The organism is Dehalobacter sp. DCA (genome assembly GCF_000305775.1).
Classification (GTDB): Bacteria; Bacillota; Desulfitobacteriia; order Desulfitobacteriales; family Syntrophobotulaceae; genus Dehalobacter; species Dehalobacter alkaniphilus.
In genome coordinates this window covers 632,907-690,577 of record NC_018866.1, presented here as the reverse complement: position 1 = coordinate 690,577, position 57,671 = coordinate 632,907, and the positions used below count along the sequence as shown (strand labels likewise).

Here is a 57,671-nt window from a genome sequence, read left to right as displayed (position 1 = left end):
TTGCCTGGATTTCCAGGGAGAAACTGAAGAACCTGCCGATTCCAAAAGCATTTCAAAAAGTACTTCAGCTTATGATATAATAATAAATTGTATAACTTTCGTTAAATTTCAGCTTAAACTATTGGAGAGAGAAAAGTGGAACTACAAGGCGTCTATAATCAACTGGGGATTTTGTTTTTAACGATTTTGCTGGGTTATGTCCTGGCTAAAGTGAAAATTATCCCGCCGGCAGCAACTCAGGTTTTTTCTAAATTTGTCCTGACAATTGCACTTCCGGCCCTGATCCTGTCCGGGATGAGAGTTTCTTTTACTACGGAGAGGTTGCATACGGCACTTTTTGTTTTCTTGCTTACGATACCCTGTTACGGTCTTGCCTTTCTCGTCGGGAAACTGACAGCGAAGATCCTGACCAAAGATCTGACCAGAGAAGCCATCTTTAATTTCGGAATTGTTTTTGCAAATACAGGCTTTTTAGGCTTTCCGATATTTCAGGCGCTCTATGGCAAAGAAGCCATATTTTATGCTGCGATCTACAATATTATGTTCAACTTGTTGTTGTATACGCTCGGCATTAAAATTATGAATACGGATAAAACCGGGCATCCTGCAAGGCTAAACCTGAAAAAGGTTATTAATCCGGGCGTGGGTGCGAGTATCATTGGGTTCATTTTATTTATCACCGCTGTTCCGCTGCCCGAATTCATGACCGGCACGATCGATGCGATCGGAAATACCTGTGTTCCTCTGTCAATGCTGACCATCGGGGCGACATTAAGTGAACTGCCGCTCCAAAAGATGTTCAGTGATATCGGCATTTATATCCTGTCGGTCGTCAGATTGCTTGTGATGCCGTTATTAACCCTGGTTTTGGTCAAATATATCTTTCGGATTGATCAGATGTGGCTGATTGCCATCCCGGTCATCATGGCCGGCATGCCTATTGCGACCAATACGGTTTTAATGGCGATTGAATATAAGAATGATGCACGTCTGGCATCACAGACGGTGCTGATTTCAACCTTGCTTAGCTGTTTATCAATCCCATTGCTGATACTTGTGCTGTCCCATTTTTAACAGCATCCCTTTTGTAATGTATAGAATAGCCATAATTTGGATAAAATGTTCCTATATCATGTAAGGGAGGATCCGTATGGGCGACAAAAATCCAAAAAATATTAAGAAACAAAAAAAGAAAAAAACGGAAAAGAAACCAGAAGCGCTTAATCCAGAAAATAATCTGTAAAACTTGTAACGATAAAACTCAATATTTCTGTACTGTTTTTAACAATACCAGAGTCTCCAAATTAATGTTTGGACCCTGGTATTTTTTTATCCGGACTCATCCGTGGCATATTATTCGCAAATTTTTGCGGGTACATTCGTTGTGGTTCTATCCAACATCATGTAAAATGGTATTTATCAGAAAAACGCATCGACATGATTTTCAAACTGTTTCATGGGGTGATTGGATGGAAGACTTTCAGGAAAAGCGGAAGTATTTCCGTGTCGATTTGATCAATGATATTCCAGCCACAGCGAAGATTTCCTCGATTAACAACCGGAAGGTCGAAGTGGAGAAAACATTTCCGATTGCAATCCTGGATTTGAGCACAGGCGGGATATATGCTTTTATCCCAGTGGATATTCCTGTCAATATTGTAATTATCGATATCATGTTTACGTTTGAAAATGAAGAATTCTCATTTAATGCGCTGATTATTCGCAAGACCCCCAAAGATGACGGCTTTGAATACGGGATGAAATTCCTTTTTCATTCCCAGAAAGATGAAAGCCGGATCACCCGATGTCTGAATCAATATAAAATCAAGCACACCCGCTTTATGAAGATTCAGCTTGATTTACGCAAACAGAAATACATCGGATGCTTTGTCAAGGGCTTGGAGCTGATCGAAGAACCGGCTTATCTGATTACGAGCCGCCGGATCGTTGTCGCCACAAATAAGGCGGCACAGGACAGCGGTGTCAAACTTGGCGAACGCTGTTATTCCACGGTCGCCAAACGGCATCATGCCTGCCCATTCTGCCGGCTGGAAGATGCCAAAAAAGCGGATCATCTTCTCGAGACAAATGCCGTTGTGCAGGAACAAAGCTGTAAGGCCCGCTGGCTGTACCTCGAGGATCACTACATGATCCACTATTTCACGCGAAAGGAAGGCTTGAAAGATGAATGAAAAGGTGAGGGATATTGCCGAGAGAATTAAAGGCTTAAGATTACTTACCGGTTGGGCCGAAGAAGAGGCTGCACGTAAAATCGGACTGCCTGTCCAAGAATATCTGAAGTATGAAAAAGGCGAAGATGATATTCCGATCAGTATTCTCTATGAAATTGCCGATTGTTATCAGGTTGATTTAACGGATGTTCTTACCGGTGTCTCGCCCAAACTGCATGATGTCTGCTTCATCAAAAAGGGACAGGGACTCAAAGTTGAACGGTATGACCAGTATGATTTCCAGAGTCTGGCTTATCAGTACGTTAACAGAAAAATTGAACCGCTGCTGGTGACCCTGGATGCAGAAAATAGTCCTGAACTTGTTTCCCATCACGGACAGGAATTTAACTTCTGTCTGGAAGGCAAGATGAAAGTCATCATTGGCAGTATGGAATATGTGTTGGACCCGGGAGACTCTCTGTATTTTAATTCCTTGATTCCACATAAAATGCTGGCCCTCGAAAAAAGATCAGCAAAATTTTTGACCGTCATACTTTTATAAAGGATGTGAACAGATGAACCTCGCTTCAAGATATATCGGGAAAACCGATTTTGATTCTTATGAAGATTTTTGTGCGAATTATCAAGTGAAAGTACCTGACAATTTTAATTTTGCGTATGATATCGTCGATGAATATGGCCGTCTGGAACCAGAGCGTCCAGCGCTGGTCTGGTGCGACGACCATGGTAATGAACGGATCTTTACCTTTGCCGACCTGAAAAAATACTCGGATAAAACGGCGAACATGTTAAGCGAAGCCGGGATCCGCAAAGGCGACAAAGTCATGCTGATTCTGAGAAGGCGTTATGAAGTGTACATAGCGATTCTGGCTCTGGCCAAAATCGGCGCGATCTATATTCCTTCTTCCAATCAGCTTACGCAGAAGGATATTATTTATCGAAATAATGCCGCATCGATTAAAGCGATCATTGCCTATCATGATCCGGTAATTCTCGACCATGTCGAAGCTTCCAGGGAAGAATCGTCAACGCTCGAAACGCTGTTTCTAGTTGGGGCCCGGCGTCCCGGCTGGGTTGATTTTGACAGCAGCATGGAGGCTGCTTCCGAAAACTGGGTCCGGCCAACAGGTGCTGATGCGACAACGAATGACGACACAATGATCATCTATTTCACGTCAGGGACCACGAGCATGCCCAAAATGGCCATTCAGAGCTTCACCTATCCGCTTGGTCATATTGTGACGGCTAAATACTGGCAGCGCGTCGTGGACGGCGGGCTTCACCTTACGGTTTCCGATTCCGGCTGGGCTAAATTCGGCTGGGGGAAAATTTACGGCCAGTGGATTTGCGGCGCAGTGCAGTTTGTCTATGATATGGACAAGTTTATCCCTGAAAAGCTTTTGGAAATGATGCAAAAATATAAGCTGTCCACGTTTTGTGCACCGCCGACAATTTATCGCTTCCTGCTTGAACACAATCTTGAAAAATATAACCTGTCCTCGATTGTTCACTGCTCCACAGCCGGAGAGCCCTTAAATCCGGATGTCTTTAACCGTTTTAAAAGCATTACCGGCTTAAGCATCTTAAACGGATTTGGCCAGAGCGAGACGACCGTGCTGGTTGCCAATTTTGAATGGCTGGATATTTATCCAGGAGCGATGGGCAAACCGAATCCAGCCTACAAGATTGATGTGGTCGATGAAAACGGAGCTCCATGCCCTCCGGGAGTCGAAGGAGAACTGGTTATCCGCGAGGCTGATTCCAATAAGCCTGCCGGATTGTTCTGCGGGTACTACATGGATGAAACTGCTACCAATAAAGTGTGGTATGACGATACGTACCACACAGGGGATATGGCCTACTGGGATGAACACGGCTTTTTATGGTTTGTTGGCCGCAATGACGATGTCATTAAGGCTTCCGGCTACAGGATCAGTCCTTTTGAAGTTGAAAGTGCACTAATTGAGCATCCCGCAGTCGTGGAGTGTGCTGTTACCGGCGCGCCGGATGCCGTCAGGGGAACGGTCGTCAAAGCGACTGTTGTGCTGGCCAAAGGCTATACGGCCTCTGAATTGCTAAAAAAAGAGATCCAGGACTATGTCAAAAAGGTGACAGCTCCGTATAAATACCCGAGAATTCTCGAATTTGTCGACGAACTGCCGAAGACGATCGGCGGCAAGATCAAACGCGCCCAGATCCGGCGTGAAGACACGGAAAAGTTTCAAGATAAAGAATAACTTTAACGTATACCCATCAATCATTGAATATTGTCTGATGCACCCCACAATTATCGTGGGGTGATTTTATGCCTTGAAAAGTGGTTGGATTTTCATGTAAAATGAACCATAAATAATCATCATGACAAAAGTTGATTTGAAAGTAATGATGGATATATGTTGTTACTAAAGAAAGGATAAACTGATGTTTCCGAGCGATATAAACTATAGAATGCCTGCGGAATGGGCCAGACACGAACGTACCTTTATTTCCTGGCCGGTCGGGGTATCAATGTGTCATCCGGAAAATTACGAGGTTGTTTGCGAGGGTTATACCGACATTATTCGAGCTATCGGGGAATTTGAACCCGTCACCGTATTGGTAAACCCCGACGAACGGTCCCTGCTCGAAGGCCGCTTTCGGAACAGGCAGATCGAGCTCCTGCCGTTGGCGCATAATGATGCCTGGCTTCGGGATAACGGGCCGACGTTTATCGTCAATGATCAGGGAGATATAGCCGGCATCAACTGGCACTTCAATGCCTGGGGCGGCAAATATCCGGACTGGGATCTGGACAACCAGGTCGCGCCGCAAATATTGAAGCACCTCGGCTTGAAACCGTTTGATGCGCCGCTGATTATGGAAGGCGGCTCGCTGCACGTGGACGGAGAAGGTACACTCTTGACAACGGCCGAATGCCTGCTCAATCCGAACCGCAACCCTGATCTTTCCCGGGAGCAGATTACGGAACTATTGAAGAAATATTTAAGTATCCACAAAGTCATCTGGCTGGAAAAAGGCTTATGTGGAGATGAAACAGACGGACATGTCGACAATATCGCCTGTTTTGCTTCGCCTGGCAAAATCCTGATTCAGGTCTGTGATGACCCTTGCGATCCGAATTATGCGATTACCCGGGAAAACCTCGCGGTGTTAAACCGGGAAACGGATGCCAGAGGAAGAACCTTTGAAATCATCCCAATACAGCAGCCTCCCGCCGTATTTGCCGACGGTAAACGTCTGACGCTGAGTTATCTGAACTTTTACTTTGTCAACGGCGGAATTATTTTACCTGTATTTGGCGGCCAGGCTGCCGAAGCAGATGCCCTGGCTATTCGGACCCTGAGCGGGATCTTTCCGGAAAGACGGATCCGCACCATTAATGGAATGGCAATTATTGGGGAAGGCGGCAATGTTCACTGTACAACCCAGCAGATGCCTGCGGTAAAACGTTTAAGGTGAATGTATGAATTACCCAACAATATATACCAAAAGTTGAAATAAAAATATAAATGAAGAGGAGAGCGTAACAGATACATCTTTTATATGTTGCGCTCTTCTGCGTTGTGGTTTTTTTCTGCATCATGTAAAATAGAAAATGCATACAAATTAACAAAATAGTAGAAACACCTGTAAGATCAGGTTCAGAACACACCGAAATCAGGCAGTTGGGAAGGAATATTAACGATGAGAAACGTCAAAGTGGCAGCAACCCAGATGCGCTGCACCAGTAACGTTGAAGAAAATATTGCCGGAGCGGAGACACTGGTCAGGGAGGCGGCAGCCCGGGGAGCGCAAATTATCCTGCTGCAGGAACTCTTTGAGACCCCGTATTTCTGCCAGAAAGAAAAATCTGATTTTTACGTTTATGCTGCTGAGCTAGAAAACAATCAAGCAGTCAAACATTTCCGGAAAATTGCCAGAGAGCTGGAGATCGTCCTGCCGATCAGCTTTTATGAGAAGAAAAACTATGCACGCTATAATACGATTGCCATGATCGATGCCGACGGTGAGATCCTCGGCAAATACAGAAAGAGTCATATCCCCGACGGACCAGGCTATGAGGAGAAATTCTATTTTAACCCCGGTGACACAGGCTTTAAAGTCTGGCAGACGCGCTACGCCACGATTGGGGTCGGCATCTGCTGGGATCAATGGTACCCGGAAGCTGCCCGCTGCATGACCTTGATGGGGGCTGAGATCCTGTTATATCCGACAGCCATCGGTTCAGAACCGCTAGATCAGACGGTTGATTCCAAAGACCATTGGCAGGCCTGCATGCTCGGCCATGCTGCCGCGAACCTGATCCCGGTGGTCGCATCCAACCGGATTGGTGTCGAGGAACAGGATGATTCCAAAATCACCTTCTATGGTTCTTCTTTCATTGCCGGGCCGCAGGGCAATAAGATAGCGGAGGCCGGACGAAACGAAGAAACTGTTCTAGTCGCGGAATTTGATCTGGACCAACTCGAGGTTCAGCGGCTGGAGTGGGGGATATTTAGAGACCGCCGGCCTGATTTATATGGAAGGATTTCTTCCTACGACGGGGAACTTTATTTATCAAAATAATCCATTATCTAACATGAATTTGTAGTTCTTAAATCTCGAGTACTTTATTAACCTTTATAAGGTGAGAGGAGGCTCTATATGAACAAAAGCGGCTTATTTTGGGGAATCATTCTAATCCTTACAGGAGGCTTGCTGCTTATAGATAATCTTGGCAACTGGCAAATCTTCAGTATGGAATTTCTTTGGCCGGTATTGATCCTTATTCTCGGTCTTGCTTTTGAATTCAACTATTTCAGTAAGAAAGAAAGCCCCGGATTGCTAGTTCCCGGTGGTATCCTTACCGTTATTGGTCTGTTGTTCATCTTTGAGACTTTTACGCACTGGCAGTTTTCCGGATATACCTGGCCGGTCTATCCGCTGGCTGTTGCAGTCGGTCTGTTTCAACTCTATTTATTTTCCGGACGCCCGCGCGGTCTGCTGGTGCCTGTTTTTATTCTAACCGCTGTAGCGTGCATATCCTTTACTGGGATGTTTGTAACGTCAATTCAGCGCTATATAGATCTAGGCCTGGTGGTCCCGATCCTGCTGATTCTGGCAGGTCTTATCCTGATCATCCAAAGGAAAAAAACATGAACTAAATTTGAAAACCATGTAAAAAGAATCTGATCTGGATGATAATATCTATTGCATAATATTAATCAAATAAATGTATGAATATTCAGAGTCTGACTATTCATACATTTATTGATTATTCATACATTTATTGATTATTCATACATTTATTGATTATTCATACATTTATTGACAGATTTCGTGTATTTTACTATAATTAAGTTAAAATCATATGATCCATTGGCAAACCTGTTGAAAAGCAGGGACGCAAAGCTACGAGTCTAAGTGCTGAAGCATATTGACAGTCGGGTTGCACACAGAAGATGAAAACCGCGGCTGCTTTGGCCGCGATTTTTTTTTCTGAGGAGGGGATTTAATGTGACAGCGGATTCGATCGTCGCAGGCAGTATTTCGATTACCCTGGTCTTGTTGATATCTTACGGCTTTTTATATTTTTCCGAGAAAAAACACTATTTCTTGGCATGGAGCCTTTCTATTGTAATGATGATGATTACCTATCTTTCCAGAATTGCATTGCTGGAAACCGGCAGCCAGTCGCTGGTGCTTCCAATTATCAACTATGCCTCTTCGATTGCAGGCTACTGGCTGGTATTCAAGGGTACGCAGCTATTTTTTAAGAAAAGCTATCCAGTGTTCTGGGATATCAGCGCAGGTTTTTTGATCCTTACTTTTATATGTATTACTGTCCAAGGACTCCCGACAACCGCTCTTTTACTTCTGTCTGTTGTCTGCATCATCGCATTGTTGTCCAAAGCAGCTATTACATGTTTTAAAGCAAAAACACCCCAAAGCTCGATCAGAATAATGCTTGGCTATACCTATATTTTTTGGGCCTTGTCGATTTTACTTTACCCGTTGTGCAAATTTATGAAGGTCATTCCATCATCTGTCGGTTATTTAGTTGCCGGCGTTGTTGGTCTGCTTGCTTATCTCAATATGCAGGCCCTGTACTTCCAAAGCATCCGGGAGGAGCTCGAAAGCAAAGAAGCTAATATCAGGCACCTTATTGTTTATGACAAATTAACCGGCGCCTACAGCCGTACTTATTTTGAAAACACGCTGGAAAATTTCCTGAAGAAAACCCTCATGCCTGCAACATTGGTCATGGGGGATTTTAATGGTCTGAAACTGATCAACGACACCTTTGGTCATGAAAAAGGGGATGAATTGCTTGCTGACGGGATCAGAATCATGCAAGAGACGATTGGCACTGAGAATGTGATTATCCGATGGGGCGGGGACGAATTTATCATTATCATGCCTGGTGTGCCGCTTGATCAGGCCGGCGTGCTTTTAAACAATATCAAAAACAATTTAAAAATCTCCCGCCCGCAAACGGTACCAATAGATATCTCGTTTGGCCTGACGGTTTATGAGAACAGGGAACAACCCCTGGCAAAAATGATCAGCCAGGCTGAGGAAAAAATGTATAGCAACAAACTAAATGAAAGCAAGAAATCTCGCCTTGCCATCATCGAGTTCCTGGAAAAACTGCTCTGGGAAAAAGATTATCAGACGGAAGCCCATGTCATGAGGCTGAAAAGTCTGGTCAGTAAATTCGGCAATCAGATCGGCTTGTCCTCAAGAGAGATCGTCGAACTGGTCCAGGTTGCGATGCTGCATGATATCGGCAAGATCGGTGTTCCGGGGGAAATCTTAAAAAAACAAGGCGAATTGACCCCGGAAGAATGGAGCATTATGAAAAAACATTCCGAAATCGGCTATCGGATCACGCAGTCGTCCAGGGAATTAGCGCATGTCTCAGAAGCCGTTCTCGGTCATCATGAATGGTGGAATGGAAAAGGTTACCCGCAGGGGCTGAAAGAAGATGAAATCCCGCTGTTCTCGAGGATTGTATCCATTGTTGATTCCTACGATGTGATCACGCATGAAAGGCCTTATAAACGGGCCATGGACCCGTATAGTGCACTTGTAGAAATCAATAAATGCGCCGGCAAACAATTTGATCCATATCTGGTTACTGTTTTTAACAAGATTATGCAGGAATCCCTTGTTGTGAATGATAGGTAACTTAATAAACTTAATGGAGGAAATCAACATGATTTTAACAACGACACCGTCCGTAGAAGGACGCAGGATCACCGAATATTACGGGGTGATTACCGGAGAAGCCATTATGGGAGCTAATATTGTCCGCGATATTTTTGCGAGTATCACCGATGTGATCGGCGGTCGTTCCGGCACCTATGAAGAGAAACTGCAGGAAGCCCGCAATATCGCCTTGCGAGAAATGGAAGACCGGGCGTTCCAGATGGGTGCTAATGCCGTAGTCGGCATCGACCTGGATTATGAAGTCATCGGAGCCAACGGCAGCATGCTGATGGTCAGCGCTTCCGGAACCGCCGTAAGAGTAGAGTAGTTCCAATGGAGGTTAATATGATAAGGATAACTCAAAATCAAATTGAACCAGCTGCTAAGCTTCTGACAGAGTGTTTTATTGATGATCCCTTAACTATTTTGCAAACAAAAGGGATAACAAATGAGAAAGAATTTCTAAAAAAGCTATTCCAGGTGCAATTAGATATATTTGAAAAAACAAGAGATGTTTATTCGCTAGACAATAAGTTAAATTCTATCATTATAGGCTACGAAAAAAAGAAATCTAAATTGTTAAAGCAACTTATACTAAGTATACAGGCGTCATCAAAATTACGACACCAAATTAGTAAAGCGGATTTTAAATTATATACAGATAACGTTAAAACTGTATCTAAAGCTATTGATCTAAACTGGCAAAAACAATTTATCACAAAGAACTATTATCATATAAATGTAATTGTTGTTGCCCAAGAAGAACGGGGCAAAGGTAACTTAAGGGCATTGATTACCCCCATTGTTAAGCATTGTAATGAAAATAATATTCCAATAATCTTAGAAACTGTTAATTCTAAACAAATTGCAATATATGAGCATTTTGGATTTAACTTAATTAAAACTATGTCAGATAGCCATACCGGACTAAATCAATATTGTTTTATCAAATATCCTAATTCTTAAACATCTGGGGAGCCGCCATCCATGGCGGCAATTATTTATTGCATAAGATGATCCTTTTGAAGGAGAAACGCTTAAGTACCAGCATCAAATGATAGAGGCCTATGCCCGCAGCAAACGGGGCAAGGCTTTTATTTTTGTACTGTCATGGATCAAATTGTAAACTTCGACAAAACATCCCATTATTCGCTAAAGGAATATGGTGCTTTTTGAAGAATTTCCCTTATAATTGATCAAGCTGAAGGAAATGTACCAGAATGAATGAAAACTTTGACTAAAGACTACTTTCAGTAAGACAAACGGTAAATTTTTTTATTATGAAAGGGGTTTTCAGGATGAACTATGAAGGTATTGCCAATTTGGTTCATGAATGTGTCAAAGATCCCAAGAACGTGTTAACCCAGGAAAAACACCGTAAAGTTAAACCTACTGAGTTCTCTGTAATTCAGAGAGTTGTTTTCAGGGATGAAGTTTCCGGGGGTACTATTGCATTAGAAGTAGGTCCTCTAGCTACGTGGCAATAATACAATGAATCTTCAGTTTGATCAGATTATTTATACGGAAATTGATAGAATTTTAAAAATGTACGGACTCAGTGCAGAAATGGTCCGGATGATCCAAACTTCGCTTAATGCCGACAGCCCAACGGGTGAGCTATTTAAATGGGCTCATCTGACCAGTATGAGCTGTGAGTGTACAGGCGGGGATGCGGAAGCTACGCTGCCAGGGGGGATCGGTATGGAGTTCTTTGCCCTGGCAGCGGATATTTTTGACGATATTCAGGACAAGGATCATGAGGATTTGCCCTGGCGCCGGATCCCCGAGGCCAATGCCATTAATCTGGCGAATTGTCTTTTAATGCTTAGTTTTGAAGCTATAGCTGCAATACCGGATGACAGGATTTACAGGGAAGTCTGTACAGCGCTGCAGCGTATGGGAATCACGGCCAGTAACGGACAGTTCCAGGAGTTTCTCTATGCGGACAGCCCCCAGGTATCGCTGGAACAATACTTTGATATGGTAAGGCAAAAGTCAGGTAGTATTACGGCCTGTGCTTGTAAGGTAGGGGCCATTCTGGGAAACGCTACGGAACCGCTTGCAGAAACAATGGCCGAGTTTGGTCTCAATTTCGGGATTATGAATCAAATCCGTAACGATCTCAACGATTTTCTAGATTTTGAAAATAAGAAAGATTTTGTGAGCAATAAGAAAACCCTGCCGTACGTATATTTATGTCATACGCTCAAAGGCGAAACAGCCGGACAGTTTATAAGATTAACGCAAACTAACGGCGAAGGACCACAAGCATTTGGAGATAAAGAAAAACAACAGTTGAAACAAATTGCTGCCGAAGAAGGGGTTGCGCAGTACTGCACCGTGATGTTTGAGATTTACCGTCAAAAAGCCCTGGAAAATCTGGAGGAAATTCCTGTTCCGGAAAAACAAAAGGAGAAGATGATAAAACTTGTGGGATAGATTTATTAATCGGAAAATATATTATATTGCGAGTATCTTCTTTATTGTGCTGGGGCTTGTTTATTTTGTTACTTGTCTGAATCAACCCTATATCGGTATTAACCTTAAAAACATTGATGGTAACTGGCTGGTTACTATCTGTGATCCTCATGGTGAAGGATATCAATCCGGTATCCGGCTTGGGGATCAGATCCTGAAAGTTGATGGGATGGACCCGGAAAAATTTGGTTCGACACATAAATGGGGATTACTGGAACGCGCTCACACAATTAAATTTTGTACAGCAGATAGTTCGACAGTACAGCAAATTACAATAGAAAATCTGCCCGATTGGATCATGGTTTTAAGCCAAACTCCATTGTATATTATAGGTCTTGTTTTTTGGTTAGTGGGCTTTATAGCCTGGTATAAGAGGCCTTTTTTGAAAGAAGTGCGTCTTTTATTTTGGCTGCTTTGGCTATTTGCGGTGGCAATTGTTCTCACACATGCTTCCGGGTGTGCTTTACCTTTGGCTAAGGAATTAGAATATATTACATTCTCGTTGGCTCCTGTGCTTCTGATTGTTTTTACTTCAAATTTTCTATTGAATAATAAAACGAAATCAATTGGGAGTAAAATAACATTTGCTTGCTTTACAGTGATTTCGATTCTAACTGCTTTACACTCCTGGGGCTTCATACACCTACCAGACTTACTAAGAGAACTGGCTTTGTCTAATATGATTATTGGTATCATATTTTCAGTATGGAATCTGTGCCAAGCATTCCTTTTGCCCAAAGAACAACCGAAAAAAAATGAGGCTGGAATTCTCTTATCGGGAATCGTAATTGGCTTCTTTCCAAGTATATTGTTTGTTGCTCTTCCACAAATTTTTTATTTGCAGCAGCTTTTTACTGAAGTGAGTTATTTATTCATTTTGGCTATTCCGTTTTCCTTATATTACGTTATCGTGAACAAATACTTACCAGACAGCCGCAGGATATATAAAACAATAATCACAAACTTTCTTGCAGCATTCATTTTAAGCATTATTGTCCATTATTTTTTATACTTGGGTAAAATTATCAAGATAGTCAGCGCTGAATCCTATTTGGCAACATTTGTGCTATGCCTGTTGTTTTTTGTTTGCTTTTATCTTCTCCGACTAATTATCAGTAAATTATTGGAAAGGTTTAGCTTTTTCCAAACAAATATCAGCCTAAAACATAGGGTTACAGAGCTCAACAACAGCATAACCTCCCTTATCTGTGAAGACCACATTTTTGAAGAAGCAATCAAGAAGCTAGGAATTGACGGGGTGTTCATCATTGTTGAAAATGCACAGACCGGTTGCTTGAGAAAAGCGGTTGGCCGGTTTAGGAAAAACCACCAAGAACAGTCCGAATTAGAAGCGTATTTTCGTAGAAACCAAATACAAGATCTGGAAGCAAGATTTCTTTCGGACGATTGTCCCGCTGAGATTTTTGTGCCGTTTGTCTCCCATAATTCCACTTGTGGCATTTTCTTTGGGCACCGCTATTCTCATATCAAATTCGAAAAGTCCGAATTACCTTTTCTTACTTTACTTGCCGGTCAGCTGGCTTACGAAGTGCTGATGCTGCTCGTCATCGGTGACCTAACCAAGGAAATTAATAACTTGACCCTAACATCCTGGTGCTCCCGGAGAAGAAACTGGGAACTTCAGGGTATAACAAATTCCTTAATTCGGATGATTGAGCAAGACAGAGGAAGTCTGGCCAAAGAAATATTGGATGGCCCGGTACATAGTGCTCTGGATATAAGCCGCCTGCTGAAAATATTGGAAAAAGAAAATCTCGGTGATGATACGACCCAACAGGTGGTTTCCCGGATCAGAAATCAGATCAATGATCTGAACTATGATCTGAATCAAACGGTTCACAATTTGCGTCCGCTGGTTTTATCGGATTTGGGTTTAATTCCTGCCATACAATCGCTGTCTCAGGATATTATGCTAAAGGAACCAAATTTCATTATACTGGAAACAGAAGGTATTGAGTTAAATGATCGTTTTGCAGAAGACGTCGAAATAGCCGCTTACCGCTTTATACAAAAAGCAATAATCAATTCACTGCGTTATTCCGGTTCAAAGAAGCAGACAGTCCGTGTTGAACTAAGTGGAGATAAATTAGAATTAACGGTGAAGGATAATGGACAAGGTTTCGATCCTGATCAACTTGAAAAAGGATCGTTAGGCGGGGCACATTTCGGTTTAGCAATCATGAAAGAACGTATTGAGAGCCTAGGGGGACAAATGCTGATCAGTTCCGGCTTTCAGAGAGGTACAACGCTTAAAGCTACGATTCCGGTATATTAAGATACAATTGAAGTTAGGTGGGTTAAATGAACGTTAAAGTTTTAATCGTTGACAGTCACGGGCCTTTTGCGGAGAATACCAAATTCCTTTTTTCCATGGAGCCGCAAATTGAAACAGTGGGAATTGTAAAAAATGGGGAAGAATGCCTTGATTTTGTCCGTCAATCTCAGCCTGATGTCGTATTGCTGGATATCCATCTGAATGATGGCAACGGAATCTCTTTGATCGAACAAATCCAACGAATTGCGCCCACAGTAAAAATCATTTTGATGACTGAATTTAATCAGGAAGGGTATGTCACTGCAGCAAAGAATAAAGGAGCCGAGGGGGTAATCATAAAGGATTTGCATATCCGGGAAGTGGTTCAGGCCATTCTAAAGGTCATGGACGGCGGTACATACTTTTATCAAAGTCCTTTAGCTTTTCCTAAAAACCAGATAGACATTGATGATATGCACTTTCCAGTTAAGCCTGTTGAAATTCTTGAAAAAATACTAACTCCTGAAGAAAAAGAAATCATGCGATTATTGGCCAAGAGGTTGTCCAACAAGGAGATTACTTCCATTTTAGGCGTGTCGGCCCGTGTTCTCAGTGAACGGATTAATATCATCCTTCTGAAATTTGGCGTTAATACCAAGTTGGAGGCTGTTTTAACCTGGCCTTTTGTAGAGCCTTAAGCTCCCCGTTTTCCAGTGCCGATATGGGTCCATGCCCGCCGCAGACGAGGCAGGGCTTTTTATTTTTGTCTTCTAACTCACCCAGCAGCCGCATGATCTGACTGCGCATCTCGGTTGCTTTTTGCGAGTCGATGTTTACACTCCGCATCAGGTAAGGTGCCAGGGAATTGAACTCGGCTCTTTCCTCGGAGAAGCCGCTGATATTTACAAGGTTATCTCCGGTAAATACCAGACCGTATTCTTCGCAGACAAAGATCATCTCGCCGTAAAGATGGCCGCCGCTGCCTTCGAGAACCTGAAATTTCAGATCCGCAACGGTGAATTTCGCGATAGGGATCAGTTCCTGGTGTTCTTCGGGTGCCGGGGTCGGGGAGTCGACGTCAAGTACCTCGAACTGTGCGGGATTTGGCGGGGAATAGCCGGAGATGATCCGGCTGAGCTTGCTGTAGCCCCAGCCCAGATCGCTGGTTTCACGGTAGTCGGGGATTCCGGCGGCTTGACACCGTAGACTGTCGGCGCTCTTTTGGTTTAAGCCGATACGTATGCCTTCCAGTTTGGAGAGCAGGCCGCAGTGGTCGACATCGGCATGGGTGATAAAGACGCGTTTAGTCAGCGTATCCCAGGCCGGAAAAAGCTCCTTGAATATCTTGAACATTTCTTCGGCATAGATTGCATAGCCGGTATCAATCAAAACAAGTTCTTCAGCTGAAGCAAGCACATAGGTGTTGCTGCCGCAGGGCGGCTGGATGCTGTACAGTGTGACCTGTTCGCTAATCTGGACCTGATCGATGTCGGCGCTGAAATGGCTGCCGCGGTACTTGCTGATAAAATACGCAAAACGACGGATATAGCCAAAGACTTTTTTGGGGCTCTCACCGGTCTCCTGCAGCATCTGGAGGATTCGGTTTGATTCAGAGATGAATTCCATGGTCTGTGCTGTGCTTAAGGAAAGGATATGCTGCATTTCATTCGCCAGCCGGATATAGAAAATCGTATTGTCCAAGTTCTTTTCAAAATCATCATATTCGATGATATCAATCTGATAGACTGCGCTGATATCATTGAGCAGCATTTTAATCATATCCGGATTTTCGATTAGCAGGCCCATTTTGAAATCCTGATAGGGTGTACCGTTGGCACTCGAGTTTAGATACGAAATATTAATATTATAAAGATCCAGGATTTTCAGGACAGGCAGTACGGCACCAGGCTGATCCGGGATTTTTATATTGACCTCGATGACGCGTGTTTCGGAGAGTTCATTTTTTAGATAGCCGACCGTTTCGAGTTCTTTGGCGATCTTTTGATGGTTTTCTGCAGTAGCCTCGACATCCAGAAACAGCATGTGAAGATCGACCGCTTTATTGTAGCTCACTCGGACAATATTGCCGCAGTATTTGGCAATGATTTTGGAAGCGAGCAGAAAAGCTCCTGTCTTATTGGGCATGCGGGTAACATATGATTTTCTATGCATAATAGATACCTCAAAACAAATAATTGGTTGTACTTATTATAAAGTCCTGCTCGTTAATTTTCTACAACATCATACATTTAACCTATTTTAGAAGCCGAAAAAGTTTATATTTACATAATGAAAAATAATACGTATTATCTTATTATTAAGATAATTCACAAAAGATTTATTTTTGTCTAAAGCCGATATGTCTTTTCAGAGAAATGTATCGGTACGTATTTTCGAGAACGACAGGGGAAAGCTGAGAATATGAAATTAAACGTTACACGACAGTCCCAGGTAGCCATCGTTGGCATACTTTTGCTGGCAGTTGTTCTAATGAGTGGAAAATTATTTATCCAAGTTAATATCATTAAATTCCATATTCCGAATCACTTATTCAATCAGGATACTATTTCCTCTTTCCGTGATTATTTAGAAAAGATAGGGGCTATTGTGACCTTGGATGAGAAAGCGCAAGAAATTACGATTCAAACAGGCTTGGATAGCTATTATCTTGAAATCAGTTCCGATTCGGCGCAGGGAATCCCGATCTATGTCAATAACGCGTATATTGGCAAAACACCAGTTAAAAAAAGGCTTTCAGCAGGAAAATATGTGGTTGTGGCGAAAAACCCCGGACATGTGAGCTCAATACGCTATTTAACACTTCGACCGGAAACTGCTTCGATTAAACAGATCATATTGCCGGTGGATCAAAAAAACTATGAAGGATTTCTAGATGAAATTATCTTACTTGGCTACAAACCTATAAGAGTTATGGATTACTATAACCATGTTCCGATTACCAAGAAGACTATCGTTTTAAGACATGATGTGGATGTATCCGCTGAGGATGCTTTAGCTATGGCAAAACTTGAACATCGGAAAGGCGTCAAAAGCACCTATTATTTTCGTTGGTGCACCGCCGATCCTGAAGTTCTCAAAGAAGTAAGGGCACTGGGACATGAAGTTGGACTGCATTATGAGACTTTGGCAGATTATTCACTGCAATATCATCTCAAATCTGCGCAGGATATAACACCGGATGTCAAACAAGAATTGCGAAGACGGTTAAAGTCCGAAATTGTCCATTTTCGTCAGCAATTTGGAAATGTATATACTATTGCTTCCCACGGGGCAGAAGAGAATATCAGGCTAGGCGTTACGAATTATCAGGCAATTATGGCCGGAGAAGATCCGCACGATTATGGTATTATCGGCACTGCCTATGGCCCCATAATCCAGCACTTCACTTATATGAGCGATTCAGGCGGTATCTGGGAGCCGTTTCCTTACCCAAAACTCGAAGAAAGCAGCGCCGGCCCGTTTTATATCTTGATTCATCCCATCCATTGGGCTTCCGGTTTAAGCCGATAACCTTTTGAGCCTCACAGGTATGCTCGCAAAATTTCTTTGCATATTTTCTATGATCGTTATTTTTCGGTAAATAATGGTATGATATAGTATAACGGTAGAATCACTTTCATATAGAGGATTATGTAAGGATATAATCAGCTATAAGGTGAAAGGAGATAAAAAGTGAAAATATACGCAAAGCGATGCTTTTTTGTATTGTTGACTTTAATCTTATGTCTGGGCGCATTTGTCCCTGATGCTTTGGCGTCATCCACGATCTCTACGCATCGGATTTCTGGGGATACACGATATACCACTGCCGCTAATATTGCCAAAGAAGGTTGGTCCGGCGGCTCACAGTGGGCGATAATCGCCTGCGGAAGCAACTTTCCAGATGCCTTGGCGTCAACCCCTCTGGCAACAAAATATAATGCTCCGATCTTATTAACGGAAAAAGATAGTCTAACGGCGGTTACGAAGTCCACGCTGACTGCGCTTGGCACAAAGAATGTCTATATTGTCGGTGGAACAGCTGTCGTTTCTACGGCTGTTGAAGCCCAGCTGAAGTCGATGGGAATCTTAGTTACCCGACTGTCCGGAAACGACAGATATTATACCTCGGTTGAGATAGCCAAGCGTATCGGTAATACATCTGGGATGCTTGTCGTCGCTCCCGGGGGTGATTATCCGAATGCGCTTTCGGTTTCATCCTACGCCGGCAAAAAACAAATTCCAATGATCCTGGTGGACAAGAGTACGGTCAGTGAAAGTCTGAAACAATATGTAGCAAGCAACAGTATTCAGCAAACCTATGTGATCGGCAATACAGCTGAGATCAATGATTCAGTCGTCAACGCGCTTCCAAGCCCGACACGCATTCAAGGCACCGACCGCTACGCAACAAATCTAGCGGTTTTGAAAGCTTTTGAGTCCGAATATGCCTTTGGCAATACATTTTTAGCAACCGGTAATAATTTTGCCGATGCCTTGGCAGGCTCATCCTATGCCGCCAAATTGAGCTCACCGATCATCTTGACCGGAAAAACATCGGACAGCCGCATTAATAATTACTTATCAGCCCTAAGCTCCAGTATTACACAGCTGAATATACTTGGCGGGGAAGCTGCAATTTCATCATCCCTGGTCAACAGTTACCTTGGGATTGAAACGGGAGGAACCTTAACCGCCAAAGAGATCTTTGCCAAGGTCAGCCCTTCTATCGTTTACATTGAGACCTATGACAGCAGCGGGAATGCTCTGGGGAGCGGCAGCGGGTTTATTGTTGATTCCAGCGGCAAAGTCGCGACGAACTACCATGTAATTGAAGGCTCATACAGTGCTAAAGTAAAGACCGCTGCAGGGACATCCTATGATGTCCAAAAGGTCTTAAGCTATAACGAAACAACCGATCTGGCAATACTTAAAATAAGTGCGACAGGACTGACTGCAGTCTCCCTCGGTGATTCCAGCCTGATTGAAACCGGGGATAATATCTATGCGATCGGCAACCCGTTTGGCTTGGAGGATACCATATCCAACGGTTTAATCAGCACAAAATCCAGAGATATTAACGGAACGACATATATTCAGATTTCTGCCCCGATCAGTTCCGGGTCAAGCGGCGGGACGCTGGTGGATGAGCAGGGGAAAGTCATTGGTATCACAGCTGCTGTGTATTATGGCGGCCAGAACCTGAACTTTGCGGTTCCGATTAACCTGTTAAAACCAATGCTCTCGGAGAATATTAATAAAACGCTGCCGGAAATTCTCCCGGCCATTTACAGTGTCTTTTCCAATATGGCTTCTTATATTCAGAATGCCTACGGCACAAACGTGATTGCTGGCCAAACAATAAAATATGCCGTTACCGTGACTGCCTATCAGGGTAATACCGATACTTCCCATGATGGAAGTGCATTTATCGTATTTACGGTTACCCCTGAGACAGATGCTGCTGAATCCGACGTGCTGGATAATCATTTCGATGCTTATCTTGTGTGGCTGGAGGCTATGCTGAATGACCTTCAAACAAGATATGGCTCGAATGCGTTTAACGGTGGAATGTACTACGGAGACTCATTCTATATCTTATTTGATAATTGGGACGGGTATACTCAATACTGGTATTAGGAGATTTGTTAAAGACTTTTCAATCCTGCCAAGGCGTGCTAAGCTACCCATAGAGAATTAATCGGAAGGGTGGGTGGTAACATGGGTCTTGGCAGGGTTCGTTTTATAGATGATTCAGTAGAAATGCCGAAGATCACAGGCAAAATGCTGGCCAGAATCTTCCGGTATTTTATTCCGTACTGGAAACAAACCGTTGTGATCATCCTGTCCCTGGTCATTTCAGCGCTGCTTGGACTCGTACCGCCCTTAGCGACCCGGAGTATTTTAGATGAGGCTCTGCCTCAGCACGATATGAGGTACCTGACGATTCTGATGCTGGCTGCCATCGGGGCAGCCGTCTTAAGCGGTTTGTTGATGGTCGGACAGAATTATCTCAAAACCCTGATTGCTCGCAATATTATCTATAAGATGAAAAACCAGATGTTTGACCATATCCAGCATATGTCCCTGCGTTTTTTCTCGACGGTCAAACCGGGTGAAATCATCACGCGGATGAACAGCGATATCAATGGCGTCCAGGAAATGCTGAACAGCACGATCATCAATACGCTTAATAGTACCCTGACGCTTGTCGCCACAGCTGCAGCACTGATCTCGATGAACTGGAAGCTGGCGATGGTCGGCATGGTGATCGTTCCGCTTTTTGTAATACCGACGCGCAAGGTCGGCAAAGTTAGATGGAAGATTGTATCCCAGACCCAGACCAAGGTCGATGAACTCAACCAGATTTTACAGGAGACATTCAGCATCAGCGGTTCGATCTTGATGAAAATTTTTACGAAAGAAAAAGCGGATTATACGAAATTCGAAAAAGTCAATCGGGAAGAATCCCGTCTGCGGACGAAAGAGTCTTTAGCCGGGCAATGGTTCACGATGACTATCAGTATTTTTACCTTTATTGGGCCGATGCTCATCTATTTTTTTGGCGGTTACCTCTATATGCAGGGGGAAATCACCGTCGGGGAAATTGTGGCTTTTGTGGCACTGCTGGCCAGACTTTATACCCCTGCAGCCCAGCTGTCAAATATCCATATCAGCGTTGTCCGTTCATTCGCTTTGTTTCAGCGGATCTTCGACTATTTTGACCAGCCATTCGAGATTGTGGATCGTGACAAAGCGAGAACCATCGTCTCGGCTGTCGGTCAAGTTGATTTTGAACACGTTTCCTTTTCGTATGACCATAAAATACCTGTTCTCCGGGATATCAACTTCTCCGTTGCTCCCGGAACCATGGTCGCGCTGGTCGGCCCGAGTGGGGCAGGGAAGACAACCATCACGAATCTAATCCCAAGACTGTACGATGTCATGGACGGCTGTGTCAAAATTGACGGAGAAGATATCAGGGACCTAACACTTCAGTCTCTGCGCAGACAAATCGGCATTGTGATGCAGGAGCCTTATTTATTTAATGATACAATTGAAGAAAATCTAAAATACGCCCGGGAAGATGCCACGGTAGATGAAATGATAGAAGCCTGCAGAGCGGCTTATATCCACGATTTTATCATGATGCTGCCGGACAAATACCAGACCGTAGTGGGAAACAGGGGAATCAAGCTTTCAGGAGGGGAGAAGCAACGGATCTCGATCGCCCGCGTTATCCTAAAAGCCCCCCGGATCATTATCTTTGATGAAGCAACTTCTTCCCTGGATTCGGTGTCGGAACTGTACATTCAAAAAGCAATGGTTCCGCTGCTGCAACGGAAGACAAGCTTTATTATTGCCCACAGGCTTTCCACGGTACTGGAGGCCGACCAGATCCTTGTCGTGGAAAAAGGACGGATTGCGGAAGTAGGAAAACATGCGGACTTATTGTTACGGGACGGGATCTATAAAAAGCTGTATGATACACAGTTCAAGAACCAGACAATATAAAATCGGTACTATCCCATAATACTACGTGGCAAAGGGATAATACCGTAAAATATGATCATTTTTTTATTTCATTAACCAAAGAAATTGTACACGTGTACGATTTCCTTAAATTTAGAAATTTTGTCGTATCGAAGATTCACAACTGATCGCTTGACAATATATCATGCGGGGAAAGGGAACGATATCTGCTGCTCATTCAGCTAAATTAAATAGATTCGTACTCAGATATTTTTCCCCGCGGTCGGCAAACAGGACCACGATCAATCCTTCCTCGATATCTTTGATGCATTCCAAAGCTGCAATCATTGCGGCTCCGCTGCTCATGCCGACAAAGATACCTTCCTGGAGGACGATGGCTCTGGCCATGGCAAAGGCGGCTTCAGATTCGATCATGACTGTCCGGTCTATCTTGCTGGGATCATAGATTTCCGGTACAATAGCCTCTTCCATGTTTTTAAGACCCTGAATATAATGGCCCTTTTCAGGGTGGGCTTCAATAATTTGAACCGCAGGATTCTTGTCCTTAAGACCCATGCCAACGCCCATGAGCGTTCCTGAGGTACCAAGTGCGGAAACGTAGTGAGTGACTTTTCCGTGGGTCTCCTCCCATATTTCATGCGCAGTCGTATAATAATGGGCGAGCTTATTGTACTCGTTTGAGAATTGGTTCGGCATGAAATATTTCTCTGGATACATCCTGCAGAGCTCGTGTGCTTTGCGGATCGCTCCGTCAGTTCCCTCGGATGGGTCGGTCAGGATTGTCCTGGCACCAAAAGCTTCGATCATTTTGCGGCGCTCCACAGATACGGCTTCGCTCATCACGATTTCTACCTTATATCCTTTGACGGCACCGATCATGGCGAGGCCAATCCCTGTGTTTCCGGAAGTCGGTTCAATAATGGTCTTGCCGGGGACAAGCGAGCCACACGCTTCGGCTTGCTCAATCATTTTTAAGGCAATGCGGTCTTTGATGCTTCCAGTCGGATTAAAGCCCTCCAGTTTTGCATACAGCGCAACGTGCGGCTTCGGATTTAATCTGTTAATCCGGACCAGTGGAGTATGGCCAATGGTCTCAAGAATATTATCGTACACAGGCGTCATCCTTTCTAACAATCAATACTATGAATACTATACACTATCTTTGTTGGCAGGGAAATCCTGCTAACCTTTGTTTTTGGCGATGCTTAGCATTTAAAATTGTCTGAATTTCTACTGACATCTTGATTTTTGAAGGGAATGTGATAATATTTAGCGAATAAGAATATTTATGGTTGTATCTTTGTTATTGATTTTAAAGAAGACTTAGCTGACGCCTGATATATAAATGAAGAAGTACAAGCTTTATGCAATAAAATGTTTTGAATGATGATTATTAATGACAAAGGAGAGATTGATATGGCAATTTATTTTGATGAACCTTCCCATACCTTTGGAGAATATTTATTAGTACCCGGGTATTCTTCGGCAGACTGTACCCCGACAAATGTAAGTCTGAAGACTCCCGTTGTAAAATACAAAAAAGGTGAGGAATCTTCCATTAATACGAATATTCCTCTGGTATCGGCAATCATGCAGTCTGTTTCGGACGATAAAATGGCAATCGCTCTGGCCAGAGAAGGCGGTATTTCGTTTATTTATTGTTCTCAGCCGATTGATACCCAAGCTCAGATGATTGCGCGGGTCAAAAACTATAAGGCAGGTTTTGTGACCAGCGATTCCAATATAACCCCGGACAGCACGCTGGCGAACATCTTGGCCCTGAAAACCAAAACGGACCATTCTACAGTGGCTGTGACCTCGGACGGTACAGCTACGGGTAAGCTGCTGGGTCTTGTTACGACCAGAGATTACCGCGTCAGCAGAATGTCCAAAGATACGAAAGTCAAAGAATTCATGACAAAGTTTGAGGATCTGATCTGCGGAAGTGATCAGATCACCCTGAGTGAAGCCAACGATATTATTTGGGACCATAAGCTGAATGCTTTACCTTTGATCGATAAAGACCAAAACCTCAAATATCTGGTCTTTCGCAAAGACTATGATTCCCATAAAGAATACGAAAGGGAGCTTCTGGACGCTTCCAAACGGTATATTGTCGGAGCAGGGATTAATACCAGGGACTATGAAGAACGGGTGCCTGCGCTAGTTAATGCCGGAGCAGATGTTCTTTGCATTGATTCTTCCGAAGGCTTTTCGGAATGGCAGAAAAGGACGATCGATTTTATCCGCAAAAAATACGGTGAATCCGTAAAGGTTGGTGCCGGGAACGTCGTGGACCGCGAGGGATTTTTATTCCTGGCCGAAGCAGGGGCTGACTTTGTCAAAGTCGGCATTGGCGGCGGATCGATCTGCATTACTCGCGAACAAAAAGGGATAGGTCGCGGACAGGCTACCGCGTTGATTGAAGTTGCTAACGCGCGCGATCAATATTTCAAGGAAACAGGAATATATATCCCTGTCTGCTCGGATGGCGGTATTGTCCATGATTATCATATTACGCTTGCTCTGGCGATGGGGGCCGATTTTATCATGCTTGGCCGGTATTTTTCGCGTTTTGATGAGAGCCCGACGAACAAAGTCAATATCAATGGTAGCTACATGAAGGAATACTGGGGAGAAGGCTCTAACCGTGCCAGGAATTGGCAGCGCTACGATCTCGGCGGTGACGGCAAGCTTTCTTTTGAAGAAGGCGTTGACTCCTATGTGCCATACGCCGGCAGTTTAAAAGACAACGTAACCCTGAGCCTAAACAAAGTCCGTTCAACCATGAGCAACTGTGGGGTTCTGACGATTCCAGAACTGCATAAAAACGCCAAACTCACGCTCGTATCCGCAACAAGCATCGTGGAAGGCGGTTCACATGACGTCCTTCTGAAGGATAACAGTTATATAAAATAAAAAATTACTTTGCTATTACTTTGTTTTTTGCATGTAAACGTGACGTAATCTAACCGCTCTTCGGCTATTGCGCCCTCCTTGGCGCAAAAAGCCGCGCTGCACATCCGTGTTCCGCTTGGGCGCGGTTAGATTACGTCACGTTAATTTAATAGTAGGTCAAGATAATCTAATGGGTATTAATATACTGTACTTAAAAAGGATGCCAATATGGCGTTCTTTTTTTGCAACAGATTTGACATCTGAGAAAACTTCACCGTAATCAAACAGAGGATTCTGTCAGCTCATGTTGAATTAAAAATAGCACTGAAAGAATTGATTGGAGGAATCATGCTATGAAGCTGCTGCATACTGCAGATTTACATATCGGCAAACGGGTCAATGAGTTCAGCATGCTCGAAGACCAAAAGATTATCCTGGACCAGATTCTGCGGATTACCGACGAGGTTCAACCTGACGGGCTGCTTCTGGCCGGAGATATTTACGATAAAAGTGTGCCGCCGGGGGAAGCGGTGGGCCTGCTGGATGAATTTTTGACGGAGCTGGTGGCACGCAAGCTCCAGATCTTCCTGATCAGCGGCAACCACGATTCTCCGGAACGTTTAAATTTTGGCAGCCGGATTCTGCAAAATAACGGACTGCATATTGCCGGGACCTTTGACGGCAGCTTAAAGCATATTTCGTTACGTGATATTTATGGCCCTGTTCATATCTATCTGCTGCCGTATGTTAAGCCTGCCTTTGTCCAGGCCTTTTATCCCGGTCAGGACATTGCATCGTATGAGGATGCTGTCAGAGCCGTTATAGCGTCTTCTGACATAGATACCCGTGAGCGCAACATCCTGGTCGCGCACCAGTTCATTACCAGCGGCAGCAATGAGCCGGAACGCTGCGATTCGGAAACCATCTCCGTTGGCGGACTGAATAACATTGATGCCTCCGTGTTTGAAGCCTTTGATTATGTTGCGCTTGGTCATTTGCATGGTCCTCAGTGCATTGGTCGTGAAACAGTCCGTTATGCCGGTTCTCCGCTCAAATATTCTTTCTCCGAAGCGCGGCAGCAAAAATCGGTGACCATCCTGGAATTTGCGGAAAAAGGCAAGCTTGGAATCCATCAAATTCCGCTGACCGCCCTGCGCGATCTGCGTGAAATCAAAGGGCCTCTGGCTGAGCTTCTGCGGACGGGAACTTCTCAGGATCAGCCCTCGGAGGATTATATCCGGGCGATTCTGACGGACGAGAATGAGATCTATGATGCAATCGGACAGCTGCGCCAGGTGTATCCGAATATCATGCGTCTTGATTTTGCCAACAGCCGCAGCAGGCAGGAGGCTGATTCACAGTCATCAGCCTCCGGTGATGTTGCGTGTAAAAGTCGGCTGGAGCTATTTGAAGAATTTTACCTGAAGCAGAACAACCAGGAAATGTCTGAAGAACAACAAAAGATCATGCAGGATATCATCGAACAGACAGGAGGGGATCGCAGATGAAACCCTTGAACCTTGTTGTGAGTGCGTTCGGACCCTATGCCGGAAAGGTTGAAGTACCGCTGCACCAGCTTGGCAGTGAGGGTTTGTTTCTGATTACCGGGGATACCGGAGCCGGCAAGACCACCCTATTTGATGCTGTTGCTTATGCGCTTTTTGACGGGGCCAGCGGTTCAGTGCGCACTGTGGACACCCTGCGCAGCGACTTTGCTACCCCCGATACCAAAACGTATGTCGAACTGGAATTTTCCCACAAAGGCCAGATCTATAAAATAATCCGCAGCCCCAAATACCAGCGTCCTAAGAAAAACGGTTTAGGATTTACCATGGAAAACGCGGATGCTGCGCTTGTATTGCCCAATAGGGAGGTCATTGCCGGCAGCAGTAAAGTAACCGAAACGATCGGCTCTCTGCTCGGAATTGACGCGAAACAGTTTAAGCAAATTGCAATGATTGCTCAGGGCGAATTTTTGAAACTGCTGTTGGCCGAGAGCAGTGAACGAGCCGGTATTTTCCGTAAGGTATTCAATACCGATATTTACCTGACCATTCAAGATGCGTTAAAAGCAAAGGAAAAAGACCTCAAAGCCCGGTGTGAGGAAAGCACCCGGCAAATACTGCAGCATTTGGACGGCATGCAGACTGATGAAGACGAGGTTTCAAATCAAGATGGGTATTCTACCGTATGCCGCGAATTGTCCGGGTTGAAATCGGAACGGAATATCCATGGAACGGAACGTAGCCTCACCTTGCTCAGCATGCTGATCGATCTGGACAGAGCACAGGTTAACGCTGACAGGAAAAATTCGGACACGCTGGCTGCAGCCATGCTGGCTAGGGCATCCGAACTGACGGAAGCCGAGTATCTCAACAGGACATTTACAGAGTTGGATGCAGCCAAGAACAAGCTGGCGGAACTTGAGAAGAATGCAGCAGAAATGACGCAGACTGAAGCAGCAGTGTCCGCAGCTGAGAAAGCACTGCATGAAATCAAACCGCTTGAAGACCTTTACTTGAGAGAGAGGCGAGACTACGACGGACTCATCTCCAGCAAACAAGAGCTGCAGACTGTCATTGCCCAATTGACACCGGAAGTAGCCAGACTGCTGGCAGTCCGGACAGCCGTACAGCTGAAAGAACCTCTCCGGGAACAATTGACCGCTGAATTGGCTAAAATAACGCAGACGCTGCCGCAATACGACAAGGTCGATAACCTCAAGCTGGATAATGAAGAAAAGATAAAAGCCCGGCAAAACCTTGAACAGATCTCAAATGAATTAAAAATAGAAAAGGACAGCCTGACAGCAAAGAAAGAACAATTAAGTACAGAAGCGGAAAAATTGAGCGGTGTGGAAACCCATCTGCTGGAATGCAACAATGCGCTGGAACTGCTTAATAACCGGAAAAATGAGCTGGATCTTCTCTCTAAAGGGGTCAATTCCGCACAAAAGATGCAGGTTGAATACGCCGGACTGCAGCATACTTTCCTTGCGGCCGAGCAGGATTATCAGACAGTCAATGAAGAATATCAGCGCAGAGAGCATGCTTTCTGGAGGGAACAGGCCGGTCTTCTGGCGGAAAATCTGACCGATGGCACTCCCTGTCCGGTTTGCGGATCCACGGAACACCCGCTGAAAGCCAAACCTACTTCGGATGCGCCAAGTGAGAAAGAAATGGAAAAGCTGAAAAGTCTGAAAGAAGTAAAGCAGCAGCGCCTGCAGCAGGCCAGTGAAATGACCGGCAGTAAAAAGACGGAATTTGACACGACCCTGAACCATCTTCTTCAGGATACCCAAAGTCTCTTTGCTTCGTATACTTTGGATTCCAGCTCTATCGTTTCCGGCAGTCCGCTGATGGTAGCTGACCGGCTGAAAGATCTATCCTCTTTGGTAAAACAGGAACAGGAAAATGTCTCCAAGGATATACAGGATAGAACAGCACTGTGTCTTGATCTGGAAGCACAGCGAGCACGCCGCAAGGCATGTCTGGAACAATTGCGGAAAACTGAAGAGACCCTGAAACTGATGGAAGAAACTTTGCAGAAGCAGACCGAACAGAAGGGGACACTCGCTGTGGCTATCAGTGCCCTGAACAGTGAAATTGCAACGCTTCAAGCTGGTCTGGACTATTCCTCCCTGGAAATTGCCGGTGAAACTGTGGGACGTTTGACTGTGCAGCTCACAGAAATGAAACAGGCGCTGCAAGAGGCTGAAAATGATTATCTGAGCAGCAAACGTATGCTTGATGAAAGTATTGCGCTATTGGCTGATCAGGAAAAAAGAATGCAGACAGTGACTTCAGCCTGTCAGGCTGCTCTTGAAACATATACTGCCAAATTTCGCGAAGCAGGCTTCTCGGTTGAAGACGCCTACCACACGGCTCTTTTGCCTGAAAACAGTCTCAAAGAACTGAAACAGCGCATTGCGGATTATGATGAAAACTGCCGCCGTACTGAGGCTGATATTATAAGACTCACAACCGCTACGCAGAATAAGCAACGGCAGGACACTGCCGGGATAGTCGAACAGCAAAGAAGCATGCAGCTGGAAAAAGAACGTTTGGATCTTAAACTTCAGCAGATGGCAGCCCGGCTGCAAAATAACGAACGGATTTACCAGGCTGTCTCGCTGGCCCAAAAAGAACGGCAGCAGCTGGAAGCTGACTACCTGATCATCAGCAGCCTTTCCAAAACTGCCAATGGGGAACTGACCGGGAAGCAGAAAATTGCTTTTGAGCAATTTGTTCAAGCTTCCTACTTTAACCAGATTATCGCCGAGGCAAACAAAAGGCTGGCATCCATGTCCAATGGACGTTATGAACTTCTGCGCAGAGAAAATCCAGCGGATAACCGTTCCCAGTCCGGGCTGGAACTTGATGTGCTCGATTATTACACCGGAAAGATCCGTACCGTAAAGTCTTTATCGGGCGGGGAGGTCGTTTCTAAGGCTTCGCTATCCCTTGCTTTAGGCCTCTCCGATGTCATTCAGAGTTTCGCCGGCGGTGTGGAGATCGATACGATGTTTATCGATGAAGGCTTTGGCTCACTGGATGCCGAATCACTGGAACAGGCAATGGCCACGCTTTATGGTTTAACCTCCGGCAACAGGCTTGTCGGCATTATATCTCACGTCAGCGAATTAAAAGACCGGATCGACAAAAAAGTCACGATCACAAGAGGTCTCGAGGGAAGTCATATTGCGTTAAGCAGTCATTAATCTATCAATCATCGCGGCAGTTGCTTCATTTAAAGTTAATCCCATTAAGAGATTTTAAATAATTGCCTTAAAGACAGTAATGTCGTTGACGATTATGCCAAAAAGAATTATACTTAAATATGTTATTTTGCAATTTCAAAGCTTGTCTTTCTCCAAAGGGCAGGCTTATTGGTTTGTTGGTCTATATTGATCTATTGGTCTTGATAACCTTTAGGAGGACGATTCATGGAACAAGTACTTTTAATGGGGAATGAGGCAATTGCCATGGGAGCTATCCGGGCCGGCGTTGCGGTTGTAACCGGCTATCCAGGCACACCTTCCACCGAAATATTGGAAACAGTCGCCCGGAAGAACCCCGGGAATATTTATGTTGAATGGTCCGTCAATGAAAAATCCGCACTGGAAGTTGCGGCTGGTGCAGCCTATGCCGGTCTCAGAACGATGGTCACCATGAAACAGGTTGGTCTTAATGTTGCTTCCGATCCATTAATGAGCCTCGCTTATATCGGGGTAGAAGGGGGAATGGTCATCGTTGTTGCCGATGATCCCGGACCTATTTCTTCCCAGACAGAGCAGGATACCCGCCATTTTGCTTCTTTTGCCAAACTGCCTGTCTTTGACCCATCTTCACCGGAAGAAGCTTATCAGATGATTGGCGATGCGTTTGCCTATTCGGAAAAATACAAGACCCCGGTCTTATTTCGTCCAACCACGCGTGTTTGTCATGGCAGCGCCTCTATCGTACTCGAGCCCGCCCAGGCGGCTTCTTCGGTCGATGCTTTTGTCAAAAATCCGAAGTGGACGATTTTTCCTCGTCTTTCTTATGAAAAGCATCTGCAAATTGAAGCCAGGCGTCCAATCCTGGAAGCGGACTTTTCCTCCTATCCCTGCAATACATTAACTGGCTGCGGTAAAAAAGGTATTGCCACAGGCGGCATCAGTTATGCTTATACGTGTGAAGCAATCCAGGTCCTGAAGGAGTGCCGTCAACGCGAAAACGATGTACAGAAAAATAGTTCGAATATTGACTATAAACTTTTTAAAATTTCCACACCGCATCCTTTTCCGGTAAGACTGGCCCTGGAATTTTTAAGCGGCCTCGATGAAGTACTGGTGATCGAAGAACTGGATCCAGTGATTGAAAAAGAATTGATTTTCCTTTGCGGCCAATACCATTTGCCTGTCAAAGTCTTCGGCAAACTGAGCGGCCATACCCCTCAGGCTGGGGAAAACAGCATTGAAATCGCGCGCAAGGCAATCACGAAATTCTTAAAGAAGCCTAACCAGGATGAAGACTGCCGTCTAAATCTCTCCACATTGAATGCTAAACAAGAGGATATATACAATAAAGAAGAATGCATAGCTGAAGAGGATCAACAGACTGTAGAAGTTATACAGCCTGAGCAGCCGGCTCTGCCGGTCCGGCCTCCGGTACTCTGTGCCGGCTGTCCGCACCGCGCTTCTTTTTACGCGGTGAAAAAAGCCATGAAAGGTAAGAAAGCGGTCTTTTCCGGTGACATCGGCTGCTATACACTTGGTAATGCAAGTCCGCTGGAGATGGTCGACACCTGCCTCTGCATGGGTGCAGGCATTACGATTGCCCAGGGACTGCACCGCGCTGAACCGGATACGGTTAATTTTGCATTTATCGGTGATTCAACCTTTTTTCATACAGGCATTGCCGGTGTGATTAATGCTGTTTACAATGAAACCGATATCGTATTGATCATTCTCGACAATTCGACAACGGCGATGACAGGTCATCAGCCACACCCAGGCACCGGGAAAACCATGATGGGAAATATCGCTGAAAAAATTAGTATTCCGGCTGTCCTTCAGGCCTTGGGTGTTAAACAGATTACGACATGTAATCCGCTCAACTTAAAACAAGCGGTCGCTGCCGTCCAAGATGCTGCAGCGGTGCGTGGCGTTTCAGCGGTGATCTTTGAATATCCGTGCATTGCAATAGCCAAACCAGGGCCGCAATTCACGGTTGATCCCGGAAAATGCAGCGGCTGCAAGCGCTGTATCAAAGAATTGGGCTGTCCGGCCATTACCTGGAAAGTGGATAAGGCTGAAATTGATTCGGCTTTATGCTACGGTTGCTCCCTCTGTGCACAGGTCTGTTCCTTTGCTGCGATAGGAGGTGAGCCGGTATGAATATTATCTTAGCAGGGGTAGGCGGTCAGGGAATTGTCCTTGCTTCCAAAGTTATTGCCCAATCCGCGATGCAAAAAGGCTTAAAAGTTCGTACAGCGGAGACGATCGGCATGGCCCAGCGGGGTGGCTGCGTCGTCAGCCATGTAAGGATCGGTGAAAATATTCACGCTCCGCTGGTAGCACTGAAGACAGCTGATCTAATGATTGGTTTTGAACCCGCGGAAGCTGTACGGGCGCTTCCTTTTTTAAAGCCTCAAGGGACCGTCGTTGTCAGTCAAAAAGCGATTAAACCGGTCACAGCTTCACTCTCGGCTGAAGGCTATGAGGGGAAGACGATGCTGGACTATCTGCAAAACAACGTCAGCCGGCTCTATATTGTGGATAGCGATGCAGTCTGTTCTGTCTGCGGCTCACCAAAAGTCTTAAACACTGCCTTACTCGGTGCAGCAGCAGGCAGCGGTGTACTTGGCTTTACACTTACGGACATGGAAACTGCTCTGGAAAGCGTATTGCCGGCCAAACTGCTGGACATGAACATTCAGGCCCTTCGGGCCGGTGCCCAAAACATAGAAGAGGGGAATATTTGTGTATGAGACGGATGAATGAAACCCAGTTTGCAGCGATTAAAAAAAATCTGACCAAGCTCTGCAGTCTCGACGGCTTTTACAGCAAGAAATTTGCAGGGTACGAACTTCAGAGCATGCAAAGCCAGGAAGATTTTGAAAAGCTACCGTTTACCAATAAAGATGATCTGAGAGAAGCTTATCCGCTTGGCCTGCAGGCTGTTCCCGACAGTGAGATTGTCCGGATTCACTCCTCTTCCGGAACCACCGGCACCCCGGTCATTATTCCGTATACAAGGCAGGATGTCGAAGACTGGGCCATCATGTTTAAACGCTGCTATGAAACAGCCGGTTTGACCAGCCTGGACCGGGTCCATATTACGCCGGGTTACGGCTTGTGGACAGCAGGCATCGGCTTTCAGAACGGAGCTGAGCTTTTAGGGGCCATGGTTATTCCGATGGGCCCTGGCAATACCGATAAACAAATTCAAATGATGATTGATTTAAAGAGTACCGTTTTGTGCGCGACTTCATCCTATGCCTTACTCCTGGCTGAAGAGATCTCCAAAAGGGGAGTCAAGGACAAAATCCACCTGCGCAAAGGAGTCATCGGTTCGGAACGCTGGGGCGAAAAAATGCGTCGGCGCATCGCCGGTGAACTGGGCGTTCAATTATACGATATCTATGGCTTGACTGAGATTTACGGACCGGGTATCGCGATGAACTGCGATTACGAATGCGGCATGCATTATTGGGATGATTATCTGTACTTTGAGATTATCGACCCGCATACCGGCCAGCAGGTACCGGAAGGCGAAATCGGGGAACTGGTGATCACGACCTTAAAGAAGGAAGGTGCTCCGCTGATTCGCTACCGCACCCATGATTTAACCCGTTTCCTGCCAGGAGAATGTGCCTGCGGTCTGGCTTACCCCAGAATCGATACCATTATCGGCCGTACCGATGATATGGTCAAAGTCAAGGGTGTGAATATTTTCCCGGGTCAGATTGACGAGCTTCTGCGCGAAGTAGAAGGCGCCAGCAGTGAATACCAGGTCATGATTGACCATTTAAGCGGCAAGGATATCATGACGCTGTTCTTTGAGACCGAGAACAATGCGGATAAAAAGCAGCTTGAACAAGACGTTAAACAGCATTGCAAAGCAAAAATTGGGATCTCCGTCGTCCCAAAAGCCGTAGCGATTGGGGAACTTCCCCGAAGCGAAAAGAAATCGACCCGTATCTTTGATAACCGCTACTGATTTTGCATTTTAAATTTACAGTTTAATATAAATCAATTTGTTTCAGCACAAACAAATGTTGTAATGGTAGAACGGGAGGAGATTGAACAATGCCCATTACTGAATTATTGGTACGCAACGCAGCGTTGTACGGACAGGAGAAATGTCTGACCGAGATTAATCTGGATCTTCAAGAAAGCCATAACGTCACCTGGAGAGAGTATGAACTGATCGAAAACAATCCGGCAGGGGAATACCGGTTGGAAATGACCTGGCGGGTTTTTGACGAAAAAGCGAACCGTATGGCTAATTTCCTTCTGAAAAGAGGCATTAAGAAGGGCGATAAAGTCGCTATTCTATTAATGAATTGCCTTGAATGGCTGCCGATTTACTTCGGTATCTTAAAATCCGGCGCCGTTGCAGTCCCTTTAAATTTTCGCTACACGGCTGAAGAAATCAAATACTGCCTTGAATTGTCCGATACAATGACTTTGATCTTCGGACCGGAGTTTATCGGCCGTGTGGAAACGATTTATGATCAGATCCCTAAAGTCAAAACGCTTTTATTTGCGGGTGAAAACCGTCCGTCCTTCGCAGAGAATTACGACCGGCTGGCAGCGAACAGTTCCTCGGAGGTGCCGCAAGTTGTACTGTCTGACGATGATGATGCGGCCGTCTACTTTTCTTCTGGGACGACCGGTTTCCCGAAAGCTATCCTGCATACGCATCGGAGCTTAATGTCGGCCTGTTATACGGAACAAAACCATCATGGGCAGACCCGTGACGACAATTTCCTGTGCATACCGCCCCTGTATCATACCGGTGCCAAAATGCACTGGTTCGGCAGCCTGCTCTCGGGTAGCAAAGCTGTACTGCTGCGCGGCGTCAAACCGGAGTGGATTCTGAAGACGATCAGCGAGGAAAAAATCACCATCGCCTGGCTTCTCGTTCCGTGGGCCCAGGATATTCTGGATGCAATAGAGAGCGGCAAAGTCAAGCTGGAGAATTATGAGCTCTCCCAATGGCGCCTGATGCATATAGGAGCCCAGCCGGTACCTCCCAGCCTAATCCGCCGCTGGAAAAACTATTTTCCAAATCATCTATACGATACGAATTACGGCCTGAGTGAGTCCATTGGACCGGGCTGTGTGCATCTTGGAATAGAGAACATCCATAAAGTGGGCGCGATTGGTATACCCGGCTATCAGTGGGAAGTTCAAATTACTGACGAAAACGGCTGTCCGGTTCCACAGGGTCAGGTAGGGGAACTGAGGGTCAAAGGTCCGGGTGTCATGAAATGCTACTACAACGACCCTGAAGCCACGGCTGTAGCCCTGAAAGACGGCTGGCTGCTGACCGGTGATGTGGCCAGGATGGATGAGGACGGCTTTATTTATTTGGTCGATAGAAAAAAAGATGTGATCATCAGCGGCGGCGAGAATATTTATCCGGTTCAGATCGAAGACTTCCTGCGTGCGCATACGTCGATTAAGGATGTCGCAGTGATTGGTCTGCCTGATCCGCGCCTGGGTGAGATTACCGCAGCAATCATCGAACTCAAACCGGGAAGTATCTGCACAGAAGAAGATATCGGCGTTTTCTGTGCACCAATGCCCCGCTATAAACGTCCGCGCCGGATTATTTTCGACAAGGTCCCACGCAATCCAACCGGTAAGATTGAGAAACCGTGTTTAAGGGAAAAATACGGAGCAGCCACCCTGATTGCCGCCCAGACAGAAAACAGTCTATAGTCAATGAGATGAAAAAATCCATTGATAAAAGTGATCATAGCTAAGATCATAGCTAAAAGGAATCATCCATGAAATAAAACGAGGGGATTAACGTGTTGAATGATTGTGTACTCAATTTTCTCGTGAAAGATTTTCAGGAGAAAACAGCCGAACTGGCTCAAACCGCCATGGGTATCCTGAAAGCGGACACGGTGATCAGGGGCGGCCGGATCATCAATGTAAATACTTGTGAAATCGAAGAAAACAAGGACATTGCGATCAAACACGGCCGGATTGTCCTGGTCGGTAATGCCGCGCCTGCCATCGGGGAACAGACGGAATTCATCGATGCCTCAGGCTATACACTGGCACCGGGTTTTCTGGACGGACATCTGCATGTTGAGAGCAGCATGGTCACGCTGAGGGAATTCACCAGGGCTGTTCTGCCGCAGGGAACGACGTGTATTGTTATGGACCCGCATGAAATTGCCAATGTCTTCGGCCTGGAAGGCGTTAAGATGATGGTCGAAGAAGGACAGGCCATGCCGCTTAAAGTATTTGCCACCATGCCATCCTGTGTACCTGCTGCCCCGGGTTTTGAAGATGCCGGAGCGGTGATTGGTCCGGCTGAAATCAAAGAAGCGCTGCAGGACGGCCGGATCATCGGACTCGGGGAAATGATGAATTATCCGGGAGTCATCTCTGGTGATGTGCATGTTCATGCCGAATTAAAGGTAACGCTGAACGCCGGCAAGCCAGTTACCGGGCATTACGCTTCTGCTGATCTCGAAAAAGGATTGCAGGCTTATGCAGCAGCCGGAATCCTGTCCTGCCATGAAAGTACGACCAGGGAGGATGCCCTGGCCCGGATGCGTCTCGGTATGTATGCCAAACTGCGGGAAGGTTCAGCCTGGCAGGACGTTAAGGAAACCGTCCGGGCCATTACTGAAAACAAAGTAGATTCCCGGTATGCCGTGCTGGTGACGGACGATGTGCATCCGCATACCCTTTTGGCCAAAGGACATCTCAACCATGTGATCCGCCAGGCGATTCGTCAGGGTGTCAATCCGGTTACGGCGATTCAAATGGCAACCATTAATCCTGCTCAGTGTTTCGGTCTTGACCGGCATCTCGGGAGTATCTCGCCTGGCAGATGTGCAGATATTGTTTTTCTGCGTGACCTCGCGGAAGTCACCGTAGAAAAAGTAATGATAGACGGGGAAATCATAGCAGAACAAGGACGGATGCTGGCTGAAATTTCGTCCGTCAGCTATCCGGAGAAGTTCCGCAGTTCCGTTCATCTGTCCAATAAACTGAAATCCGGAGACTTCATCATCAAAGCTCCGGAAGGAAGAACGACGGTCAGGGTACATGTCATCGAGATCAAAGAAGCCCAGGCCGGAACCCTTCATCGCGTGATCGAGATGGGAACAGCGCAAGGGCAGGTATATCCTGACATTACAGCCGATATTGCCAAGGTTATGGTCCTGGAAAGGCACGGCGGCCCGGGAAATTATGGCCTCGGGTATGTCAAAGGTTTTCAGCTGAAGAGCGGGGCAGTCGCATCAACAGTGGCTCATGACAGCCATAATCTGATCATTATCGGTGTAAATGATGAGGATATGGCGCTTGCAGGCAACACACTGGCTGACCTTGGCGGCGGGATGGCCGCAGTGAGAGACGGGAAAGTGCTGGCCATACTGCCTCTGCCGATTGCCGGCTTAATGTCGGACAGACCGGTCGAAGAAGTGGCCGGAATGGTAGCTCAGCTTGATGAAGCCTGGAAAGAGCTAGGATGCAGTTTGGTCTCGCCGTTTATGACAATGGCGCTCTTAAGTCTGCCTGTTATCCCGGAACTGCGCCTGACGAACCGTGGATTGATCGATTGTCTGAACTTTTCATTCCTGCCTTTGCTCGAATGATACGCTTCGCTCCATGAACATTTCCATGTTAATAATCCAGGGATCTGGTCCATTTAAGAGCTTCAACGTATAAAAGCATAAAGCGCTGAATACTGAGCTTGCTGATCAGATTCTGATTCTCGACTTTGCTCCATTGCGCATTTTCAAAGTCGATGATGAAATCCAATAGGCGCCGCTGTTTATTATCCTGGCCGAGCAAGGTCAGTTTTACATGATCCGGCAGGGAAAGGCCCTGGAGCACCTGCTCCATGCTTTTGTTCAGCAGGACGTCAATCAAAGAAAACATCCCGGTAAAAAAGAAGTCAGAACTGTTCGTTTTATTTCCCAGTTCTGAAGCTAAAAGTTCCATCAGTTTTCCTCGAATAAGTGACAATTTGATCAGTTCTGCATTATATTTTTGAATAAGTAAATTATTTAATATAGGCAGAAGATGTCTTAATCAAGCGTTAATCAAGCGTATGATGCCGTAACATATGATGCCGTAAAAGATTGACACATCATTATTCCTTCTATATAATATCTTTTGGAGTATTTTTACGGATATCAAGATTTCATTTATGTCATTGTTTAACTGAATTCTGAAATATTGAAGTAACACTTCCTGAAGTATTGGAGCATGTGAGAAGGAGGTGTTTTTTTTATGCGTTTTAGTAATGAGCTTAAAAAACTGGCGAATGCTTTTGAAGCGGATCAATTTGCGGCCGTTAAAAATGATGTTCTTGGCGTCCTCAGAAATATCTATGGGGAAACTTCCAGAGAGTATAAAGTTGTCAAACAGACTTCTTCTTCTGCAACCATTATCAAGGTTTTGAACCATATCGCCGAAAGATCAGATGATTTGTCCCTACATGCGCTTGCTGCAAATATGTAATTTAAATCCATGACGCGGACTGCGGCCTCCTTTCTGTAAGGGGGTCGTATTTGTTTAGGTTGCTGCTATGTATTTAACGTTAATAAGGCACTTGAAGAAAGAATAAAGGAATTGATTCCTGATCTGCAGAAATAATACTGAATAGAATAATAATAGTAGATCGATTCGTAAATCGCATTACTATTTTTAATATCATTTTGTTAGAGCTAGTCTGTGGGGCACAATACCGCTTTCCGGCTGTTGCGCCATCCTTGGTGAGTCGCTCCTTGCCCCTCCATGACATCGCGACATTAGGCCATCCGTGGCCGTCAAAAAGCCGCGCTTCGCATCGTGCTCCGCTCACAGCGGAACTGTGCTCCCTAGACTGATCACTAACTCCAGACTAAGTCAACGTAATGGATGGACAGCGTCAAGCGGAGCATGGATTGCGAAGCGCGGGATTTTGTGTCAGGATGACACAACGACCGAAAGCGGCCGTCCATTACGGTGACTAACCCGAGTAAATCTAAAAATTTATACATATTCCTTTTATACATATTCCTGATGAAGAAAGAGATGACCGCATGAACCAGGCTACTTTTCAGCATTATCCGTTAAGTCCGGAAATATTAAAAGCCCTTCAGCTGCTAAACTATGACAAGCCTACGAACGTCCAGCAGCAGGTCATTCCGCTTATCCTGGCGCAAAAAGATGTGATTGTTAAATCTCAGACCGGCAGCGGCAAGACGGCTGCTTTTGCTATTCCGCTTTGCCAGATGGTGGATTGGGAAGAAAATAAACCTCAGGCCCTGATCATCACGCCAACGAGAGAACTGGCCATCCAGGTCAAAGAGGATCTGTTTCATATCGGCCGTTTTAAAAGACTAAAAATTGCTGCAGTATACGGCAAATCTCCTTTCTATTATCAGGAGAAAGAGCTGAAGCAAAAAACGCATATTGTGGTGGGAACGCCTGGCCGGCTGATCGATCATCTTCAGAAAGGGACGCTGGATACTTCTTATATCAAATACCTGGTTATTGACGAAGCGGATGAACTGATGAATATGGGCTTTTTGGAACAGACGGAGACCATCCTTGGCAGCTTGTCTGCCGACCGCGTAACAGCCCTGCTGTCGGCCACGATGCCTTCTGATGTCAGAACACTGTGTGATCATTATTTGCGCGAGCCAGTCTATGTAGAAACGCAAGAAGAAACATCCGCTGCGGAAAGAATCTCCCAGGAAAGATACCTCATTGCCAGACAGGATAAGGATAAAATAAAGCTTCTTAAAGATCTTTCAGTCACTGAGAACCCCGATAGCTGCCTGATTTTCTGCAATACCAAACATCAGGTGGATGAGGTCTATGCGGAATTGAAATTGCTCGATTATCCCTGCGCCAAAATTCATGGCGGTATGGAACAAGGGCACCGCCTGAGTGTCATGGATGATTTTAAACGGGGTTATTTTCGGTACCTGATTGCAACAGATGTGGCAGCCCGGGGGATTGACATCGAAGATATTTCACTCGTCATTAACTTTGATCTGCCGCAGGAAAAGGAAAGCTATGTACACCGGATTGGCAGAACAGGGCGTTTGAATAAAAACGGCAAAGCAATCTCCTTTGTGACCGAAGAAGATGACAGTTACCTGCAGGATATACAGAAATATATTGGACAGGAGATCCCACTGAAACAAAGACCGTCTCAGGATACTGTCCGCAATGCAGAAGTCGACTTTCAGGAGAAAATAACCGTTTTGCCGGATAATAAAGCCATGAAAGGCACCCGGATCAATTTGGAAATCATGAAGCTCCAGATCAATGCCGGAAAGAAATCCAAGATCCGGCCGGCGGATATTGTGGGCACATTGACGAACATTGCGGGTATGACTGCGGCTGACATCGGGATTATCAATATTCTGGATGAATTGAGTTATGTGGAAATCCTGAACTTTAAAGGGCCACTTGTCCTTGAAGCCTTGCAAACAACATCGCTCAAAGGTAAACTAAGGAAAGTAAGAAAAGTGAATCGCTAAATGCTCAAATGTCACAATAAAACTGTATTTATTGAAATAAACCGAAATAATTATTTGTAGAAAAGACGAATTCTGAAGGATTTTGGAACTTCTTTAGCGAAAAATATAAAATATAAATACTCCAGGGAAGAGGAGACAGACGATGCAGGATGATAAAGGAATTTTGCTGGAATCCGGAACCAATGAGTTTGAAATTATTGAGTTTACCGTAGACGGGAAATTCTATGGGATTAACGTCGCCAAAGTAAGGGAAATTATCAACAGTGTCAAGGTGACACACCTGGTAGGTTCACATCCATATATAGAGGGACTATTTACTTTACGGAATAAGATCATTCCGCTTGTTGATCTGACGCGATGCCTAACCGGCGTTAAGCAGGTCACAGATAACCAGCAGATCATTGTTTGTGAAATCAATGGTGAAATGATCAGCTTCAGAGTTGATGAAGTCACGAGGATCTACCGCGTATCCTGGACCCAGATGGAACCTTTGTCGGATATTGCAGGTTCGGACTTTGCAGTCGGTGTCGTTAAGCTGGAAGAAAAAATCATCGTTCTGATCGATTTTGAAAAGATTATTTCTGAGATTGATCCGACCATGAACAAAAGGTTATCAACGATACCCGCGGTAGCTGAAGAAATGGACGACCTCAGAAAGACAAAAACGATATTAATCGCAGAGGATTCCCGCGTTCTTAGGGAGCTGTTAATCAGAACACTTAGCGCTGCAGGTTATCATATGGTTCCCAATGATAATGGTCTGGAAGCATGGGATAGTCTGAACAAAATGATTGCTGACGGCAGTTCGATCGAAGATAAAGTGCAGCTGGTCATTACAGACATTGAAATGCCCCAAATGGATGGTCATCATCTGACCAAAAAAATAAAAGAGGATGACAAGCTTAAAGAGCTGCCCGTCATTATCTTCTCCTCGATGATCAGTGAAGAGCTAAGAAGGAAAGGGCAGTCGCTCGGTGCCTATGCCCAAATCACGAAGCCAGAAATCGAAAAGTTGATCGTGTTAGTTGATAAAATACTGCTTTCTTAACAACAAAAGATGCATGTCTACGGTGTTTGATTACATTCCGTTAATAGAATGAACACGCATGATTTAAATTAGAAGTGGTGCTTCCTGGTGAACTTTTCGTTTGCCGGGAAGCACCACTAAATATTAGACATATGATTTATTCTTCACTGCATTTTTGATCTTTGACTTTATTCACGATCTCGGGAACCATATCGATTAGTTTTTCGAGCCCTCCTGATTTTTCAATCGGCAGCAGTTCGACCTGATCGCCTCTGATAACCAGAACTGCTGTTGGCGAAATACGGCCGCCACTACAGGCGCCGCCACCCGAACCCTGGTTGCTTTTCTGTTCAATGTCGCTTCCGCCGCTCGTACCCAGACCGAATGTAAAATCGATGAATGGAACAAGAATGATTTCTCCGACCTGCATAGGTTCGCCGACGACGGTCTTGGTCTTCAGAAAGCTTTCCAGTTTTTCAAAGATGTTGGTGATATTTTCGCCAATGTTAAAACTATCCGACATAGGGGGATCCTCCTTTAAATAATTTGATTTTTAAGTTCGTTAACATGATATTGCGAATTGGTTTCGTGACCAGAAGCCCGATGATTACAGAGAGCAGATAGGGCAGCCAGATCCTTCCGCCAATGAAAAACCTTCCTTCCAGCATTTCCTGACCAAATACAAGTTCGACAGCGATATCAAATCTGTCATACCAAAGGTATCCCTGAGTCAGCAGTACCGACAGGAAACCGGTATACATTGGATCAGAAAAGCCTATTTTGACGTTCACGATCAGCTGATCCGGTAGGATATGCCTGGCGATTTTCCTCAGGGATGCCAGGATTTTTTTCAAAACATCGGTCCGCAGGAATTGACGAATACCAAATTCATTTTGATGTCTTTTTTGGGCAGATCTTGAGTCTTTTACAGAATCAGCGTGCAGATTTTTTTTGGCATTGTTCTTAGACTCTATTCCGGATTTCTTTTGATCTTCTTTCTTAGAGTCTGGCCGTTCCTGGAATTTTTTAGTCAGACCCAAAATCATCAACGTCGTTTCAGCCTTGCGTTTAGGATATTTGATAAACTCCATCCTGATTCCGCCAAAGAGCCAGGAAACGGACCCCTTCATTTGAGAATGGCCAAGATTCTCCGCAACAGCCTGATAATGGTACGGGATAAAGATCATAGCTGCCAGAAACATCACGAGACCCAGCAAAATATAGCCAACGATTGTTAACAAGAGCATAGCACCTGACCATCCCTTTTCTTATTCACATTTATTAATACACATGAAATAATAAAAAAGTTTCAGCTTTCAACAGAAAAGTTGACATTTTCTATCCCAAAGTACCGGTTAATTTTATGCTATACTGAGTATTATGGAAAATTAAGCTAAACTTTTTCTCAGTGTTACATGCATTTTAGAGCTAACATGGTACTTGATGTCTGCAAGATTCATATGCAAAGAAAATTATATGGAAAGAAGATCCTATGGAAAGAATACTGATTATTGCTGAAAAACCGGCTCAGGCCCGGGAATATGCTGCAGCCCTGGGGGTAAAAGGCAAAGGACAAGGCTGGCTCGAAAATGACCAGTATGTGATAACCTGGTGTATCGGTCATCTTCTGGAGCTGGAAAGGCCGGAAGGCTATATGGATCTAGACCGCGTCGGGAAGCGCTGGAGTCTGAAACGTCTTCCCGTTCTGCCAGCTGTCGGTTCGTTTCGGCGTACAATCAAATCCCAAACGCGCCAACAATTTCAAGTTTTACAAAAATGGCTGAAATCTTCTGAAATCAAACAGGTTATTTGCGGAACAGACGCCGACAGGGAAGGGCAGCTTCTCTTTCAGGAAGTCTGGGATTTAGTGGGATGTACAAAACCGCTCTCCCGGCTCTGGATTTCTTCGCTGACGCGAGAGGCTATCCTGGAAGGAATGAATCAGTTAAGGCCGGGTCAGGCCGTGGAAGGTCTGTCTGCTGCAGGTAACGGCAGAGCCTTTGCGGACTGGGACTTTGGGATGAATCTGACCGAAGGCTTCACCTCTTTGTTTGGCAGCTTCGATACAGTCAGCAAAAAGCCGAATGTGATTTCCATCGGCAGGGTACAGACACCGACACTGGCGCTGATCGTTCACAGAGAGTGGGAAATTGAGCAATTTGTTGCTGAAGCCTATTTTGAAATCAGTGCAGCCTTCTCTGCGGAGCAGGGACAATACACCGGACGCTGGTTTGATCCCGTTCAGGAGAATAGCCGCCTGACCGACAGGGAAGCTGCCGAACACATTGCTGCGAGAACACAGGGGCAGCCAGGGAAAATCATTCGGGCTGAACAAAAAAAGGTTTCCGAAGCTCCGCCCTTGCTTTTCGATTTGACAAGCCTGACTGTCACAGCTTCCAGACGATTCGGATTTAGTGCCGAAAAGGTCCTGGAACTAGCCCAGTCTCTTTATGATAAAAAGGCCATCACCTACCCGCGTACGGATTGTGCTTATTTGCCCGCGGATATGATTCCAAAGCTGCCAGCCCACCTGAAAGCCCTGCGTCAGGAGCCTTATCAGGAAAATGTAGATGAAGCAATGACCTATAGTGTGCCTCAAAACAAACGGGTCATCAACACGATTACGGCTCACCATGCGATCATTCCAACGACAGAAACTGTTCATTTGAATAAGCTGCCCGAAGCCGAACGTCAACTTTTTGACCTGATCGCACGGCGTTTTCTGGCTGTCTGGTTTCCTCCTGCCTGGTATCAGCAGACGGAAATCGTTACGGAAGCGGCCCAGGAACATTTTCGCTCCAAAGGCAGGATTCTGCTCAGCTCAGGCTGGAAAATGGTCTACGATTTCGAAGACGCTCAGGATACTCAGGCTGAAAGCAGCGGAACAACAGGAAAGACTAGGAGAAAAAATAAGAATCGCGAGAACCAGCAAGAAGAAAACACAGAACTTCCAGCGGTCAGTCAGGGTGACTCTGTTCAGACGACCGAAGTCCGGATCGACGAAAAGAGTACCAAACCCCCGAAACGTTTTACCCAGGGAGACCTGCTTAAAGCGATGGAGAGTGCGGGCAAACAAATTGAAGACGATGTTCTGCGCCAGCAGCTGAAAGGGAAGGGCCTCGGGACAGTGGCTACCCGGCCTGCGATCATTGAAAATCTGCTTCAGCGTGGCTATATCAGACAGGAGCAAAAAACGCTGCGGCCGACAGAAAAGGGAAGCCAGCTGATTTCTTTAATTCAAAACAGGCTTCCGCATGCCGCCCTGCTGATCAGCGCGGAAATGACCGGTCAGCTGGAATATGACCTGGCGCAGGTTGAAAAAGGCGAACTGGCGCTGGAAAAATACATGTCGGAGGTCGAGGAAGCGGTGATACGAATCATCAATGAACTTCGGGCCTATGAACAAAAATATGGCAAAACGCCGTTGGCCCAGGCTCCAGCCAGGTCTGCCAGATCTGCCGAATCTGGGAAATCTTCCAAGAAAGTTGATACATCTTCGGAAGATCAATCAGACAAGTCGGTTAAAAAAACAAAGGGTGCCAAAGAAGAAAATGGTTCTTCGGCAGCCCGGGAAAGCGGACCTGAAAAACTGGGTCCCTGTCCGCGGTGCGGGGAAGGTGTCATTGAAGGCAATAAAGGTTACGGCTGCTCCAACTGGAAAAGCGGCTGTGGATTTGTGGTCTGGAAAACACCGGTTTGCGGTAAAACACTTAGCCAGGCCCAGATGAAAAGCCTGCTGAAGAAAGGTAAAACCCCCTTGATCAAAGGATTCAAATCCAAAAGCGGGAAATCTTTCAACGCCTGTCTGGTCTGGGAAGATGCTGCCAATGGAAAACTTAAATTTGAGTTTGATTATTAAATTGATATCATTAAATTCTTTCAAGGAACGGCCACCAACAGGCCGTTTCTTTATAAAAAACTCCTTACAAATTTATGCTATAATGGTACATACGATATCTAAATCGGAGGAATATGAATGAAATCGTTGATCCTGGCTGAAAAGCCGAGTGTGGCCCGGGAAATTGCCCGGGTTCTTAAATGCAATATCAAAAACAAGGGTTTTATCGAAGGACCACAATACGTCGTTACTTGGGCTTTGGGACACCTGGTCACTTTAGCTGAACCGGAGGATTATGACCAGAAATATAAAGAATGGCGAATGGAAGATCTGCCAATGCTTCCGGAACAGCTAAAGCTCAAGGTGATCCGCCAGACTTCCCAGCAATATCAGACGGTAAACAAACTGATGAAACGAAACGATATCAACGAACTGATTATAGCCACCGATGCCGGACGAGAGGGCGAACTGGTCGCGCGTTGGATCATGAGACTGAGCAACTGGAAGAAACCTTTCAAACGTCTCTGGATTTCTTCCCAGACCGATGCCGCCATCCTGGAAGGCTTCGCGAGATTAAAGCCCGGACCCGAATATAATGATCTTTACGATGCCGCTGTTTGCAGAGCCGAAGCGGATTGGCTGATCGGCCTGAATGTGACCAGGGCTTTAACCTGTAAGTATAATGCCCAGCTGAATTCCGGAAGAGTGCAGACCCCGACGCTTGCCATGATCGTTCAGCGGGAGGACGAGATCAGAAAGTTTGTTCCGGTTGATTACTGGACAATCCGAGCGGACTTCGGCGACTTTTTTGCTGACTGGCGTGGCAAAGACGGTAGCCGGATTTATGATTACCAGCAGGTTGAAGCCCTGCTGGGTAAGCTGGAAAAGCAATCTGCAAGAATTATGCAGGTCAAGCGCGAGAGCAAAAGCGAACCAGCCCCACTGGCTTATGACCTTACTGAACTGCAGCGTGATGCGAATCGCAAACTTAGCTTTTCTGCCCAGAAAACTTCCAGTACGCTGCAGAATTTATACGAACGGCATAAACTGGTTACCTACCCGCGTACAGATTCGCGCTATCTCTCCGCCGATATTGTACCGACTCTGCCGTCCAGGCTCAAAGGGCTTGCCGCAGGGCCTTATGCCGAAACGGCCAAAAAACTGTTGGCACAGCCTTACAAGCCGACGAAACGACTGGTGGACGACAGTAAAGTAACGGATCATCATGCGATCATTCCGACTGAGCAGCCTTTGAAGCTCGGGGATCTGACCCATGATGAAAAATCTTTGTATGACCTGATCGTACGGCGTTTTCTGGCCGTCCTCTCTCCGCCGTACCGCTATGACCAACTGACGGTCATCGCCGGTATTAATGGCGAAATGTTTTATGCAGCGGGAAAAGTAATGAAAGACCAGGGCTGGCGCTCTATCACTTCCCACCAGACGGAACCGGAAGAAAGCAGGGAGGACGCTTTGCCTGAACAAACGCTCGGGAAACTGGAGCAGAGCGAGGAACGGATGCTAAAAAGCCTGAAGCCCCAAAAGGGGAAGACGAAACCACCGGCACGCTATACGGAAGCCACCCTACTCACGGCAATGGAAAATCCGGGGAAATTCATTGAAGATGAGGAGCTCCGGGAAACGATGAAGGGGAGCGGTCTCGGTACTCCGGCTACAAGAGCGGAAATTATTGAAAAACTGCTGCATACCAGTTATATTGAACGCAGCGGGAAAGAATTGGTGCCTACATCCAAAGGCCGTCAGCTGATCAGCCTTGTGGCTCCTGAGCTTCGGAGTCCTGAGCTGACTGCCCAGTGGGAACAAGCTTTAACAGACATTGCTAAAGGGAACGGAAGCAAGACCGAGTTCATTAAAGGGATCCGGACCAAAGCCAGTGAACTGGTTCACAGTGTTGCCTCGGACAGCGCCACATACCATGCTGACAATATGACGAAAACCAGGTGTCCGGTCTGCAAAAAATACATGCTGCTGGTCAACGGTAAACGCGGCAAAATGCTGGTTTGTCAGGACCGGGCCTGCGGCCACCGTCAGCCGGAAAAAGAACGGGACACCGGCTTTACCAGTTCCAAGCGAGCAAGCCAGGTCAACCAAAAACTGATTGCCCAATACAGTGACCAGCAAAATATTGGCAGCAATCTTGGTGATTTGCTTAAAGAGGCTCTGAATAAACAGAACAAAGATTAATAAATAAAAAGGAAAGGATAGGAGAATGCATATGGAAAATGATAAAAAGATTGCCGTGCTAATTGACGCAGACAATGTCTCAGAAAAATATATCAAATACATCTTCGATGAAATTGCGAATCACGGCACTCCAACCTATAAACGGATCTACGGAGACTGGACAAAACCGAACCTCGCCTCCTGGAAAACAGTGCTTCTGAATTATTCGATTACACCGATACAGCAATACGGCTACACAACTGGGAAAAATGCTACAGATGCAGCGTTGATCATTGATGCGATGGATATTCTATATTCCAAAAGCATTGACGGCTTTTGCATCGTCTCCAGCGACAGCGATTTTACCAGACTGGCCTCCAGGCTCAGGGAAGCCGGCATGTATGTGATGGGTATGGGTGAGAAGAAGACGCCGCAGCCGTTTATCGCTGCCTGTGAAAAGTTTAAATACCTTGAAGTCCTGAGCGCCATCCCGGCAAATCCCTATGAGACAAACGAACAGGTTAAAACGCGGGTGCAGGGGACACCTCAGGAAGGAATGGCCAGCATTGATGAACTTATTGAAGCAATCAAAATTATTGTCACTGAAAGTTCCGATGAAGATGGCTGGGCATTTTTAGGTGAAGTCGGCATCAAGCTGAATAAGCGCTATCCTGATTTTGATACCAGAAACTACGGCCACGTTAAGCTGACACCGCTGATTGCTTCCTTAAAACAATTTGAGATTCAATCCCGCAGAACCAGCAATCCCAACATCAGCCATAAATATATCCGTAACAAGGCTGAGGCTGAAACAGGCAATAAAAAAACACGAACGCCCGAAGCAATCGTGTCTCCTGAAGAGTATCGCGTCAAACCGAATGTCCGCTCCCGCATGAAGTCCATCAAACGTTAACCTGAATATTTTTTCTCCCTATACATGCGGAGATCAGCTGTTTTCAAAAGTTCGTCAGGGGTCATTCCATCCTCCGGACATATACTAATCCCAAACGACATTCCAACTCGGCAAATCTTATTGTTTATCACGATGGGTTTGACAAGTTTTTCCTGCATTCTCTGCATAATTCCGTCAAGCTCTGTCTTATTCTGCAATCTGGAAAACAATAGAACAAATTCGTCGCCGCCCAGACGCGCTATCACATCCTGCCGTCTGACCACCCCGGCCAGGAGCGACGAAACCTTCATCAGCATTTGGTCACCGATGTCGTGGCCAAAGGTATCGTTAATGACCTTAAACCCATCTAAATCGATAAATACCAGCGCAAATTGCTGATCATGCTTATGGTATTTCTCAATGGCCTTCTCCAATTTATTGTAGAACATCCTGCGGTTCGGAAGATTGGTCAGCTTGTCGTAATTGGCCATCTTTTCCAGTTCTTTGGACATAGCTTTGTATCCTGTAATATCATGAAGATTGCCAACAACGCCGACAATTCCGTCAAGCTCGGTTTCGGCCACAGAAAATGATGCGATAATGCTGATAACTTTACCCGTCGAATCAACCATATCAAACTCAATATTGCGCAAAAACTTGTTTTTGAACAAAAAATCTGTTCTTTGCAGGTTATACTTTTGGGCTTTAAAAAAATCTGAGAATCTCCGTCCGAGCATTTCACTGGCATCATATTTCAGCAGGTCAAATGTCGCCTGGTTGCATTTACGGATAATTCCTTTATTATCAAGCAGAACGATCGGATCCATCACTGTCTCCAAAATAATGTCCGGCGTCACCGCTATATTCACATCCATCAGTTTATACCTTCTGATCATATAGATGCCGCCAAATCCCCAGAAGATCGAGAAAAAATGAAATAAAGGCGGAATAAACGGAGTGATCAAAGGGAGGATAAAATCAGTGCCGATCCCGATCAGCATCATAACGCCCGCCAGAATCGAAATACTTTTGGCTTGTTTAATGAACCTCGGTCTTTGGCTGTTTTTGCCCCATCTTAAGGTGAAAAAAAGTGCAACTCCGATGTAAACGACAAGCATAAGCCAATACAGCCAGAACCAGACGGAGCCCGTATTGAGCTCATAGGTCCAGCCCAGGCCACTTGTACTCTGGACAAAGACTTTCGCCACCAGCGATTCATTTGTCAACAGTGTTTTTAACAGTAAAATTGTCGGCAGGCCATACAAGGGGATATACCAGTGGATACCATGAATATTTTTTGTTTTTTCCGATAGAACCAGAAAAAAGTGAGTGGCCAGCGGACAGAACATCACCCAACCAATAGCCGCGATCCGATGCCAGAATAAAGCAATCTCGGGACTTGGGGCTAGATAAAGGAATGAATAAATGAACGACCAGTATGCAAAACAGAAATTCAGAGAGGCTGATAATCTGTTTAAAGTTTCCTTATGATTCAATTTTAAAATATAGAAACCAAATAAGACAAAAGTGTACGCGACAATCATCGATATATAAGACATGGCCAACATAAATTTCACCTGCGCTCTCACATGGATGCAAAAATTCGACTAATTCCAGGATATTTCAACATTATACTGCTGTCAAGTAGATTTTAATTTTCCTGAATATATTAAAAACACGATTGTCTGAATGCAATCGTGTTTTTTAATATATTCATGTTTTCTTAGACCAAGTTTCTTATTCTGCAACAGGGTACTTACGAAGAAGGAAGATCTCGACGCGCCTGTTTTCTGCCCGGCCTTCCTCAATCGTATTATCGGAAATAGGGGAGTACTGCCCGTAGCCCTGGACTGAAAATCTTTCAGGATTCATTCCGCCCTGATCAACCAGGAAATTCATGACGTTGATCGCGCGAATCACGCTTAATTCCCAGTTGGAATGAAACTTCTCAGTATGGATGGGCCGGTCGTCCGTATGGCCTACGACTTTTATATCGTTGTCCATACCATTTAGCATTTTCCCGATCTGCAGAAGGAGAGGGGAGAACGCATCGAGGATTTCCGCGTCACCCGATGCAAACAACATCACATCCTGAATAACGATCTGCAAACCTTCCTTATCCAGATTTACTTTGACGTTATTATAATAGCCGCTTTCATAGATTTCCTTTTCGAGTTGTTTCTTTATATCCGCCATCTTATCCTGTTCAAGAGCAGAAGCAGAATCATTTTCAGAACTGGATGGTTCAAGTTCTACCACTTGGTCGCTTTCCTTTTCTAAAAAGCTGGCTCCGCCTGCGAAAATTTCTTTGAAAGACTCACTCAACTGCTGCAGTTTTACTTTATCAACTTGACTAATGGCAAACATAACGATAAAAAGCGCAAGCAGAAGCGTCAGCAGGTCGGAATAAGGCAGCAGCCAGGATTCATCAACATGTTCTTCATGGTGTTGCTTTTTCTTGGACATTCTTATTCACCGCTGCCTTGTTTATTTTTTTCTTTTTCCTCTAGGATTTTTCTCTCTTTCGGATCGAGCATGCCAGTCAATCTTACTTTAATACTGCTGGGGTTCTCTCCGGCCTGAAGGGCCAGAACTCCTTCAACGATAATGCGCATATTCTTAGTTTCGGCAGCTGATTTTCTTTTTAAGCGGGAAGCGATCGGGTGGCAGACAACATAGCCGAGAAAAATACCAAACAATGTCGCAACGAATGCGGCGGCTATCATATGACCAAGTTTTTCCGTATCATTTAAATTGCCGAGCGCTCCGATTAGGCCTACGACTGCGCCTAATACTCCCAACGTCGGAGCATAGCTGCCTGCCGCGGAAAATATCGAGGCATTGGCACGGTGACGATCCTCCATATTATCAATTTCCATTTCCATGATCTCTTGAATATAGTCATGCTCCAATCCGTCAACTACCAGGCTTAGCCCTTTTTGCAAATAGCGGTCTTCAATTTCCATAATCGTCTGTTCGAGGGATAATAAACCGTCTTTACGGGCTGTCATCGCCATATCGGTGATAAGTTCAATCAACGACACCGCATCATACGGTTGTTTTTCTCGAAAAAGGGCAGCTAATACTTTTGGAATGTTCAAGAATTCTTTTTTTGGAAATGAGTTCATCACGGCTGCAGTTGTCCCGATCAGAATAATAATGGCCGCAGCTGGATTCAATAGCACAGCTACATTGGCTCCTTTGACAATCATGCCTACGACTACGGCAAGAGCACCTACAACGATTCCAATAATTAAAAAAATGTCCATTCTTACACCCTTTATCAAATTTTTATCTACAAATAATCTGCGAAGGATAAAAATATTGTAACATTATGCGGATTCTTTAACCAGATAATTAATTAAAATTTTTAATAAACCCGTCATCAGATCACCACAACAAAATGCGTCTAATTAAAAAAATATCCTTAAAAATATGATAGCAAAACTATTTTTCTATTAAAAAGAATATATTATGGAGAGAATATATATAAGAATATATGAACGGTGAATGAAGAAATTTATGTATTTCGCGAAAGGGGATTGAGGTATCCAGGAAATAAACATATGGAAAGGGGTGGGCATCATGTTTATGAGAAGAGGTTTTATTCGTAGCTTATCCGTTATCATCCCTCTCGTTATCATTGTATCCGTTTGTGCTCATTCCGTTCAGCAAGCAGAAGGTAAGTCTGCTGCCGTTCAGGAGATTCCCGTGGGTCAGGGCATCCCGCCGGAAGACCCGCAGGGCACGATCCGGAATCTTTGTGAGGAAAACAATTTATCGTATGCGTTGGTTTTAGCAGTTTATCAGGCAGAAGGAATTGATAATATCCCAATTGACACCACCGCAAAGTCAGATATTAAAAAATTGGCATACTACAGGAATTACTGGGCGGCTCAGGGCTATGCCGATGAGTTCGTCTTTGATCTGATGCTGATGTCTAATCACTACGGCCTTGAAGGCTGTCAAAAGCAGATGGAAGACGGCGGCTCAGCTGATCCAGATAGTTATGTCCAGCGTGTCGCAGATTTCAAATATAATCTTGAGCAAAACCAAGGTGTAAATAACAAATAGCATATATCGAAGATTAACGCCGAGTAAAAAATACGAGGCGTTTTTTATATGCTGCCATTTCATATAGGACTATTATGTAATTTCAACAAACAATTTAGCAGGAAATACCAAAGGTACATAGAATTATATTTAGATGGCTATATTTTCTACATTATCCACAGAAAGGTAATTGATCTTATCATTTTCCAAAACAAAGACTGGAGGATGGGTGAACAATTGTTTGATCTCGAGGGTGTTGCACATCATTTGACAAATCGTATGGTAAAAGGTCAAGAAATGGACGCCGTCCATAAAGTGAAAATAGAATATGGTTTAGCCTTGCTTCTTGGGGTAATGATTGAATTAGTTCTAACCGTAGGGGTATCTGCAATATTCGGTACCATTGTGTATACGCTCGTGATAATGTTTTCTGCTTTGGCTTTACGGGTGTTTACCGGCGGTTCTCATTGTTCCAGCTACCGGCGCTGTCTGTTTTTTTCCATGGTTTTCTTTACCGGGTTGTCATTGGCTGCCAGATGGATCGCATCTCAAATTAACGTATATCCGTTGATCGAAGTGATCCTTATCCCTGCAAACCTCGGAATTCTTTTTCAGGCGTTTATGCAGACAGCTATCGGCAAGAATTTTGTATTAGCAAGTGACAAGCTGATGCAAAAGATTGGGATCTAATTAAACTATCAAGAGTTTCCATTATCGATGATTATGCAAAAAAGACATGCACGGATTATTTAGTACATGTCTTTTTTATCTTTCTTTGCAGATTTTAGAAGTCTCCGGTGGTAACTGCAGCTTGTTCAAATGTGGCCATTTCATCAGCGACTTTAAGGGCTGCCTCGACCATCGGGAACATCAGGGCGGCACCTGTGCCTTCTCCAAGTCTCATATGGAAGTCAAGTTTGGGTTTAAGCCCAAGCTGATGAAGCGCTAGATGCTGTCCAAGCTCTTCTGAACTATGAGAAGCAATCATATAGGAAGTGGACAGGGGTGCCAGTTTTGCTGCGGTTATTGCTGCAGCAGATGAAATGATGCCGTCGAGAATAATAGGTACACGTTGATAGGAAGCTTCGAGGATTGCTCCAACGAGCGCAGCAATTTCGAGTCCGCCGATTTTAGCCAGGGTGTCAATTGGCGTGGCAGGGTCACACTGATTAATTTCGATTGCGCATTTAATCACGTTTTGCTTATTAATCAGGGCATCATCTTTTAAGCCTGTTCCGCGGCCGGTAACATCCTCAACAGAGTGACCGGTAAACACAGAGATCAAGGCGGCGCTCGGTGTTGTATTGCCAATACCGACTTCACCTGTTGCTAACAGATTAACACCAGAGTCAATCGCATTGGCGGCAATTCTTGCACCTGTCAGTATTGCAAGCATGGCCTCTTGACGACTCATTGCCGGTCCTTTCGCCATATTGTCTGTTCCATTTTTAACCCGGTAGGCCATAAGCTCAGGAGCATCCAACGGGGTGGCAATGCCGATGTCCGTACTGATAACATCTGCTCCGGCATTCCGGGCGAGGACATTGATACCTGCACCGCCATTCAGGTAACTATAGAACATTTGTTTCGTGATTTCCTGAGGTGCAGCACTGACGCCTTCGACGACAACACCATGATCTCCGGCCATAAGCAGGACTGCTTTTTTATTGATTTTTGGATGCGTGGTGCCAAATATGCCTGCGAGCTGTTGTGCTATATCCTCTAAGACACCTAAGCTTCCGAGGGGCTTGATTTTCGCGTCTACACGGCTTTTCATGCCTGCCAAGGCTTCCTGATTGAGCGCTTTGATTCCACCCATCAGTTCTTGCAAGGCAATTTCAAGTTCCTGCTCAGTCGCATTTTTCAGATTTTCCAAACCATGAAATTTTGTAAGGCTGCTCATTTAAAAACCTCCAATTAAATATTTAAAAATAAATAAAACCCCACCACAAATATTCTTGTGGTCGGGATTTTGCCGTCATCACCGCCGCTTTCCATTACCCAGGAAAGACTTTTACCTCTTAGGCAGGCCTCCTGACTCAGACTCAAACGTCCTGAACGCACCTTCCCAGCATACGCCAGTGGATCAGCGGGGACTCGTCTATACAGTGGTGGGTCCGTATCGGATTAGACCGATTTTCCTATTCTCCCCTTAGTGGGGCACCTAAGATTGTATAAATATATTCAACTTCTATTAAGATAACGAAAATCATAAATAAAGTCAAGTCAAATTAATTTTTAAATAATCACTCAATCTGGCAATCGCTGTTAATTAATGGTTATTTGTAATGATCTATGGTATAATACGATTTGCTAAATCATCCAAAGAGATATCGGAGAAAAAATGTTTAAATATGACTTAACACCAAAAGTTTGCCGTATCTGTGACATGATTATCGGTGGCCAACCTGGAGATAATCCGCCTCTGCTGATATCCTCAATGTTTCATAATGGAGACCGTATTCTGGAAAGCCGCCGTGACAGGAAATTTGATCGTGAAAAAGCCCGTTCATACATTCTCAGGCAGGAAGAGCTGTCCGATCAGACAGGGATACCTGCCATAGTAGCTATGACAGCGGTTTCCGCAGATGAGATGAAGGAATATATTGATTTTTACCTTACAATCAGCAACCGCCCTTTTGCTATTGACATTTGGGGCGAAAAAGCGCGTCTTGATGCGGCAGAATATGCTGCCGGTCTTGGTATTCAGGACAAAATTTTATATAACAGCATTACACCCTGGGATAAAGACATGATCGGCCAGGCAGCGGCATTAAAAGAATTGGGAATCAAACACGCGGTCCTGCAGGTCTTTGATGAAACGAACCAGACTCCTTCCGGCAGGGTACAGGCATGCCGTGAAATGCTGACAGCCATTGGAGCGAAAGATTTTGCCTCGGTCTTGATCGATACGACAGTCATGAATCTTCCGTCCATTTCTTTTTCAGCCCTGGCAGGCAAACAAATCAAAGCGGAAACCGGTTGGCCGGTTGGATCAGCTCCTGCTAATGGGACGTATATGTGGAAAGAAAGCCGGGAGATATGGGGTGGGGAAGGCTTTTCTGCCATGAATGCTGCAGTGCATGCAGTATCGGCCGTCCTGTGGAGCGATTTCTTATTTTATGGTCCGATCAAAGCGGCTCCAAGCGTACTGCCTGCTGTAGCGGCAGCTTCAATGATAGTTTCAACTTTGGCTTATGACGAAAGCCAGGAGCTGCCGGCTAATCCTACTCATCCGTTGAATAAATATTTTTATGATTTTGCACAGAAACTGGTAGAATTCGATAAAACCAAATAAAAAACAATTGTCGTAATTTTGTAAGTGAATGTATAGGACAAACAGCTCCTTTCTGAAGTGGATCCTGTTGAGGATACTGCCTGGAAGGAGCTGTTTATATATTTATATATTAGAAATTATTTCTACTTTTTCACAAGGAGTTATTTTTAACTATACCTTACCATATATTGGTACTGTTGCTGTAATCGGATAAAAGTGAGGGCAATAATTTGATTATAAAAGACATATTTGAAACGTTTTTGTCTAAAACACTTTATCAGCTAAAACGGTTAAATGCCAGACAAATATGGGGGATATTCATCGCACTGATCGCAGTATTCATTGGCCTTTATTTCTGTGAGGAGTTATTTCTAAGCAATCCTGTAGGGATAAATATAGATCATCTAGGTGTCTTTGCCCAAATTCTTCAAGCACCCGTATTTCAAGCGATAAGAATCGTCTTATATATTTTATTATGGTTATTAATGATTAAGCTGCCGTTTCTAAGTTTTAAAACGATTGGCATTAAAACACCTTACGGAGAGCTTAGCATGGAGGCTATATTGTCTGAGTCTGCCGTTATTAAAAATGCCATGCTGAATGAAGTCAGTGTTGCCTTGATGGGGATATTAAGAATCTTAAATAACGCATCGATAATGGAAATGATTGAAGATATCAAAAACATTGGAAAAGAAATTACGGATCCATATTTTATTAAAAGTATAACAAAGGTAATCAATATCCAATTTAAACTATATACTATTAGAAAGACACACTGCAATTATCTGATTGTATCTGAAGAGATTGCCTCATATAATAAAGTACCGATTGTGAATAGAGCCACATTAAAGGAGCTGGCTCAGGAATCGATTATTAATAAGGACTTTAGGATCAGCGACGACGCATCAATCATGGCTGTTCCCTTATTCTTTAGAAGTGAGATATGCGCCATCATCTACGTTCAAAGCGAAAAGTATCTGTTTCAGCAGGTCGATGCTATGATCATCGATAGTATCTGGAACAACATCTGTCATAACAACGAAGCCTATGAGGAATTGGTAATTAATCGTGAACGAGATATTTAAGAGGGGGAGGGGATTAATGAATATGCGAAAATCTTATAAGGTAAAGGAAATTATTGAAACAGCTGAAAAAGAAGACTACGGGTTCCTCAAGATTCTGCCTCAATTGCGTGAAAATAAGGTAACCGTGAAGCCGAATCTACAGTTTAAGAAACAGTTAAAAGAAGAATTCAGGCAAATTCTAGGTTTATAATTAAACTAATATGCTCTTTTTACCCCTGTTAATTCAGCAGAGAACGTATCAAGCGCCACTAAGTCGCTAGGGTTTAGCTCTTTGACAGAAGCTTTCCCCAAGCCACGAATGGCTTGTTCCATTTCAACAGCCATAGAACGTAAGACATTGGATACTCTTTCAGCGCTTAAGTTTATGTTCAGCTTTTTGTTATATTTCGATGCATAGCTAACAAGGACTGTAGGAGGTTCCCAGGGGATTACTTTTTGATGCTGCTTGTTGGCTAAGGCATATAAGGGGACGGTACCCAGATAAATAGCATCGGCACCAAGCGCTAGTGCTTTTAAACAGTTTCCGGGATTAAAATAGCCGCCAGAGACAATCAGACTTATCTGCTCTCGAACTCCGCGGTTTTGTAAGTAACGGACCGCGCGAACTAACGCATGGAGACTGGGAATTCCAAAGTCATCCTGCATTGTGGGGTTGGAGACAAGAGATCCGCCTTGCGTTCCGTCGACGGCAATGACATCAAACCCTGCATCTACAGCTAAACCTAAATCTTCTTCAATTTTATCTGTGGCCATTAATTTCAGAGCAATAGGTATTCCATTCGCTTTATTACGCAGGTTATTGACCAGTATGGGCCAATCTGCGGCACTTTGTACACCGGGAGGAGCAGGTAGACCCGATATCCCTTGATTGCGGGATAAACCCATGAGTTTACGTGCTTTGCCTTTAATTTCATCCGGAGCTACATAGAAGACGCCTTTTTGCCCTCCTTGCGAAATATGTACTTCCAGCATGTCCGCAGAGGCAATCTCTTGATCCGTGCGTAAGCCCCATGGCCAATTGGCAATTTGCAAAATATATTTATCCGCTTCGTCGCGTTCTTCTTTCAGATAGGGGCCTTCACCGGAGTTTGTAGCTGTCCCTGCTAGCTTTGCTCCCCTGGCTAAAGCTATTTTTGCGGGCTCGCTTAGAGCGATTCCATAAGCCATTCCAGAAATAAGAAGAGGTATATTGACTGTAAGAGGCTTGGCTGACTTAGGGCCCAGTGTCACTTTCATATCAACTGCGGTCTCGCCTGATTTAGAGAGCATCGTCATTTGAGGTGGAACAAACATAAGGTTATCGAACCCGTCAAACCTTTTTGAACTGCCAATTGGCCTGTTGATCGTTGTCCCTTGTGTTGCCCTTAAGTTGTTTTCAACAATGTTTTGAACACCGGCCCGATGAATGGCAGTCCATAGCTCCATGACGTTTTTACCGTATTCATCTGTTGTTAAAATAGTAATTGCTTTTGCTACATTTTTTTGAATTAACTTACGCGTTAGTGGTCCGGTAGTTATTAAAGCTAGCGGTAAAGATGCCAGCATTATTTTTCGATTTTTTGCCC

46 protein-coding genes and 2 riboswitches (2 of these 48 cut by a window edge) are annotated in these 57,671 nt (G+C 44.9%); of the genes, 36 read left to right on the top strand and 10 right to left on the bottom strand.

Features of this window, described 5'->3' with window-relative positions; all coding sequences use genetic code 11:
- The 14 genes from mutY to DHBDCA_RS03255 form a co-directional block, all read left to right on the top strand.
- Positions 1–80, top strand: the final stretch of a protein-coding gene (mutY, locus tag DHBDCA_RS03325) for an A/G-specific adenine glycosylase (RefSeq protein ID WP_015042748.1). 1,051 nt of this gene lie to the left of the window's left edge; only the last 80 of its 1,131 coding nucleotides appear in the window; the start codon falls outside the window, past its left edge; its stop codon occupies positions 78–80.
- Positions 81–135: 55 nt separating this feature from the next.
- Positions 136–1,074, top strand: a complete 939-nt coding sequence (locus DHBDCA_RS03320; protein WP_015042747.1) for an AEC family transporter — start codon at positions 136–138, stop codon at positions 1,072–1,074.
- A 395-nt stretch (positions 1,075–1,469) separates the two neighbouring features.
- On the top strand, positions 1,470–2,192 hold the full coding sequence (locus DHBDCA_RS03315; RefSeq protein ID WP_015042746.1) for a PilZ domain-containing protein: 723 nt from the start codon (positions 1,470–1,472) through the stop codon (positions 2,190–2,192).
- The gene (locus tag DHBDCA_RS03310) at positions 2,185–2,733 is read left to right on the top strand and encodes a helix-turn-helix domain-containing protein (protein ID WP_015042745.1); all 549 of its coding nucleotides are present in this window, start codon (positions 2,185–2,187) and stop codon (positions 2,731–2,733) included. Before DHBDCA_RS03315 ends, DHBDCA_RS03310 begins: the two co-directional genes overlap by 8 nt.
- Before the next feature lie 13 nt (positions 2,734–2,746).
- The gene (locus DHBDCA_RS03305) at positions 2,747–4,429 is read left to right on the top strand and encodes an AMP-binding protein (RefSeq protein ID WP_015042744.1); all 1,683 of its coding nucleotides are present in this window, start codon (positions 2,747–2,749) and stop codon (positions 4,427–4,429) included.
- Between the two features lie 184 nt (positions 4,430–4,613).
- A complete protein-coding gene (locus DHBDCA_RS03300) occupies positions 4,614–5,651 on the top strand; it encodes an agmatine deiminase family protein (RefSeq protein WP_015042743.1) in 1,038 nt (345 codons plus the stop codon).
- A gap of 225 nt (positions 5,652–5,876) precedes the next feature.
- Positions 5,877–6,758: an N-carbamoylputrescine amidase gene (gene aguB, locus DHBDCA_RS03295; RefSeq protein ID WP_015042742.1), complete on the top strand. Its 882-nt coding sequence runs from the start codon at positions 5,877–5,879 to the stop codon at positions 6,756–6,758.
- Between the two features lie 78 nt (positions 6,759–6,836).
- On the top strand, positions 6,837–7,331 hold the full coding sequence (locus DHBDCA_RS03290; protein ID WP_015042741.1) for a LiaI-LiaF-like domain-containing protein: 495 nt from the start codon (positions 6,837–6,839) through the stop codon (positions 7,329–7,331).
- 211 nt (positions 7,332–7,542) lie between these two features.
- Positions 7,543–7,628: riboswitch (cyclic di-GMP riboswitch) on the top strand.
- Between the two features lie 60 nt (positions 7,629–7,688).
- Positions 7,689–9,362 (top strand): diguanylate cyclase, encoded by a 1,674-nt coding sequence (locus DHBDCA_RS03285; RefSeq protein ID WP_015042740.1) that lies wholly within the window; start codon positions 7,689–7,691, stop codon positions 9,360–9,362.
- Positions 9,363–9,390: 28 nt separating this feature from the next.
- On the top strand, positions 9,391–9,711 hold the full coding sequence (locus DHBDCA_RS03280; RefSeq protein ID WP_015042739.1) for a heavy metal-binding domain-containing protein: 321 nt from the start codon (positions 9,391–9,393) through the stop codon (positions 9,709–9,711).
- Positions 9,712–9,728: 17 nt separating this feature from the next.
- Positions 9,729–10,349 (top strand): GNAT family N-acetyltransferase, encoded by a 621-nt coding sequence (locus tag DHBDCA_RS03275; RefSeq protein ID WP_015042738.1) that lies wholly within the window; start codon positions 9,729–9,731, stop codon positions 10,347–10,349.
- Between the two features lie 525 nt (positions 10,350–10,874).
- Positions 10,875–11,822, top strand: coding sequence for a polyprenyl synthetase family protein (locus DHBDCA_RS03265; RefSeq protein WP_015042737.1), 948 nt, complete (start codon positions 10,875–10,877; stop codon positions 11,820–11,822).
- Entirely contained in the window at positions 11,812–14,157 is a 2,346-nt protein-coding gene (locus DHBDCA_RS03260; protein ID WP_015042736.1) for an ATP-binding protein, read from the top strand. The genes DHBDCA_RS03265 and DHBDCA_RS03260 overlap by 11 nt, the downstream gene beginning before the upstream one ends.
- A gap of 26 nt (positions 14,158–14,183) precedes the next feature.
- Positions 14,184–14,834 carry a response regulator transcription factor gene (locus tag DHBDCA_RS03255; RefSeq protein ID WP_015042735.1) on the top strand — a complete coding sequence of 217 codons (651 nt, stop codon included), beginning with the start codon at positions 14,184–14,186 and terminating at the stop codon, positions 14,832–14,834.
- On the opposite strand, the gene DHBDCA_RS03250 is transcribed toward DHBDCA_RS03255, so the two are convergent.
- Complete coding sequence (locus DHBDCA_RS03250; protein WP_015042734.1) at positions 14,785–16,308, bottom strand: MBL fold metallo-hydrolase; 1,524 nt, start codon at positions 16,306–16,308, stop codon at positions 14,785–14,787. The two genes, DHBDCA_RS03255 and DHBDCA_RS03250, sit on opposite strands and share 50 nt — an antisense overlap.
- 249 nt (positions 16,309–16,557) lie before the next feature.
- Here DHBDCA_RS03250 and DHBDCA_RS03245 point away from each other — a divergent pair, with 249 nt between their 5' ends.
- From DHBDCA_RS03245 to DHBDCA_RS03235, 3 genes are all read left to right on the top strand, one after another.
- A complete protein-coding gene (locus DHBDCA_RS03245; protein ID WP_015042733.1) occupies positions 16,558–17,667 on the top strand; it encodes a PEGA domain-containing protein in 1,110 nt (369 codons plus the stop codon).
- Positions 17,668–17,829: 162 nt separating this feature from the next.
- Positions 17,830–19,776 (top strand): cell wall-binding repeat-containing protein, encoded by a 1,947-nt coding sequence (locus DHBDCA_RS03240; protein WP_015042732.1) that lies wholly within the window; start codon positions 17,830–17,832, stop codon positions 19,774–19,776.
- Positions 19,777–19,857: 81 nt separating this feature from the next.
- Positions 19,858–21,651 carry an ABC transporter ATP-binding protein gene (locus DHBDCA_RS03235; RefSeq protein ID WP_015042731.1) on the top strand — a complete coding sequence of 598 codons (1,794 nt, stop codon included), beginning with the start codon at positions 19,858–19,860 and terminating at the stop codon, positions 21,649–21,651.
- Between the two features lie 192 nt (positions 21,652–21,843).
- Here DHBDCA_RS03235 and DHBDCA_RS03230 read toward each other — a convergent pair whose 3' ends face one another.
- Positions 21,844–22,743, bottom strand: a complete 900-nt coding sequence (locus DHBDCA_RS03230) for a PLP-dependent cysteine synthase family protein (RefSeq protein ID WP_015042730.1) — start codon at positions 22,741–22,743, stop codon at positions 21,844–21,846.
- 303 nt (positions 22,744–23,046) lie between these two features.
- On the opposite strand from DHBDCA_RS03230, the gene DHBDCA_RS03225 reads away from it, so the two are divergent.
- The 8 genes from DHBDCA_RS03225 to ade all read left to right on the top strand — a co-directional run bounded on the left by DHBDCA_RS03225 (position 23,047) and on the right by ade (position 36,864).
- A complete protein-coding gene (locus DHBDCA_RS03225; RefSeq protein ID WP_015042729.1) occupies positions 23,047–24,549 on the top strand; it encodes an IMP dehydrogenase in 1,503 nt (500 codons plus the stop codon).
- Positions 24,550–24,881: 332 nt separating this feature from the next.
- Positions 24,882–26,036: an exonuclease SbcCD subunit D gene (locus tag DHBDCA_RS03220; RefSeq protein WP_015042728.1), complete on the top strand. Its 1,155-nt coding sequence runs from the start codon at positions 24,882–24,884 to the stop codon at positions 26,034–26,036.
- Positions 26,033–29,248 carry an AAA family ATPase gene (locus DHBDCA_RS03215; protein ID WP_015042727.1) on the top strand — a complete coding sequence of 1,072 codons (3,216 nt, stop codon included), beginning with the start codon at positions 26,033–26,035 and terminating at the stop codon, positions 29,246–29,248. Before DHBDCA_RS03220 ends, DHBDCA_RS03215 begins: the two co-directional genes overlap by 4 nt.
- Before the next feature lie 225 nt (positions 29,249–29,473).
- Entirely contained in the window at positions 29,474–31,408 is a 1,935-nt protein-coding gene (locus tag DHBDCA_RS03210) for a thiamine pyrophosphate-dependent enzyme (RefSeq protein ID WP_015042726.1), read from the top strand.
- A complete protein-coding gene (locus DHBDCA_RS03205) occupies positions 31,405–32,001 on the top strand; it encodes an indolepyruvate oxidoreductase subunit beta (RefSeq protein WP_015042725.1) in 597 nt (198 codons plus the stop codon). Before DHBDCA_RS03210 ends, DHBDCA_RS03205 begins: the two co-directional genes overlap by 4 nt.
- Positions 31,998–33,233, top strand: a complete 1,236-nt coding sequence (locus DHBDCA_RS03200; RefSeq protein ID WP_193352135.1) for a phenylacetate--CoA ligase family protein — start codon at positions 31,998–32,000, stop codon at positions 33,231–33,233. The genes DHBDCA_RS03205 and DHBDCA_RS03200 overlap by 4 nt, the downstream gene beginning before the upstream one ends.
- A gap of 89 nt (positions 33,234–33,322) precedes the next feature.
- Positions 33,323–34,963 (top strand): class I adenylate-forming enzyme family protein, encoded by a 1,641-nt coding sequence (locus tag DHBDCA_RS03195; RefSeq protein ID WP_015042723.1) that lies wholly within the window; start codon positions 33,323–33,325, stop codon positions 34,961–34,963.
- Positions 34,964–35,055: 92 nt separating this feature from the next.
- A complete protein-coding gene (gene ade, locus DHBDCA_RS03190) occupies positions 35,056–36,864 on the top strand; it encodes an adenine deaminase (protein ID WP_015042722.1) in 1,809 nt (602 codons plus the stop codon).
- 28 nt (positions 36,865–36,892) lie between these two features.
- Here ade and DHBDCA_RS03185 read toward each other — a convergent pair whose 3' ends face one another.
- The gene (locus DHBDCA_RS03185; protein WP_015042721.1) at positions 36,893–37,213 is read right to left on the bottom strand and encodes a hypothetical protein; all 321 of its coding nucleotides are present in this window, start codon (positions 37,211–37,213) and stop codon (positions 36,893–36,895) included.
- Between the two features lie 291 nt (positions 37,214–37,504).
- On the opposite strand from DHBDCA_RS03185, the gene DHBDCA_RS03180 reads away from it, so the two are divergent.
- The 3 genes from DHBDCA_RS03180 (at position 37,505) to DHBDCA_RS03170 (ending at position 40,798) form a co-directional block, all read left to right on the top strand.
- Positions 37,505–37,735, top strand: coding sequence for a hypothetical protein (locus DHBDCA_RS03180; RefSeq protein ID WP_015042720.1), 231 nt, complete (start codon positions 37,505–37,507; stop codon positions 37,733–37,735).
- A gap of 563 nt (positions 37,736–38,298) precedes the next feature.
- Positions 38,299–39,750: a DEAD/DEAH box helicase gene (locus DHBDCA_RS03175; protein WP_015042719.1), complete on the top strand. Its 1,452-nt coding sequence runs from the start codon at positions 38,299–38,301 to the stop codon at positions 39,748–39,750.
- 142 nt (positions 39,751–39,892) lie between these two features.
- Positions 39,893–40,798, top strand: coding sequence for a chemotaxis protein (locus DHBDCA_RS03170; RefSeq protein ID WP_015042718.1), 906 nt, complete (start codon positions 39,893–39,895; stop codon positions 40,796–40,798).
- A gap of 136 nt (positions 40,799–40,934) precedes the next feature.
- On the opposite strand, the gene DHBDCA_RS03165 is transcribed toward DHBDCA_RS03170, so the two are convergent.
- Positions 40,935–41,300 (bottom strand): GerW family sporulation protein, encoded by a 366-nt coding sequence (locus DHBDCA_RS03165; RefSeq protein WP_015042717.1) that lies wholly within the window; start codon positions 41,298–41,300, stop codon positions 40,935–40,937.
- Positions 41,290–42,024: a hypothetical protein gene (locus DHBDCA_RS03160; RefSeq protein ID WP_015042716.1), complete on the bottom strand. Its 735-nt coding sequence runs from the start codon at positions 42,022–42,024 to the stop codon at positions 41,290–41,292. The genes DHBDCA_RS03165 and DHBDCA_RS03160 overlap by 11 nt, the downstream gene beginning before the upstream one ends.
- 245 nt (positions 42,025–42,269) lie before the next feature.
- On the opposite strand from DHBDCA_RS03160, the gene DHBDCA_RS03155 reads away from it, so the two are divergent.
- The 3 genes from DHBDCA_RS03155 to DHBDCA_RS03145 all read left to right on the top strand — a co-directional run bounded on the left by DHBDCA_RS03155 (position 42,270) and on the right by DHBDCA_RS03145 (position 47,712).
- Positions 42,270–44,636 (top strand): type IA DNA topoisomerase, encoded by a 2,367-nt coding sequence (locus DHBDCA_RS03155; protein ID WP_015042715.1) that lies wholly within the window; start codon positions 42,270–42,272, stop codon positions 44,634–44,636.
- Positions 44,637–44,753: 117 nt separating this feature from the next.
- Positions 44,754–46,820, top strand: coding sequence for a DNA topoisomerase III (locus tag DHBDCA_RS03150; RefSeq protein ID WP_015042714.1), 2,067 nt, complete (start codon positions 44,754–44,756; stop codon positions 46,818–46,820).
- Positions 46,821–46,851: 31 nt separating this feature from the next.
- Positions 46,852–47,712, top strand: a complete 861-nt coding sequence (locus tag DHBDCA_RS03145) for an NYN domain-containing protein (RefSeq protein WP_015042713.1) — start codon at positions 46,852–46,854, stop codon at positions 47,710–47,712.
- On the opposite strand, the gene DHBDCA_RS03140 is transcribed toward DHBDCA_RS03145, so the two are convergent.
- The 3 genes from DHBDCA_RS03140 to motA all read right to left on the bottom strand — a co-directional run bounded on the left by DHBDCA_RS03140 (position 47,709) and on the right by motA (position 50,960).
- Positions 47,709–49,259, bottom strand: coding sequence for a diguanylate cyclase domain-containing protein (locus DHBDCA_RS03140; protein WP_015042712.1), 1,551 nt, complete (start codon positions 49,257–49,259; stop codon positions 47,709–47,711). The genes DHBDCA_RS03145 and DHBDCA_RS03140 overlap by 4 nt on opposite strands.
- A gap of 169 nt (positions 49,260–49,428) precedes the next feature.
- The gene (locus tag DHBDCA_RS03135; RefSeq protein ID WP_015042711.1) at positions 49,429–50,157 is read right to left on the bottom strand and encodes a flagellar motor protein MotB; all 729 of its coding nucleotides are present in this window, start codon (positions 50,155–50,157) and stop codon (positions 49,429–49,431) included.
- A gap of 2 nt (positions 50,158–50,159) precedes the next feature.
- On the bottom strand, positions 50,160–50,960 hold the full coding sequence (motA, locus tag DHBDCA_RS03130; protein WP_015042710.1) for a flagellar motor stator protein MotA: 801 nt from the start codon (positions 50,958–50,960) through the stop codon (positions 50,160–50,162).
- Positions 50,961–51,276: 316 nt separating this feature from the next.
- On the opposite strand from motA, the gene DHBDCA_RS03125 reads away from it, so the two are divergent.
- Together DHBDCA_RS03125 and DHBDCA_RS03120 are read left to right on the top strand one after the other, a co-directional pair.
- Positions 51,277–51,765, top strand: coding sequence for a hypothetical protein (locus tag DHBDCA_RS03125; RefSeq protein WP_015045120.1), 489 nt, complete (start codon positions 51,277–51,279; stop codon positions 51,763–51,765).
- A gap of 204 nt (positions 51,766–51,969) precedes the next feature.
- Positions 51,970–52,434, top strand: a complete 465-nt coding sequence (locus DHBDCA_RS03120; RefSeq protein ID WP_242824956.1) for an accessory gene regulator B family protein — start codon at positions 51,970–51,972, stop codon at positions 52,432–52,434.
- Positions 52,435–52,528: 94 nt separating this feature from the next.
- On the opposite strand, the gene cobT is transcribed toward DHBDCA_RS03120, so the two are convergent.
- Positions 52,529–53,647 (bottom strand): nicotinate-nucleotide--dimethylbenzimidazole phosphoribosyltransferase, encoded by a 1,119-nt coding sequence (gene cobT / locus DHBDCA_RS03115; RefSeq protein WP_015042707.1) that lies wholly within the window; start codon positions 53,645–53,647, stop codon positions 52,529–52,531.
- A gap of 103 nt (positions 53,648–53,750) precedes the next feature.
- Positions 53,751–53,927: riboswitch (cobalamin riboswitch) on the bottom strand.
- 161 nt (positions 53,928–54,088) lie between these two features.
- Between cobT and DHBDCA_RS03110 the strand changes: the two genes are divergently transcribed.
- The 3 genes from DHBDCA_RS03110 to DHBDCA_RS15380 all read left to right on the top strand — a co-directional run bounded on the left by DHBDCA_RS03110 (position 54,089) and on the right by DHBDCA_RS15380 (position 56,296).
- Complete coding sequence (locus DHBDCA_RS03110) at positions 54,089–55,042, top strand: tetrahydromethanopterin S-methyltransferase subunit H family protein (RefSeq protein ID WP_015042705.1); 954 nt, start codon at positions 54,089–54,091, stop codon at positions 55,040–55,042.
- A 209-nt stretch (positions 55,043–55,251) separates the two neighbouring features.
- On the top strand, positions 55,252–56,106 hold the full coding sequence (locus tag DHBDCA_RS03105) for a hypothetical protein (protein WP_015042704.1): 855 nt from the start codon (positions 55,252–55,254) through the stop codon (positions 56,104–56,106).
- A gap of 16 nt (positions 56,107–56,122) precedes the next feature.
- Entirely contained in the window at positions 56,123–56,296 is a 174-nt protein-coding gene (locus DHBDCA_RS15380; protein WP_015042703.1) for a hypothetical protein, read from the top strand.
- Between the two features lie 5 nt (positions 56,297–56,301).
- Here the strand turns inward: DHBDCA_RS15380 and DHBDCA_RS03100 are convergent, their stop codons facing one another.
- Positions 56,302–57,671: the 3' portion of an FMN-binding glutamate synthase family protein gene (locus DHBDCA_RS03100; protein ID WP_015042702.1), read on the bottom strand. The gene runs 121 nt beyond the window's last position; only the last 1,370 of its 1,491 coding nucleotides appear in the window; its start codon lies off the right edge, out of view; it ends in the stop codon at positions 56,302–56,304.

Excerpts from the sequence above, each read along its gene's own strand:
- DHBDCA_RS03315 (WP_015042746.1), top strand. The coding sequence starts at position 1,470 with ATGGAAGACTTTCAGGAAAAGCGGAAGTATTTCCGTGTCGATTTGATC.
- DHBDCA_RS03310 (WP_015042745.1), top strand. The coding sequence starts at position 2,185 with ATGAATGAAAAGGTGAGGGATATTGCCGAGAGAATTAAAGGCTTAAGA.
- DHBDCA_RS03305 (WP_015042744.1), top strand. The coding sequence starts at position 2,747 with ATGAACCTCGCTTCAAGATATATCGGGAAAACCGATTTTGATTCTTAT.
- DHBDCA_RS03300 (WP_015042743.1), top strand. The coding sequence starts at position 4,614 with ATGTTTCCGAGCGATATAAACTATAGAATGCCTGCGGAATGGGCCAGA.
- aguB (WP_015042742.1), top strand. The coding sequence starts at position 5,877 with ATGAGAAACGTCAAAGTGGCAGCAACCCAGATGCGCTGCACCAGTAAC.
- DHBDCA_RS03290 (WP_015042741.1), top strand. The coding sequence starts at position 6,837 with ATGAACAAAAGCGGCTTATTTTGGGGAATCATTCTAATCCTTACAGGA.
- DHBDCA_RS03280 (WP_015042739.1), top strand. The coding sequence starts at position 9,391 with ATGATTTTAACAACGACACCGTCCGTAGAAGGACGCAGGATCACCGAA.
- DHBDCA_RS03275 (WP_015042738.1), top strand. The coding sequence starts at position 9,729 with ATGATAAGGATAACTCAAAATCAAATTGAACCAGCTGCTAAGCTTCTG.
- DHBDCA_RS03265 (WP_015042737.1), top strand. The coding sequence starts at position 10,875 with ATGAATCTTCAGTTTGATCAGATTATTTATACGGAAATTGATAGAATT.
- DHBDCA_RS03255 (WP_015042735.1), top strand. The coding sequence starts at position 14,184 with ATGAACGTTAAAGTTTTAATCGTTGACAGTCACGGGCCTTTTGCGGAG.
- DHBDCA_RS03250 (WP_015042734.1), bottom strand. The coding sequence starts at position 16,308 with ATGCATAGAAAATCATATGTTACCCGCATGCCCAATAAGACAGGAGCT.
- DHBDCA_RS03245 (WP_015042733.1), top strand. The coding sequence starts at position 16,558 with ATGAAATTAAACGTTACACGACAGTCCCAGGTAGCCATCGTTGGCATA.
- DHBDCA_RS03235 (WP_015042731.1), top strand. The coding sequence starts at position 19,858 with ATGGGTCTTGGCAGGGTTCGTTTTATAGATGATTCAGTAGAAATGCCG.
- DHBDCA_RS03225 (WP_015042729.1), top strand. The coding sequence starts at position 23,047 with ATGGCAATTTATTTTGATGAACCTTCCCATACCTTTGGAGAATATTTA.
- DHBDCA_RS03220 (WP_015042728.1), top strand. The coding sequence starts at position 24,882 with ATGAAGCTGCTGCATACTGCAGATTTACATATCGGCAAACGGGTCAAT.
- DHBDCA_RS03215 (WP_015042727.1), top strand. The coding sequence starts at position 26,033 with ATGAAACCCTTGAACCTTGTTGTGAGTGCGTTCGGACCCTATGCCGGA.
- DHBDCA_RS03210 (WP_015042726.1), top strand. The coding sequence starts at position 29,474 with ATGGAACAAGTACTTTTAATGGGGAATGAGGCAATTGCCATGGGAGCT.
- DHBDCA_RS03205 (WP_015042725.1), top strand. The coding sequence starts at position 31,405 with ATGAATATTATCTTAGCAGGGGTAGGCGGTCAGGGAATTGTCCTTGCT.
- DHBDCA_RS03200 (WP_193352135.1), top strand. The coding sequence starts at position 31,998 with ATGAGACGGATGAATGAAACCCAGTTTGCAGCGATTAAAAAAAATCTG.
- DHBDCA_RS03195 (WP_015042723.1), top strand. The coding sequence starts at position 33,323 with ATGCCCATTACTGAATTATTGGTACGCAACGCAGCGTTGTACGGACAG.
- DHBDCA_RS03185 (WP_015042721.1), bottom strand. The coding sequence starts at position 37,213 with ATGGAACTTTTAGCTTCAGAACTGGGAAATAAAACGAACAGTTCTGAC.
- DHBDCA_RS03180 (WP_015042720.1), top strand. The coding sequence starts at position 37,505 with ATGCGTTTTAGTAATGAGCTTAAAAAACTGGCGAATGCTTTTGAAGCG.
- DHBDCA_RS03175 (WP_015042719.1), top strand. The coding sequence starts at position 38,299 with ATGAACCAGGCTACTTTTCAGCATTATCCGTTAAGTCCGGAAATATTA.
- DHBDCA_RS03170 (WP_015042718.1), top strand. The coding sequence starts at position 39,893 with ATGCAGGATGATAAAGGAATTTTGCTGGAATCCGGAACCAATGAGTTT.
- DHBDCA_RS03165 (WP_015042717.1), bottom strand. The coding sequence starts at position 41,300 with ATGTCGGATAGTTTTAACATTGGCGAAAATATCACCAACATCTTTGAA.
- DHBDCA_RS03160 (WP_015042716.1), bottom strand. The coding sequence starts at position 42,024 with ATGCTCTTGTTAACAATCGTTGGCTATATTTTGCTGGGTCTCGTGATG.
- DHBDCA_RS03155 (WP_015042715.1), top strand. The coding sequence starts at position 42,270 with ATGGAAAGAATACTGATTATTGCTGAAAAACCGGCTCAGGCCCGGGAA.
- DHBDCA_RS03150 (WP_015042714.1), top strand. The coding sequence starts at position 44,754 with ATGAAATCGTTGATCCTGGCTGAAAAGCCGAGTGTGGCCCGGGAAATT.
- DHBDCA_RS03145 (WP_015042713.1), top strand. The coding sequence starts at position 46,852 with ATGGAAAATGATAAAAAGATTGCCGTGCTAATTGACGCAGACAATGTC.
- DHBDCA_RS03140 (WP_015042712.1), bottom strand. The coding sequence starts at position 49,259 with ATGTTGGCCATGTCTTATATATCGATGATTGTCGCGTACACTTTTGTC.
- DHBDCA_RS03135 (WP_015042711.1), bottom strand. The coding sequence starts at position 50,157 with ATGTCCAAGAAAAAGCAACACCATGAAGAACATGTTGATGAATCCTGG.
- motA (WP_015042710.1), bottom strand. The coding sequence starts at position 50,960 with ATGGACATTTTTTTAATTATTGGAATCGTTGTAGGTGCTCTTGCCGTA.
- DHBDCA_RS03125 (WP_015045120.1), top strand. The coding sequence starts at position 51,277 with ATGTTTATGAGAAGAGGTTTTATTCGTAGCTTATCCGTTATCATCCCT.
- DHBDCA_RS03120 (WP_242824956.1), top strand. The coding sequence starts at position 51,970 with ATGGGTGAACAATTGTTTGATCTCGAGGGTGTTGCACATCATTTGACA.
- cobT (WP_015042707.1), bottom strand. The coding sequence starts at position 53,647 with ATGAGCAGCCTTACAAAATTTCATGGTTTGGAAAATCTGAAAAATGCG.
- DHBDCA_RS03110 (WP_015042705.1), top strand. The coding sequence starts at position 54,089 with ATGTTTAAATATGACTTAACACCAAAAGTTTGCCGTATCTGTGACATG.
- DHBDCA_RS15380 (WP_015042703.1), top strand. The coding sequence starts at position 56,123 with ATGAATATGCGAAAATCTTATAAGGTAAAGGAAATTATTGAAACAGCT.